General features: G+C 71.4%; 55 protein-coding genes (1 of these 55 only partly in view). 36 read left to right on the forward strand and 19 right to left on the reverse strand.

Annotated elements, in window-relative coordinates; translation table 11 throughout:
• Positions 1–91 precede the first annotated feature (91 nt).
• On the forward strand, positions 92–1,048 hold the full coding sequence (locus ABN273_RS33565; RefSeq protein WP_349453099.1) for a methyltransferase domain-containing protein: 957 nt from the start codon (positions 92–94) through the stop codon (positions 1,046–1,048).
• 201 nt (positions 1,049–1,249) lie between these two features.
• On the opposite strand, the gene cydB is transcribed toward ABN273_RS33565, so the two are convergent.
• Both cydB and ABN273_RS33575 read right to left on the reverse strand, forming a co-directional pair.
• Positions 1,250–2,179 carry a cytochrome d ubiquinol oxidase subunit II gene (gene cydB, locus ABN273_RS33570; protein WP_349453100.1) on the reverse strand — a complete coding sequence of 310 codons (930 nt, stop codon included), beginning with the start codon at positions 2,177–2,179 and terminating at the stop codon, positions 1,250–1,252.
• 11 nt (positions 2,180–2,190) lie between these two features.
• Positions 2,191–3,534, reverse strand: coding sequence for a cytochrome ubiquinol oxidase subunit I (locus ABN273_RS33575; RefSeq protein ID WP_349453101.1), 1,344 nt, complete (start codon positions 3,532–3,534; stop codon positions 2,191–2,193).
• A gap of 543 nt (positions 3,535–4,077) precedes the next feature.
• Between ABN273_RS33575 and ABN273_RS33580 the strand changes: the two genes are divergently transcribed.
• The 4 genes from ABN273_RS33580 to ABN273_RS33595 all read left to right on the forward strand — a co-directional run bounded on the left by ABN273_RS33580 (position 4,078) and on the right by ABN273_RS33595 (position 6,903).
• Positions 4,078–4,785 (forward strand): SRPBCC family protein, encoded by a 708-nt coding sequence (locus tag ABN273_RS33580; protein ID WP_349453102.1) that lies wholly within the window; start codon positions 4,078–4,080, stop codon positions 4,783–4,785.
• Positions 4,786–4,881: 96 nt separating this feature from the next.
• Positions 4,882–5,778, forward strand: coding sequence for a hypothetical protein (locus ABN273_RS33585; RefSeq protein ID WP_349453103.1), 897 nt, complete (start codon positions 4,882–4,884; stop codon positions 5,776–5,778).
• A gap of 41 nt (positions 5,779–5,819) precedes the next feature.
• The gene (locus ABN273_RS33590; RefSeq protein ID WP_349453104.1) at positions 5,820–6,485 is read left to right on the forward strand and encodes a DsbA family oxidoreductase; all 666 of its coding nucleotides are present in this window, start codon (positions 5,820–5,822) and stop codon (positions 6,483–6,485) included.
• A 10-nt stretch (positions 6,486–6,495) separates the two neighbouring features.
• The gene (locus tag ABN273_RS33595; protein ID WP_349453105.1) at positions 6,496–6,903 is read left to right on the forward strand and encodes a MarR family winged helix-turn-helix transcriptional regulator; all 408 of its coding nucleotides are present in this window, start codon (positions 6,496–6,498) and stop codon (positions 6,901–6,903) included.
• Here ABN273_RS33595 and ABN273_RS33600 read toward each other — a convergent pair.
• Positions 6,871–7,530 carry a thymidine kinase gene (locus ABN273_RS33600; protein WP_349453106.1) on the reverse strand — a complete coding sequence of 220 codons (660 nt, stop codon included), beginning with the start codon at positions 7,528–7,530 and terminating at the stop codon, positions 6,871–6,873. The genes ABN273_RS33595 and ABN273_RS33600 overlap by 33 nt on opposite strands.
• A 101-nt stretch (positions 7,531–7,631) precedes the next feature.
• Between ABN273_RS33600 and ABN273_RS33605 the strand changes: the two genes are divergently transcribed.
• The 5 genes from ABN273_RS33605 (at position 7,632) to ABN273_RS33625 (ending at position 14,545) form a co-directional block, all read left to right on the forward strand.
• Positions 7,632–9,632: a hydantoinase/oxoprolinase family protein gene (locus ABN273_RS33605; RefSeq protein ID WP_349453107.1), complete on the forward strand. Its 2,001-nt coding sequence runs from the start codon at positions 7,632–7,634 to the stop codon at positions 9,630–9,632.
• Positions 9,625–11,433, forward strand: a complete 1,809-nt coding sequence (locus ABN273_RS33610; RefSeq protein WP_349453108.1) for a hydantoinase B/oxoprolinase family protein — start codon at positions 9,625–9,627, stop codon at positions 11,431–11,433. The genes ABN273_RS33605 and ABN273_RS33610 overlap by 8 nt, the downstream gene beginning before the upstream one ends.
• A gap of 13 nt (positions 11,434–11,446) precedes the next feature.
• Entirely contained in the window at positions 11,447–12,331 is an 885-nt protein-coding gene (locus tag ABN273_RS33615; protein WP_349453109.1) for a Gfo/Idh/MocA family protein, read from the forward strand.
• A gap of 88 nt (positions 12,332–12,419) precedes the next feature.
• Positions 12,420–13,427, forward strand: a complete 1,008-nt coding sequence (locus ABN273_RS33620; RefSeq protein ID WP_349453110.1) for an NAD-dependent epimerase/dehydratase family protein — start codon at positions 12,420–12,422, stop codon at positions 13,425–13,427.
• A gap of 62 nt (positions 13,428–13,489) precedes the next feature.
• Positions 13,490–14,545, forward strand: coding sequence for a dihydrodipicolinate synthase family protein (locus ABN273_RS33625; RefSeq protein ID WP_349453111.1), 1,056 nt, complete (start codon positions 13,490–13,492; stop codon positions 14,543–14,545).
• 15 nt (positions 14,546–14,560) lie between these two features.
• Here the strand turns inward: ABN273_RS33625 and ABN273_RS33630 are convergent, their stop codons facing one another.
• The gene (locus tag ABN273_RS33630) at positions 14,561–15,796 is read right to left on the reverse strand and encodes a hypothetical protein (RefSeq protein ID WP_349453112.1); all 1,236 of its coding nucleotides are present in this window, start codon (positions 15,794–15,796) and stop codon (positions 14,561–14,563) included.
• A gap of 29 nt (positions 15,797–15,825) precedes the next feature.
• On the opposite strand from ABN273_RS33630, the gene ABN273_RS33635 reads away from it, so the two are divergent.
• The 5 genes from ABN273_RS33635 (at position 15,826) to ABN273_RS33655 (ending at position 20,969) form a co-directional block, all read left to right on the forward strand.
• Positions 15,826–16,977, forward strand: a complete 1,152-nt coding sequence (locus ABN273_RS33635) for a DegT/DnrJ/EryC1/StrS family aminotransferase (RefSeq protein ID WP_349453113.1) — start codon at positions 15,826–15,828, stop codon at positions 16,975–16,977.
• 86 nt (positions 16,978–17,063) lie between these two features.
• A complete protein-coding gene (locus ABN273_RS33640) occupies positions 17,064–18,308 on the forward strand; it encodes an ABC transporter substrate-binding protein (RefSeq protein WP_349453114.1) in 1,245 nt (414 codons plus the stop codon).
• 33 nt (positions 18,309–18,341) lie between these two features.
• Positions 18,342–19,208: a carbohydrate ABC transporter permease gene (locus tag ABN273_RS33645; RefSeq protein WP_349453115.1), complete on the forward strand. Its 867-nt coding sequence runs from the start codon at positions 18,342–18,344 to the stop codon at positions 19,206–19,208.
• A complete protein-coding gene (locus tag ABN273_RS33650; RefSeq protein ID WP_349453116.1) occupies positions 19,205–20,071 on the forward strand; it encodes a carbohydrate ABC transporter permease in 867 nt (288 codons plus the stop codon). The genes ABN273_RS33645 and ABN273_RS33650 overlap by 4 nt, the downstream gene beginning before the upstream one ends.
• A 10-nt stretch (positions 20,072–20,081) precedes the next feature.
• Positions 20,082–20,969: a dihydrodipicolinate synthase family protein gene (locus ABN273_RS33655; protein WP_349453117.1), complete on the forward strand. Its 888-nt coding sequence runs from the start codon at positions 20,082–20,084 to the stop codon at positions 20,967–20,969.
• Positions 20,970–21,013: 44 nt separating this feature from the next.
• On the opposite strand, the gene ABN273_RS33660 is transcribed toward ABN273_RS33655, so the two are convergent.
• From ABN273_RS33660 to ABN273_RS33670, 3 genes are read right to left on the reverse strand one after another with little or no spacing between them, the layout of a single operon-like run.
• Positions 21,014–22,963, reverse strand: coding sequence for a ligand-binding sensor domain-containing protein (locus tag ABN273_RS33660; RefSeq protein WP_349453118.1), 1,950 nt, complete (start codon positions 22,961–22,963; stop codon positions 21,014–21,016).
• A gap of 56 nt (positions 22,964–23,019) precedes the next feature.
• Positions 23,020–23,748 (reverse strand): amidohydrolase family protein, encoded by a 729-nt coding sequence (locus tag ABN273_RS33665; RefSeq protein ID WP_349453119.1) that lies wholly within the window; start codon positions 23,746–23,748, stop codon positions 23,020–23,022.
• Entirely contained in the window at positions 23,745–24,518 is a 774-nt protein-coding gene (locus ABN273_RS33670) for an amidohydrolase family protein (protein WP_349453120.1), read from the reverse strand. Before ABN273_RS33670 ends, ABN273_RS33665 begins: the two co-directional genes overlap by 4 nt.
• 85 nt (positions 24,519–24,603) lie before the next feature.
• Between ABN273_RS33670 and ABN273_RS33675 the strand changes: the two genes are divergently transcribed.
• From ABN273_RS33675 to ABN273_RS33695, 5 genes are read left to right on the forward strand one after another with little or no spacing between them, the layout of a single operon-like run.
• Positions 24,604–26,568 (forward strand): outer membrane protein assembly factor BamB family protein, encoded by a 1,965-nt coding sequence (locus tag ABN273_RS33675; protein ID WP_349453121.1) that lies wholly within the window; start codon positions 24,604–24,606, stop codon positions 26,566–26,568.
• Positions 26,569–26,587: 19 nt separating this feature from the next.
• Positions 26,588–27,259, forward strand: a complete 672-nt coding sequence (locus tag ABN273_RS33680; RefSeq protein WP_349453122.1) for an amidohydrolase family protein — start codon at positions 26,588–26,590, stop codon at positions 27,257–27,259.
• On the forward strand, positions 27,256–28,032 hold the full coding sequence (locus ABN273_RS33685) for an amidohydrolase family protein (protein WP_349453123.1): 777 nt from the start codon (positions 27,256–27,258) through the stop codon (positions 28,030–28,032). The genes ABN273_RS33680 and ABN273_RS33685 overlap by 4 nt, the downstream gene beginning before the upstream one ends.
• The gene (locus tag ABN273_RS33690; protein WP_349453124.1) at positions 28,029–29,219 is read left to right on the forward strand and encodes a DegT/DnrJ/EryC1/StrS family aminotransferase; all 1,191 of its coding nucleotides are present in this window, start codon (positions 28,029–28,031) and stop codon (positions 29,217–29,219) included. Before ABN273_RS33685 ends, ABN273_RS33690 begins: the two co-directional genes overlap by 4 nt.
• 37 nt (positions 29,220–29,256) lie before the next feature.
• Complete coding sequence (locus tag ABN273_RS33695) at positions 29,257–29,916, forward strand: histidine phosphatase family protein (protein WP_349453125.1); 660 nt, start codon at positions 29,257–29,259, stop codon at positions 29,914–29,916.
• On the opposite strand, the gene ABN273_RS33700 is transcribed toward ABN273_RS33695, so the two are convergent.
• Complete coding sequence (locus tag ABN273_RS33700; protein WP_349453126.1) at positions 29,913–30,446, reverse strand: uridine kinase family protein; 534 nt, start codon at positions 30,444–30,446, stop codon at positions 29,913–29,915. The genes ABN273_RS33695 and ABN273_RS33700 overlap by 4 nt on opposite strands.
• A gap of 76 nt (positions 30,447–30,522) precedes the next feature.
• Here ABN273_RS33700 and ABN273_RS33705 point away from each other — a divergent pair, with 76 nt between their 5' ends.
• Entirely contained in the window at positions 30,523–31,680 is a 1,158-nt protein-coding gene (locus ABN273_RS33705) for a CaiB/BaiF CoA transferase family protein (protein WP_349453127.1), read from the forward strand.
• 73 nt (positions 31,681–31,753) lie between these two features.
• On the forward strand, positions 31,754–33,238 hold the full coding sequence (locus ABN273_RS33710) for a carboxyl transferase domain-containing protein (protein WP_349453128.1): 1,485 nt from the start codon (positions 31,754–31,756) through the stop codon (positions 33,236–33,238).
• On the opposite strand, the gene ABN273_RS33715 is transcribed toward ABN273_RS33710, so the two are convergent.
• From ABN273_RS33715 to tnpA, 5 genes are all read right to left on the reverse strand, one after another.
• The gene (locus ABN273_RS33715) at positions 33,235–35,190 is read right to left on the reverse strand and encodes a hypothetical protein (protein ID WP_349453129.1); all 1,956 of its coding nucleotides are present in this window, start codon (positions 35,188–35,190) and stop codon (positions 33,235–33,237) included. The two genes, ABN273_RS33710 and ABN273_RS33715, sit on opposite strands and share 4 nt — an antisense overlap.
• A complete protein-coding gene (locus ABN273_RS33720; RefSeq protein WP_349453130.1) occupies positions 35,187–35,684 on the reverse strand; it encodes a sigma-70 family RNA polymerase sigma factor in 498 nt (165 codons plus the stop codon). Before ABN273_RS33720 ends, ABN273_RS33715 begins: the two co-directional genes overlap by 4 nt.
• Positions 35,685–35,718: 34 nt before the next feature.
• On the reverse strand, positions 35,719–36,114 hold the full coding sequence (locus ABN273_RS33725) for a UCP033725 family protein (protein ID WP_349453131.1): 396 nt from the start codon (positions 36,112–36,114) through the stop codon (positions 35,719–35,721).
• Entirely contained in the window at positions 36,111–36,557 is a 447-nt protein-coding gene (locus ABN273_RS33730) for a hypothetical protein (protein WP_349453132.1), read from the reverse strand. Before ABN273_RS33730 ends, ABN273_RS33725 begins: the two co-directional genes overlap by 4 nt.
• 126 nt (positions 36,558–36,683) lie before the next feature.
• Positions 36,684–37,100: an IS200/IS605 family transposase gene (tnpA, locus tag ABN273_RS33735; RefSeq protein ID WP_349453133.1), complete on the reverse strand. Its 417-nt coding sequence runs from the start codon at positions 37,098–37,100 to the stop codon at positions 36,684–36,686.
• Positions 37,101–37,166: 66 nt separating this feature from the next.
• Here tnpA and ABN273_RS33740 point away from each other — a divergent pair, with 66 nt between their 5' ends.
• Complete coding sequence (locus ABN273_RS33740) at positions 37,167–38,498, forward strand: RNA-guided endonuclease InsQ/TnpB family protein (RefSeq protein ID WP_349453134.1); 1,332 nt, start codon at positions 37,167–37,169, stop codon at positions 38,496–38,498.
• Between the two features lie 56 nt (positions 38,499–38,554).
• Here the strand turns inward: ABN273_RS33740 and ABN273_RS33745 are convergent, their stop codons facing one another.
• Genes ABN273_RS33745 through ABN273_RS33755 form a run of 3 tightly spaced genes read right to left on the reverse strand, consistent with a single transcriptional unit; the run spans position 38,555 to position 41,950 of the window.
• Positions 38,555–39,331 (reverse strand): carbon-nitrogen hydrolase family protein, encoded by a 777-nt coding sequence (locus ABN273_RS33745; protein WP_349453135.1) that lies wholly within the window; start codon positions 39,329–39,331, stop codon positions 38,555–38,557.
• The gene (locus ABN273_RS33750; protein WP_349453136.1) at positions 39,291–40,250 is read right to left on the reverse strand and encodes a DUF418 domain-containing protein; all 960 of its coding nucleotides are present in this window, start codon (positions 40,248–40,250) and stop codon (positions 39,291–39,293) included. The genes ABN273_RS33745 and ABN273_RS33750 overlap by 41 nt, the downstream gene beginning before the upstream one ends.
• Positions 40,247–41,950, reverse strand: coding sequence for an alpha/beta hydrolase (locus tag ABN273_RS33755; RefSeq protein ID WP_349453138.1), 1,704 nt, complete (start codon positions 41,948–41,950; stop codon positions 40,247–40,249). Before ABN273_RS33755 ends, ABN273_RS33750 begins: the two co-directional genes overlap by 4 nt.
• 25 nt (positions 41,951–41,975) lie before the next feature.
• Between ABN273_RS33755 and ABN273_RS33760 the strand changes: the two genes are divergently transcribed.
• The 3 genes from ABN273_RS33760 to ABN273_RS33770 all read left to right on the forward strand — a co-directional run bounded on the left by ABN273_RS33760 (position 41,976) and on the right by ABN273_RS33770 (position 43,934).
• Positions 41,976–43,142 (forward strand): pyridoxal phosphate-dependent aminotransferase, encoded by a 1,167-nt coding sequence (locus tag ABN273_RS33760; RefSeq protein ID WP_349453139.1) that lies wholly within the window; start codon positions 41,976–41,978, stop codon positions 43,140–43,142.
• A 211-nt stretch (positions 43,143–43,353) separates the two neighbouring features.
• A complete protein-coding gene (locus ABN273_RS33765; protein ID WP_349453140.1) occupies positions 43,354–43,557 on the forward strand; it encodes a CopG family transcriptional regulator in 204 nt (67 codons plus the stop codon).
• The gene (locus ABN273_RS33770) at positions 43,554–43,934 is read left to right on the forward strand and encodes a type II toxin-antitoxin system death-on-curing family toxin (RefSeq protein ID WP_349453141.1); all 381 of its coding nucleotides are present in this window, start codon (positions 43,554–43,556) and stop codon (positions 43,932–43,934) included. The genes ABN273_RS33765 and ABN273_RS33770 overlap by 4 nt, the downstream gene beginning before the upstream one ends.
• A gap of 12 nt (positions 43,935–43,946) precedes the next feature.
• Here the strand turns inward: ABN273_RS33770 and ABN273_RS33775 are convergent, their stop codons facing one another.
• Positions 43,947–45,044, reverse strand: coding sequence for an FUSC family protein (locus ABN273_RS33775; protein ID WP_349453142.1), 1,098 nt, complete (start codon positions 45,042–45,044; stop codon positions 43,947–43,949).
• Between the two features lie 86 nt (positions 45,045–45,130).
• A complete protein-coding gene (locus ABN273_RS33780; RefSeq protein ID WP_349453143.1) occupies positions 45,131–46,180 on the reverse strand; it encodes an FUSC family protein in 1,050 nt (349 codons plus the stop codon).
• A 247-nt stretch (positions 46,181–46,427) separates the two neighbouring features.
• Here ABN273_RS33780 and bar point away from each other — a divergent pair, with 247 nt between their 5' ends.
• Genes bar through ABN273_RS33820 form a run of 8 tightly spaced genes read left to right on the forward strand, consistent with a single transcriptional unit; the run spans position 46,428 to position 52,689 of the window.
• On the forward strand, positions 46,428–47,519 hold the full coding sequence (gene bar, locus ABN273_RS33785; RefSeq protein ID WP_349453144.1) for a barbiturase: 1,092 nt from the start codon (positions 46,428–46,430) through the stop codon (positions 47,517–47,519).
• A 21-nt stretch (positions 47,520–47,540) separates the two neighbouring features.
• Positions 47,541–48,074 (forward strand): SseB family protein, encoded by a 534-nt coding sequence (locus ABN273_RS33790; RefSeq protein WP_349453145.1) that lies wholly within the window; start codon positions 47,541–47,543, stop codon positions 48,072–48,074.
• 49 nt (positions 48,075–48,123) lie between these two features.
• Positions 48,124–48,717 (forward strand): prepilin peptidase, encoded by a 594-nt coding sequence (locus tag ABN273_RS33795; protein ID WP_349453146.1) that lies wholly within the window; start codon positions 48,124–48,126, stop codon positions 48,715–48,717.
• 43 nt (positions 48,718–48,760) lie between these two features.
• The gene (gene aroC, locus ABN273_RS33800; RefSeq protein WP_349453147.1) at positions 48,761–49,942 is read left to right on the forward strand and encodes a chorismate synthase; all 1,182 of its coding nucleotides are present in this window, start codon (positions 48,761–48,763) and stop codon (positions 49,940–49,942) included.
• On the forward strand, positions 49,939–50,439 hold the full coding sequence (locus tag ABN273_RS33805) for a shikimate kinase (RefSeq protein ID WP_349453148.1): 501 nt from the start codon (positions 49,939–49,941) through the stop codon (positions 50,437–50,439). Before aroC ends, ABN273_RS33805 begins: the two co-directional genes overlap by 4 nt.
• A complete protein-coding gene (gene aroB / locus ABN273_RS33810; protein ID WP_349453149.1) occupies positions 50,436–51,506 on the forward strand; it encodes a 3-dehydroquinate synthase in 1,071 nt (356 codons plus the stop codon). Before ABN273_RS33805 ends, aroB begins: the two co-directional genes overlap by 4 nt.
• Entirely contained in the window at positions 51,503–51,937 is a 435-nt protein-coding gene (gene aroQ, locus ABN273_RS33815) for a type II 3-dehydroquinate dehydratase (RefSeq protein WP_349453150.1), read from the forward strand. The genes aroB and aroQ overlap by 4 nt, the downstream gene beginning before the upstream one ends.
• Complete coding sequence (locus ABN273_RS33820; RefSeq protein ID WP_349453151.1) at positions 51,934–52,689, forward strand: SGNH/GDSL hydrolase family protein; 756 nt, start codon at positions 51,934–51,936, stop codon at positions 52,687–52,689. Before aroQ ends, ABN273_RS33820 begins: the two co-directional genes overlap by 4 nt.
• An 84-nt stretch (positions 52,690–52,773) precedes the next feature.
• On the opposite strand, the gene ABN273_RS33825 is transcribed toward ABN273_RS33820, so the two are convergent.
• On the reverse strand, positions 52,774–54,777 hold the full coding sequence (locus ABN273_RS33825) for an ATP-dependent DNA helicase (protein WP_349453152.1): 2,004 nt from the start codon (positions 54,775–54,777) through the stop codon (positions 52,774–52,776).
• 230 nt (positions 54,778–55,007) lie between these two features.
• Here ABN273_RS33825 and ABN273_RS33830 point away from each other — a divergent pair, with 230 nt between their 5' ends.
• Positions 55,008–56,270 (forward strand): hypothetical protein, encoded by a 1,263-nt coding sequence (locus ABN273_RS33830; protein ID WP_349453153.1) that lies wholly within the window; start codon positions 55,008–55,010, stop codon positions 56,268–56,270.
• 65 nt (positions 56,271–56,335) lie between these two features.
• A protein-coding gene (locus ABN273_RS33835) for a Na+/H+ antiporter (RefSeq protein ID WP_349453154.1) crosses the window boundary here: on the forward strand, positions 56,336–57,333 show its 5' portion. It continues 580 nt past the right edge of the window; the window shows 998 of its 1,578 coding nt (coding positions 1–998); the start codon lies at positions 56,336–56,338; its stop codon lies off the right edge, out of view.

Here is a 57,333-nt window from a genome sequence, read left to right on the forward strand (position 1 = left end):
AAGAACACCGATTCACCCGATTCCAAAAACAAGACAAACGATGCTAAAGTGACTATTGAGGCGATTGCTTCCTAATAGTCACCGATTACGGGTGACCTTCTCAAACACCATCTCCCTGGGCGCGGCCCCCGACTGGCGACACGCCGCCAAGCGGTACGGCGGGGCGCCAACCTCTTCTTCCACCCTGCCGTCCCTCGTCGTGCGTATGTGGGAGGACGCTGACCTTACGCAGGGACACAGGGTGCTGGAGATCGGCACCGGTACGGGATACTCCACCGCCCTGGCGTGCGAACGTCTCGGCTCGGACGCGGTGACCTCCATCGAGGTGGACTCTCAGCGGCTCAACCAGGCCGCCGCAACGCTGTACAGCCTGGGCCATGTACCCGATCTAGCCGTTGCGGACGGCCTGTACGGCTATTGGCCCTGCGCTCCCTACGATCGTGTCGTGGCCGCCTGCTCCTTCCGTAACGTCCCACCCCCACTGATCGCGCAGACCCGCCCTGGCGGCAAGATCCTGCTCACGCTGAGCGGGTGGCTCTACGGCTACGCCCGCGTCCTGCTGACCGTGTCGAGCACCGGGACCGCAGAAGGAATGCCCCTGCCAGGGACGGTCTCCTTCATGTCCGTCCGCGCGCACGCCGCCCCCGCATTCGGCAATCCCGCACACTGGGGGGACGCCCTCGCTAAACAGGGGCGGACGGCTCGACATGGCCCGGAACTGATCAATGCTGCGAGTGAGCAGGCATTTCATCTGCGCTTTCTTGCGCAGTGCGCCATTCCCAACGCTCAGATGATCACCATCGATGACCCTACGCACCTTATCGATGTCGTCTCGGGCTCTGTCGCAGCCCTCACTCCCAGCGACGATGGCTGGCAGGTGCGCCAGCACGGCCCGCTACTGCTCTGGGATGCCGTTGAGAATGCGATCGACGCCTGGCAAGACGCCGGACGCCCGGACCAAACCAGGTTCGGGCTCACCATAACCAGAGACGGCCAACGGGTCTGGCTCGGCGATCCTCGTGGGCCGAGCTGGAGCTTGCCCGCTTAGGAACTGCCACGGAACTGAGGGTACGTTTGTGTCCCCTACGTGGCTCGGCCTCTCTTCGGTTTCGGGTACCCGCCGGGCCCTGGAGATGGCGGACGTCGGCTGCGTGCTGGACCTCGGCCGCGTGCACATCACCGGCCCCGCCCCGGCCCTCGCCGCCGACCCCCGCCTCGGCCGCCTCTACCTCGGCGGCTCCCTGGCCACCTAGCCGTGTGCCGTGCGGGTGGGCTGCTGGGAGCGGGCCACCTGGACGGGCGTCGTTTCCACCCGGACCCGCTTTCTGAACACCCAGTACGTCCACCCCTGGTAGACCAGCACGAACGGCAGCGCGATCAGCCCGATCCAGCTGAGCATCGTCAGCGTGTACGGCCCCGAGGCCGCCTCGGCCAGGGTCAGGCCGGGGAGCGGCTGGACGCGGAGCTCCATGAAGACCGCCAGGGTGGTCAGGACGATGGCGCCGGCCGTGGCCGTGAAGGCCCAGCCCTCGCGGCGGCGCCAGATGAGCGCCGTGGCCGCGGCCAGGGAACCCATGGCGGCCAGCGCCGGGAGCGAGCCCAGGCCCGACAGCGCGGCCACGGCCACCGGGATGGCGACCCCGCTGGCGGCCAGGGCGACGGCGCGGGCACGGCGGCGTACCGGACCCGTGGTCTTGAGTGCCAGGAAGACGGCCCCGTGCAGGGCGCACACGGCCAGGGTGAACGCGCCCCCGAGCAGGGCGGCGGGCAGGCTGTCGTACAGCAGGTCGGCGAAGACCGCGCCCCACAGGAACGCCGGGAGCACGCTGCCCACCACGATGCCGAGGTCGCACCAGCGCGGGTCGGTCACCTTGCCCCGCCACTCCAGGCCGACGCCGCGCACGATCAACCCCACCAGGACGAGCGTCACCGGCAGGTAGAACGTGCTGAACACGCCCGCGTACCAGGCGGGGAAGGCGGCGAACATGGCGCCGACGGCGGTGATCAGCCAGACCTCGTTGCCGTCCCACACCGGGCCGATGGTCTGCAGGCTCTGCCGCCGCTGCTCGGCGCTCCTGCTCACGATCGGCGCCAGCATGCCGACGCCGAAGTCGAAGCCCTCCAGCACGAAGTAGCCCGTCCAGAGGAAGGCGATGATGACGAACCACAACTCGATCATTGTCTTACCCCTCAGTACATCAGCGACGGCTCGAGCCGCTCGGCCGTGGGTGCGGGCGCCTGCTCCTCGACGCCCTTGCGGACATGCCTGGTCAGCAGCACGCCTTCGGCCACTGCGAGTGCGCCGTACAGGAGCGTGAAGACGGTCAGCGAGGTGGCCACCTCGGCCAGGCTCACGCCGGGCGACACGCTGGAGGCGGTGAGCAGCTCGCCCGCGACGGTCCACGGCTGGCGGCCGATCTCGCTCAGCAGCCACCCGGCGATCATCGCGGCCGCCGGCAGCGGCAGGGCCAGCAGCATCGCCCGCGACAACCACCTCGGGAACTCGCGCCTGCGCCGGGTCAGCCAGAGGCCGAGCACCGACAGGCCCACCGTGGCCATCCCGAACACGATCATCACCCGGAACGACCAGAACACGACCGGCTGGTTGGGCCGGTAGTCGCCCGGGCCGAACTGCTGCTCGAAGCGCCGCTGCAGGTCCTCGGTGCCCTGGACGGTGGCGTTGGGGTCGTGGGCGGCCAGGAAGCTCAGCACGCGGGGGATCTCGATGCCGGGCGCCACGGAGAACGCCGCGCCCGCCGTGTCGCGCTCCAGGCCCTCCGCGGAGGCCAGCTTCATGGGCTGCTGCTCATACAGCAGCCTGGCGGACGTGTCGCCGGTGCCCGCGACGACGGCCCCCGCGATCGCCGTCATCACCAGCGCGGCCCTGGCGGCGCTGCGCCACATGGGGGCGCGCGTCCTGAGCAGCCAGTAGCCGCTCACGGCCAGCACGAAACCGCCCGCCACGACGAACGCCGCCCCGATCACGTGGGGCACCTGCGCGAGCGCCGTGGAGTTGGTGAGCACGGCCCACAGGTCGGTCATCCTGGCCTTGCCGTCCACGACCTCGTAGCCGACGGGGTGCTTCATCCAGGCGTTGGCCGCAAGGATGAAATATGCCGACAAGTTGGACCCGATGGCGGCCGCCCAGATGCACGCCAGATGCACCTTCTTCGGCAACCGCTCCCAGCCGAAGATCCACAGGCCCAGGAACGTGGACTCCATGAAGAAGGCGAGCAACGCCTCCATGGCCAGCGGCGCGCCGAAGACGTCGCCGACGAACGTGGAGTATTCGCTCCAGTTCATCCCGAACTGGAACTCCTGCACGATGCCGGTGACCACGCCCATGGCGAAGTTGATCAGGAACAGCTTCCCGAAGAACTTCGTGAGCTTCAGGTAGTGGTCCTTCCGCGTGCGGTGCCAGGCCGTCTGGAGGCCCGCCACGAAGATCCCCAGACCGATGGTCAGGGGCACGAACAGAAAGTGGTACACGGTGGTCACTCCGAACTGCCACCGCGCCAGGTCAAGTGCGTCCATCTTCCGTCCACTCCGTGAGCTCTACAAGCTGTAGTTCATCTACTTGAAGTAGTACTACAAGTCGTAGAGCAATGCGATGCGAGCTTGGTCACATCGCTGTCCGCCGGCTGTTGCTGCGTAACCGAGGATCCCGCGCCGGACGGGTCCGGCGCGTCAGCCGCCGGGTTGATTCATCCGTACATCGAAGGGCGGAGAAGTAGCATTGCGGTACGTGAGGCTTCTGTGACAGGAGGTGTGCGATGGCGATCTGGCAACCCACAACCAAGTGGCGCGCGCCACTCCTATGGCAGTTGTTGCCCTTATCTGCCCGTTCCTGTCTGCCTAAAGTGGTCCCGGGCATCCATCACCGGCATGTCCGCCTGGTGCAGCGGGGGGATGGCTACGCCTACACCATCACGAAGGAGGAGGAAGTATGCGCGCTTCCCGCTTGAGGCTATCCCGGGGGTGCCGGGCCACCCCTGGGGGGACCCCGATTCCTCCCAGCCCTGAAGCTCAAGGGCCGGGTGTCCTTGGGGGACTCCGATGAAAGTGGCGGGTAGTGCCGTGATCGGCGTTCAGCGGGATCGGGTGTGGGCGGCGCTCCAGGATCCCGCGGTGCTGGTGCGCACCATTCCGGGGTGCGAACGCCTGGAGGAGACCGGGCCTGACACCTACCGGATGACGGTCAACGCGGGGGTCGCGTCCATCAAGGGCGTCTACCAGGGGGAGGTGGCGCTGGCCGACCCGCTGGCGCCCGAGAGCTTCACGCTCAAGGCGCGGGGGCAGGGGGCGCCCGGGACGGTGGACGCCACCGTTCTGGTACGGCTGAGCGAGGTCGAGGGCGGGACCCGGGTGGACTACGACGCCGACGCGGTGATCGGCGGGATGATCGGCGGGGTCGGGCAGCGCATGCTCGGCTCGGTGGCCAAGCGGACGGCGGGGGAGTTCTTCTCGGCCGTCGACGACCATCTGCGTGGGGCGGCGGGAGCCGGCGTCGGCGCGCTCGGCGACGATCGCGCCGAGGGCCGTTCACCCGTGGTGGCAGAGGGTCCTGTGGCGCCGGAGCAGGGCGCGGGGACCGCACGCCGTGGCCGGCCTGCGCAGGCGCCCGGCCCAGTTTACGAGCGGCCCGCCAAGCGGCCCCGCAAGCGGCACACGGAGACGCGGCCGTGGGTGATGCTGGCGTCGTTCGGGATGGGGGCGGGCATCGCGCTCACGGGCGTCGCGGTGGGCTGGCTGCTCGGACGCGCCTCCCGGCGCCCGCGCCCTTGACTTGAGTTGCCGGCTTTCGACGTGCGGGCCGGCGATGCAAAGGTGCGGGCTCGGTGGCCTCTCGCGGAAAAGGATCTCCAGGCGTAGCGTGGTTTCATGCGGCAGGCACACGCGGAAGACGCACGGACCGAAGCCAGGCGAGTCGTACGCAACCTGCTGGGCGAAGAGCGCCCGACAGCCGACACCCTGATCGCGGACGTGCGCCCGGTGCTCGGGGAGGAGCGCACCGCCCGCACCCTCGATCTGGCGCTGGGCGCCTCGCTCACCCGGCGCTCGGCCGAGCTGGCCGCCATCGCCGCGCTGCTCGTCGGCACCCGCGAGCTGGGCGCGGAGTGGTGGAGCCGGTCCAGGGGCGGCAAGCTCCCGGCCCCGGACGAGGTGGTGCGCACGGCGGTCGCGATCGAGCCGTGGACCGATCTGACCGCGCTCGAGATGCTGGCCGCCTGGATCTCCGACGACGCCGCCGACCAGATGTGGGGCCGGCCGGTCGCCGAGGTCGATCTCAACTCGTGGCAGGCCGAGGACCGGTTCGAGCTGCCGGCGGGAGTGAAGCCGGGGCAGCGGCTGGTCGTCCACTTCGACGCCGGCGGGCGGCTGGACGCGGTCGTCACCCGGCGGCCCGACGACGAGCTCGGGTCGAACCTCGACTTCCACTCCCTGCGCTACTCCCGGCCCGCCGAGGCCCAGTGGAGCTGGGGCGTGGCGGCCGGGCTCGGGCCGCACCGGCTGCCCGGCGAGGACCCCGACCCCTACGCCCGCGAGGTCCCCGCCGCCGCCGTGGGGGTCCTGCGTGCCTGGGCGCTGCGGCACGGCGCCACCCGCGAGCAGCTCGGCGAGCGGTGGGAGACGGTCGGCGACGTGGTGGCCGCCATCGAGCGGGTGGACTGGATGTGGCGCAGCGGCGAGTGGTTCGGGTGGTGGCGCGGCGCGTCGGCGCTGGTGGACGACTCGGCGTACCTGCCTTACCGGCTGGAGGAACTGGCCGCAGGATAGGAATCAGCGGCGGCGCCCGGCGGTTGCCCATATGCGTGAAGGTGGAAATTTTCTCCGACGTCGTATGCCCCTGGTGCTATATCGGGCACACCAGGTTCGCCAAGGCCGCCGAACGGTTCCGCGCCAAGGGCGGCACGATCGACGTGACGATGCGCCCGTACCAGCTCAATCCCGACGCCCCGGCGGAGGGCGAGCCGCTGATCCCCTCGCTGGAGCGGAAGTTCGGGCCGAACGCCGGTCAGATGGTCCGGCGGGTCGTCGACACCGCCGCCGGCGACGGGCTGACGCTCGACTTCGACCACGCGGTGAGCGCCAACACGTTCGAGGCGCACCGCCTGATCGAGGTGGCCGAGCGGCAGGGGCGCGGCAAGGAGATGGCCGAGCGGCTGTTCCGGGCGCACTTCACCGACGGGCTCAACGTGGGGGACCAGGACGTCCTGGCCAAGCTGGCCGCCGAGGTCGGGGTCGAGGACGGCGGCGAGGGCGCCGACCAGCTGCGCGAGCAGCTCGACCGGGCGCGGGCGCTCGGGATCAGCGGGGTGCCGCTGTTCCTGTTCGAGGGCAAGTACGCGGTGTCGGGGGCCCAGCCGGAGGAGGCCTTCGCGGCGGCGATCGACGAGGTGGCGGAGCGGACCGGTCAGACGCCGATCACCCAGCTGGCCGCCCCGGCCGACGGGTGCGACGACGACGGATACTGCGCCGTGTGAGAATCGTGACGTGTCGCGACGCCGCCGCCTCGGCTACCTGCTCAAGCACGCCAACCTGCGCCTGGCGGAGCTGACGGGCCCGGCGCTGGAGCCGCACGGGATCGACGGGCGTGAGTTCGCGGTGCTGTCGGTGCTCGGCACGCGGGAGCCGCTCTCCCAGCTGGAGGCCGCGCAGCGGCTGGGCATCGACAGGACGACGATGGTCGCCCTGCTGGACGGGCTGGAGCGGAAGAAGCTCGTCGGGCGCCGGCCGCACCCCGGCGACCGGCGCAAGAACATGGTGGAGCTGACGGAGCACGGCAGGGAGGTGCTCGACGGGGCCACGCGCGCCGTGGAGGCGGCCGAGGAGGCGTTCCTCGCCGCCCTGCCGGGCGACGACGCGCGGCTACTCAGACAGCTGCTGGACCGCCTCGTCTGAGCCCTCGCCGAGGCGGCCGGAGCGGTGGTGGCGGCGGCAGAGGACCTGGTAGCGCACGTGTGAGGTGTCGGTGTCGCCGATCACGACCTGCTCGCCCGTACGGGCCATCGCCCCGCCCACCACCCGGGCGTTGAGCTGCCCGGGACGCCCGCACCAGCACAGCACCTCGACCTGCAGCCGGCACACCTCGTCCGCCAGCTCGAACAGCCGCTGCGCCGCCGGGAACATCACCGACCTGAAGTCCGAGGCCAGCCCGAACGCGTACACGTCCACGCCGTGCTCGTCCACCAGGTCCGCGAGCTGCTCGATCTGCTGGACGGTGTAGAAGCAGGCCTCGTCGCAGATGAGATAGTCGATGCGATCGCGGGAGGTGACCAGCCGCACGAGGTCGAGCGAGTCCTCCACCTCGATCGCGTCGAGACCGAGCCCGATCCGGCTGGTGACCTTGGGGCCGCCAGAGCGGTCGTGCTTGGTCAGCACCAGGCCGCGCCTGCCCTGACGTCCGTGGTTGTAGTTCATCTGGAGCGCCAGTGTGGACTTCCCGCAGTCCATGGGGCCGAAGAAGAACTTGAGCACGGCATCCCTTGCCCCAGAGGGCACGGCAGACAAGGCAGACAGTTCGGTCACGGGGGGCCAGCTTAGTGGCTTGGCTTGTTCCACGACCTCGTGGGACATTTCTCCTCTGAAGTAAGCAGCAGGAACTCTGGTCACCGGCCAACCGAGGAGCCATGCATAGCGTCCGTATCGGAGTGGACACCGGGGGAACCTTCACCGACGTGGTCGCGGTGGACGAGGAGACCGGTGAGATCCTCAGCACCAAGACCCCTTCGACGCCCGCCAACCCGGCGGACGGGTTCGTCGCGGGCATCGCGAAGCTCGGCGGCCTCGACGCCGGCTCGATCGTCCACGGCACCACGGTGGCCACGAACCAGCTGCTCGAAGACCGGATCTCCAATCTCGGGTTCATCACGACCGAGGGCTTCGAGTTCGTCCTGGAGATCGCCAGGCAGAGCGTGCCCGACGGCTACGGCAACTCCTATTTCTGGGTCAAGCCGCCGAGGATCGTTCCGGTGCACCTGGTCAAGACCGTCGGCGGGCGGCTCGACCACCGGGGCGAGGAGGTGCGGCCGTTCTCGGAGGAGCAGGCCGTCGAGGTGGCCCGCTGGTTCAAGGCCAGGGGCGTCACGGCGATCGGGGTCTGCTTCCTGCACTCCTACGCCAACCCCGAGCACGAGCGCCGCATGCGCGAGGTGCTCTGGCGCGAGCACCCGGAGGCGGTGATCTCGCTGTCGAGCGACGTGCTGCGCGAATACCGGGAGTACGAGCGCTCGGTCACCACCCTCGTGGACGCCGCCGTCAAGCCCGCGATGCGCGGCTACATCGCTAACCTGTCCAACCGCCTCGGCAAGCCGTTCTCGGTCATGAAGTCCAACGGCGGCATCCTGTCCGCCCGCGAGGTCGTCAACCAGCCGATCACCACCGTCCTGTCGGGCCCGGCGGCGGGGGCGCTCGGCGCGGCGCTCATCGCCTCCACGGCGGGGCACCAGTCGGTGATCACGCTGGACGGCGGCGGCACCTCGACCGACGTGGCCGTGGTGATCGACGGCGAGCCCTCCCTCACCACCGAGGGCTCCGTCGGCCGCTATCCCTGCAAGATCCCGATGATCGACATCATCACCGTCGGCGCGGGCGGCGGCTCCATCGCGTGGATCTCGCCCGAGGGCACGCTCAAGGTCGGCCCCAGGTCCGCGGGCGCCGACCCCGGGCCCATCTGCTACGGCAGGGGCGGCACGGAGGTGACGGTCACGGACGCGCACGTGTTCCTGGGCCGGATCCCGCCCCACCTGCTCGGCGGCGAGATCCCGCTGGACGCCGACGCCGCGCGCGGCGGCATCGAGGCGCTGGCGGACAAGCTCGGCCTCACCCCCGAGCGCACGGCGACCGGCATCCTGGAGATCAGCGCGTTCAACCAGAGCAACGCGATCAGGCAGCTCACCGTCAAACGCGGGCTCGACGTGCGGGACTTCCCCTTGGTGACGTTCGGCGGCTCCGGGCCGCTGCTGGCGTGCCGGCTGATCGACATCCTCGGCCTGCCGGCCGTCGTCGTCCCGCGCGACCCCGGCAACGTCTCGGCGTTCGGACTGCTCACGGTGGACGTCAAGAACGACTACGTCCGTACGTACGTCACCCGCGAGCTGTCGCTCGGCAAGGCGGTCGAGATCTTCCACGACCTGGAGCATCAGGCGGGCGAGGCCCTCGACCGGGAGGGCTTCGCCGACCCGGTCTACCTGCGCAGCGCCGACCTGCGGTACTACGGCCAGGCCTACGAGGTCAGCGTGCCGGCCCCGGCGGGCGAGATCGACGACGACTGGCAGGCCGAGGTGATCGACCGCTTCCACGAGGCCCACGAGAAGCTGTACGGGTACGCGTACCGGGATGATCCCCGCCACGGCGTCGAATGGGTGAACCTGCGCGTCTCCGGCATCGGCCCCATCACCCGCCCGGCCATCCGGCGCCTGGAGAGCCCCGGAGAGGGCGCCACCTCGGTACGCCCGGTGCACTTCGACGAGACCCGCGACACCCCCATCCACCAGCGCTCCGCCCTCGGCCCCTGCGCCGTGGTCAAGGGGCCGGCGGTGATCGAGGAGTACGGCTCGACGATCCCCATCCACCCAGGCTTCACCGCCAAGGTAGACGAGTACGGAAATGTGGAGATAAAGCGTGACTGATCCGATTTTGGTGGAGATCGTCGAGGGCACGCTGGCGTCCGTCGAGAAGGAGGTCGAGACGGCCATCGCCCGCACGGCCCGCTCGCCGATGATCCGCGACGCGCACGACTTCCGCGCGGGCATCCACGACGTACGGCTGCGCAAGCTCACCGGCCGCTCCTACAGCGCGCTCGTCCAGCCGGTCGTGCGCGACTTCCCCGTCGAGACGATGAAGCCGGGCGACGTCTACTTCCACAACGACGTCTACCTCTCCGAGGGCGGCATCGGCCACCTGCCCGACCTGTGCGTGACCGTGCCCGTCTTCCACGAGGGCTCCGTCGTCGCGTTCGTGCAGGCGTTCGGGCACCACGACGACATCGGCGGGTCCGTGCCCGGCTCCATGCCCTCGCATGCCAGGTCGGTCTTCGAAGAGGGCCTGATGGTGCCGCCGATCAAGCTGTGGGACCAGGGCGTGCCGAACGAGGCGGCGCTGCGCATCATGACCCGCAACTCCCGCATGCCCGACTCGCTCGCGGGCGACCTCGACGCCGAGTGCTCGGCCTGCCTGATGGGGGCGCGGCGGCTGGGCGAGCTGTTCGAGCGGTACGGCAGGCAGGCCGTCGAGGAGTGCTTCGACGCGATCATCTCCAAGACCACCGAGACGTTCCGCAGGGAGCTGCTGGCCAAGATCCCCGAGGGCACGTACGTGTGGGAGGACTACGCCGAGCACGACGGCGTGGACGAACCACGGCTGCACGCCCAGCGCATCACGCTCACGGTCGACCACTCGGCCGACTCGCCTCTCACGATTGACTTCACCGGCACGTCGCCGCAGGCCAAGGGGCCGATCAACCACGCGGGCGACTACGCCGGCGGCGTCTTCCTGAAGAAATGGCTGGCCCCGGTGCTGCGCAACCTGGCCGACACGCCGGAGCGGATGGCGGATCTGGACGTCAACGAGGGCGTCGTGCCCCTCATCAAGATGATCTTCCCGGAGAAGGGCACCCTGCTCACGCCGGTCTTCCCCGCCCCGACGAACGCCCGCACGTTCGTCATCCTGCGCCTGCTCGGCGTGCTCGCCGGCGTGCTGGCCAAGGCGACGGGCGGGCGCATGCCGGCCGACCAGGAGACCATCCGCTACACCGGCGTGTACGGCACCGGCGACGACGAGCAGCCGTACCTGATGCGCGAGGTCCTCGGCGGCGGCTCCGGCGGGCGCTGGTACGCCGACGGCGAGGACACCATCCACGTCGTGCCCGACTCGCGCAACATCCCCGTGGAGTTCGCCGAGGCGCGCTGGCCGTTCCTGGTGGAGCGGCTGGCGCTGGCCTGCGACTCCGGCGGGCCGGGGATGTTCAGGGGCGGGCTGGGCTACGACAAGCACATCAGGATGCTCAGGGACGCCTCGTACATGTCCATCGCCGACCGCTCGATCCTGTCCTGCTGGGGCGTCAACGGCGGGCTCGCCGGGCGGCCGTTCCGGGTGGAGATCGCCGGAAAGGAGATGGAGGGGCTGGTCGACGACCACCCGGTGCAGGCCGGCGAGCTGATCCGCATCCGTACGACCGGAGGCGGAGGCTGGGGCTCCCCGTACGACCGGGATCCCCGGGCGGTGGCGGCCGACGTGCGGGACGGGAAGGTGTCGATCGCGGGCGCGCTGGGGGACTACGGCGTGGTCCTGGACGGCGACCGCATCGACGAGCAGGCCACCGCCGAGCTCCGCGCCCGGCTGCGCCCTCCGGCCGACCGCTTCTTCGACCGGGGGCCGGGGTATGCGAAGTTGGCAGGCGGACGGGCGTTCGCCGAGGTGGACGAGCTGTAGAGGAGCCCGAATCGTGCGTATTGTCCTCGCTGGGCTCGCCACCAGCCATCCGTACACCGATGCCCGCACCCTCACTCACCACGCCGAGCTGGTGGTGTGGGAGCAGGACCCCGAGCGGCTGCGGCGCTTCACCGACGAGCACCCGGCGGCGAAGGTGGCCGGCAGCCTCGGCGAGGCGCTGGCCACCGGGCCCGACGGCGTGGTGCTGACCGTGCCCAACCCGCAGGTGCCCGAGGCCCTGGCGCGGGTGCTGGAGACCGGCGTGGCCTGCTTCGTGAACAAGCCGGCCGCCGCCAGCAGGGCCCAGCTCGACGCGCTCGACCGGCTGGCGATCCACGAGCGGGTGCTGTCGAGCTCGGTGCTGAGGTTCGCTCCCGCGTTCGCCGGGAGCCGGGTCGATCCCGGCGAGGTGCTGGCCGTGCGGGCCACCGTGCGGCACGACGTGGGGCTGTGGGCCGACGGCTACAACGCCTGGCAGGACACGCCGGGCGAGGGCGGCGGGACCATGGTGACCATGGGCATCCACGGCGTGGAGCTGCTGGTCGCGCTGCTGGGAGCGGACGTGCGGCTGGTGGGCGCCGCCGGGGCCAAGCGGCACTACCAGGGCCTGCGCTCCGAGGACACCGGCGTGCTGGCGCTGCGGTGGGGGAGCGGCGTCACGGGGACGGTCGAGATCCTCGGCGTCTCCGAAGGCGAGTCCTACGCCGTCACCCTGCACGGGCGCGGCGGCTCCGACACGATCGTGATCGAGAGCGGCGACGACCCGCTCATGGGGCTCGGGTACGAGGGCACCATCGACGCGTTCCTCTCCATGGTGGGCGGCGCGCCCAGCCCGGTGCCATGGGAGCAGACGAGGGCCATCCTCGAGGTGCTGGTCGCCGCCCGCGAGGTCGCCTGACCCAGTTGTCCTGTCTGTACCCGTTGACAGCCGAAGTCCGTCAGAGTTACGGTCTGGACCGTAAATAGCGGACGGAGGAGATACGCGCGTGCGCACGACAGCGGAACTCGAGGAGCGCCTTGCGCGGCCCAGCGCCGGGCTCGTGGACGATCTGGCCGGGCTCGACGGCGACATCCTGATCCTGGGCGCCGGCGGCAAGCTGGGGCCGAGCCTGGTGCGGCTGGCGCTCAACGCCACCCGGGGCAGCCGGCGGATCATCGCCGTCTCGCGCTTCTCCGAGCCGGGGCTCGCCGAGGCGCTGGCCAAGGACGGCGCGACGGTGGTCTCCGCCGACGTCGCCGACGAACGGGCGCTGCGGGACCTGCCCGCCGCGCCGAACGTCGTCTTCCTGGTCGGTGCCAAGTTCGGCACGCAGGGGCGTGAGCACGCCACCTGGTTCACCAACGCGTACCTGCCCGGGCGGGTCGCCGACCGGTTCAGGGACAGCAGGATCGCCGCCCTGTCCACCGGGAACGTCTACCCGCTCGTCCCCGTCACCGGCGGCGGCAGCACGGAGGACTCGCCGGTGGGGCCCGTGGGCGACTACGCCATGAGCTGCCTGGGCCGCGAGCGGGTGCTGACGCACTTCGCCGAGACGTACGGCACGCCGATGTCGCTGATCCGCCTCAACTACGCGGTCGAGCTGCGTTACGGCGTGCTCGTCGACCTGGCGCAGAAGGTGCTCGCCGGGGAGCCCGTCGACCTGTCGACGGGGCAGGTGAACGTGGTCTGGCAGGGCTACGCCAACGAGGTGACGCTCCGGTCACTGGCGCTGGCCGGCACGCCGCCGTACGTCCTGAACGTCACCGGCCCCGAGCTGCTCTCGGTGCGCCGGATCGCGCTGGCCCTCGGCGCGGCGCTGGGCAAGGAGCCGGTGTTCACCGGCGAGGAGGCGCCGACCGCGCTGCTGTCGAACGCGGGGCGCTGCCACCGCCTGTTCGGTTACCCGGACCTCACGCCCGCCGAGCTCGTCGAGCACACCGCGCGCTGGGTGGCGGACGGCGGACCGCTGCTCGGCAAGCCCACCAAGTTCGAACGGCGTGACGGCCGCTTCTGATCGGACTCCGGCACGCGGGGCGTCACCCGCGTGCCTCACCAATGACCAAAGGGGGACCTCACGTGCTCAGCACGGCTCCAGAGGCGCAGACGTCCGTGCGCGATCTGTTCAGGCGTGGCCTGGTGATCCCGGCGCACCCGCTCGCGCTCACCGAGGACAGGAAGCTGGACGAGCGCCGCCAGCGGGCGCTGACCCGCTACTACGTCGAGGCGGGCGCGGGCGGGCTGGCGGTGGGCGTCCACACGACGCAGTTCGCCATCCACGGCACCGGCCTGCTGCCGCCCGTGCTCGAGCTGGCCGCGAGCACCGCCGGGGAGTTCGACCGCGAGGTGGTGCTGGTGGCCGGGGCCACCGGGCCCACGGCCCAGGCGGTGGCGGAGGCGGAGCTCGCCCGGTCGCTCGGCTATCACATGGTGCTGCTCAGCCCGTACCGGGAGCTCGACGAGAACGGGCTCATCGAGCGGGCCAGGGCGGTGGGCGAAGTGCTGCCGGTGATCGGCTTCTACCTGCAGCCGGCGGTGGGCGGGCGCCCCTTATCCCGAAATTTCTGGACACGTCTGGCTGCGGTGGAGTCCGTGGTGGGCATCAAGGTCGCCCCCTTCGACCGGTACCGCACGCTGGACGTCCTGCACGGCGTCGTACGCGCGGGGCGGGCCGGGGAGGTGGCGCTCTACACCGGCAACGACGATCACATCCTGGCCGACCTCATCACCACGCACCGGGTGGTGGTGGACGGGCGCGAGGTGGACGTCGAGTTCGTCGGCGGGCTGCTCGGCCAGTGGGCGGTGTGGGTGCGGCGGGCCGTGGGGCTGCTGGAGGAGGCCAAGCTCGCCCGGGGCGGTGACGACTCGGCGGTACGGCGGCTGCTCACGCTGGACGGCCACCTGACGGACGCCAACGCGGCCATCTTCGACTCGGCCAACGGGTTCCACGGGTGCATTCCGGGGATCCACGAGGTGCTGCGCCGCCAGGGGCTGCTGGCGGGGCGCTGGTGCCTCGACCCCGCCGAGGAGCTGTCTCCTGGGCAGCTGGACGAGATCGACCGGATCTGGGGCGCGTACCCGTGGCTCCGGGACGACGACTTCGTCGCCGCCGGCCTCGACCGCTGGCTCTCCTGACCGGTGCGGGCCCGCTCAGATGGTGAGGCGGTAGAGGGTCAGGGGGCGGCCGCTGGAGCCGCTGGTGAGGTTGCCCGTGCGTTCGGCCAGTCCCGCCAGCTCCAGCCGGTGGAGCATGCGCCGGGCCGTGCGCTGCTGGACGCCCAGGCGGTCGGCGATCTCGCGGGTCGTCAGCGGCTCGTCCCCGGCCGCCGCCCGAGCCTCCAGGAGCTTCTCCAGCGTGGACACCGACAGGCCGACGCGACGTGCGATGACCGGGAGGTTCTGCGTGCCGGCCGGGGCCGAGGTGACCGACTCCAGGACGATGTCCGTGTCAGCGCGCAGCGACAGGACCGCGGCGACCTCGCCGATGCGGCGGGCCCTGGCGAGGGCGCGGCGGGCCAGGCTCTCGGCCTCCGCCGCGCTGCGGCCCAGGCCGAAACCGACGCGTACCAGGTCGTTCTGGGCGGCCAGCCGCGCCAGCATGGGCAGCCCCGTGAAGCCGCCCGTGGCGTCGTGCAGCGGGCCGCGGGTGGTCACCAGCAGGTGCGTGCCGCCGCGGAAGGCCGCCAGGGTGCCGCCGAGCGCCGTGGCCTCGCGCAGCAGCCCCTCCTCGTTGGCCACCTCGATCAGCCCGAGCGCGATCTGGGCGTCCTCCTGCGCCTGTCCCTCGGCGGTCAGCATGAGCTGGCGCAGCGCCACCCGTACCGAATGGACGGACGGGACCAGGCGCAGCACGTGCCGCTCGTCGCGGAGGGCCTCGTGCACGGAGCTCAGGCAGGTGATCACCGCGTGGGCGGGGCCCTTCCGGTGGAAGGCGACGGCCTTCTTGGAGGTCATCTCCGGCCGGTACGGGAGCGTGCGCAGGTCGGCGGTCGGCAGCCCGGCCTCGTCGAAGGTGGCGTTGACGTCGGCGGCCGACAGCGTGTCGATCGACAGCCGGGTGACGTCCTGGCCCTGGCGCTGGAGGCGTACCAGGGCGCTGAGCAGCGTCGCGCCCGAGTAGTCGACGAACGCCGCCGGACGGGTGAGCGCCTCGGCGTCGCGGGAGAGCATGTAGGGCACTATGCCGGTGAACAGCCACCCCTCGACGGCGGAGGCGTGCGCCTCGACGATCGCGGGCGCCTGCGACTCGTGGTCGTAGTCGAGGCGCAGCGTGCTGACGCCGGGCTGCTCCTCGCAGACGGCCGCGACGTCGTCGACCAGGTCATGCGGTCCGACGACCCCGATGACGATTCCCACCCACGCCTCCCTCTCGCTATTTTCGGTCAAGACCGCAACTATAACTTGTGAGGTGCCCGGTGAAGTTCCCGTCCATGGCAGAGGCGGCCGGCCGTACGCTCGGCGACGAGGAGGTGGCCGCCGCCGAGCGGGTGATTCGCTCCGGCATGCTCAACTCCGTCTGGGGGACCGAGGCGCGGGCGCTGGAGAGCGAGATCGCCCGCGTGTACGGCACCCGCCACGCGATCGCCTGCAGCTCCGGCACCGCGGCCCTCCATCTGTCGGTCGTGGCGGCCGCGCCTGACCCGGGGGACGAGATCATCACGACACCGATCACGGACTTCGGGACCGTGGCCCCCATCTTGGCGCAGAACGCCGTTCCTGTCTTCGCGGACGTGGATCCGTCGGACGGCAATCTCGATCCCGGCGCGGTGGCCGGGCTCATCGGACCGCGAACGAAGGCGATCATGGCGGTCCACCTGTTCGGCGCGCCGGCCAGGATGGACGAGCTGCGCGCGCTCGCCGACGAGCACGGCCTCGCGCTGATCGAGGACTGCGCGCAGGCCTGGCTCGCCGAGCTGCCGGACGGCCGGCTCGCGGGCATGGTGGGCGAGGTCGGCTGCCTCAGCCTGCAGCAGTGGAAGCACATCACCTGCGGCGACGGCGGCGTGGCGATCACCGACGACGACGAGCTGGCCAGGCGGATGCGGCTGTTCTCGGACAAGGGCTGGGACCGCGCGGCCGGCCGGTCGCACGCCGCCTTCGGGCTCAACTACCGCATGACCGAGCTCCAGGCCGCCGTGGCCCGCGCCCAGCTCGCCAAGCTCCCCGGCGTGCTCGCCGCCCGCCGGCGCACCGCCGTACAGCTGCTGGACGCCCTGAAAGGCCTCCCAGGGGTACGGCTGCCGCGCCCGGAGGGCCACGCCTGGTGGCTCTTCCCGGTCGTGTGCCCGGACGGGGACGCGCCTGAGCTGGCCGCGCACCTGGCGGCGGCCGGGATCCCAGCGCGGGCGGGCTACCTCGCCGAGCCGCTGAACAGGGCGCCCGTGTGGGACGCGGCCATCTACGGGACCTCCCGCTACCCGCTCGACGGCTACCGGCCCAACCCCTGCCCGCAGGCCGAGCGTATGGTGGACCGGACGCTGCTCGTGATCGACTGGAACGAGAACTACACGTCCGAGCACGTCGAGCTGATCGCCGCTGAGATGGCGAAATTTCGGGCTCGACCGTAGTTACGTTCATGTATCAGCCATTGACCCGGCCAGATGCGCTCACTAGGTTTCGGTCAGGACCGGTATTAGTCGAAAGGAAGCCGCAGATGAAGAAGGCAGCGGCAGTCGGCATCGTGGCCGCCCTGAGCTTCGCGGCCGCCGGGTGCGGATCCAGCAGCGGCTCGGACAAGAGCACCGTGACCCTGTGGATGTATCCCGTCATCGGTGACCAGGCCAAGAGCCAGGCGTTCTGGGGCAAGGTGGAGAAGGACTTCGAGGCCGCGAACCCCACGATCGACGTCAAGATCGACCAGCAGCCCTGGGAGGGCCGCCAGGAGAAGGTCACCACCGCGCTGGTCTCGAAGAAGGGCTTCGACCTGGTGGTGCTCGGTCCCGACCAGATCCCGCAGTACGCCCAGCAGGGCATGGTCGAGGCGGTGGACGACATCGTCGCCCCGGCCAAGGCCTCGTACCTGCCGAACTCCCTGACCGCCCTCACCGTCAACGGCAAGCTGTACGGCGTCCCGATCTACCAGACGATCACCGCGCCCATCTACAACAAGAAGCTGTTCGCCGACGCGGGCGTCGAGAAGGCGCCGGAGACGCTGGCGGAGCTGAAGGAGGCCGCGCCCAAGCTGGCCGCGAAGAAGGTCGCCGTCCTGGACTATCCCGGCAAGCCGGACGTCAGCCTCAACCAGAGCTTCTACCCGATCCTCTGGGCCAACGGCGGCTCGGTCTTCGCCCCCGACGGCAAGAGCGTCGCGTTCAACGGCCAGGAGGGCGTGGACAGCCTGCAGCTCCTGCTCGACCTGAAGGCCGCGGGCGGCCTGCCGGAGAACACCGCGAGCAAGGGCAACGACATCGAGGGCGGCCCGCTGGCCGCCGGCAAGACGGCCATGTACCACGCGGCCACCGCGGGCCAGGCCGACCAGCTCGCCGCCGCCATCGGCGCCGAGAACCTCGGCATCGGCCTGCCGCTCGAGGGCAAGAAGCGGGTGGCGTTCGGCATCCCCGGAGCCCTGGTGCTGGCCAAGCACTCCGAGAACAAGGACGCGGCCAAGAAGCTCGCCAGCTACCTGGCCTCGCCGGAGGTGTCGGCCGCGCTGGCGAAGGAGTCGGGCTTCTTCCCGGCGCGCACGGACGTCACCGTGCCCGACCAGTCGGCGTCCTCCACGGAGTTCGCCAAGTCCCTGCAGTACGCCTTCCCCGGCGACTCCCACCCCAAGGCCCGCCAGGTCATGAGCGTGCTCGCGCCGCACATCCAGGCCGCGCTGCTCGGCAAGGAGGACGCGAAGACCGCGCTCGACGCGGCCGCCAAGGAGGCCAACCAGCTGCTCGGCAGCGGCGGCTGAGCCCCCGCACACTCACCAGAAAGGAAACACCTGGTGCGTCAACGCCTGCGTGACCCGGTCACCGGCCTGCTGTTCGTGCTGCCCGTGCTCGTGCTCTTCCTGATCTTCCGGATCTTCCCGTCGCTGGGCGCGGCGGGGATGAGCCTGACGAACTGGAACATCGGCGGCGAGTGGGACTTCATCGGCGCCGACAACTACGCCCGGCTGCTCGACGACGTGAACTTCTGGCTGAGCTTACGGGTCACGCTCGTGTACGTGGTGATCTACGTGCCGCTCACGCTGCTGGTGGCGCTCGGCACGGCGTTGCTGCTCAACCAGGTGGTCTTCCTGCGCGGGCTGTTCCGCGGCATGCTCTTCCTGCCGTACGTGACCAGCTTCGTGCTGGCGGGCATCATCTGGCGCTGGATCTACGAGTTCGACGGGCTCATCAACGGCCTACTGGCCAAGGCGGACCTCGGCCCGGTGGCGTTCCTGGAGCAGTCGGCACTGGTCCTGCCCGCGCTCGCCGTGGTGTCGGTGTGGAAGGGCTTCGGCTACTCGATGCTGATCCTGCTGGCCGGGCTGAAGTCGATCCCGTCCTCGTACCTGGAGGCGGCCAGGGTGGACGGGGCGAGCGCGTGGCAGCGGTTCCGCCGGATCACGCTGCCGCTGCTCAAGCCGACGATCTTCTTCGTCGTGGTGATCGAGACGATCAGCGCGTTCCAGACCTTCGACACCGTCTACGTGATGACCGGCGGCGGCCCGGTCAGGGCCACCTACACCCTCATCTATGGCATCTACGACCACGGCTTCAGGTCGTTCGACTTCGGCTACGCCGCCACATGGGGCATGGTGCTGTTCGCCATCGTGCTGGTCGTGTCGCTGGTCCAGCGCCGCTTCCTGGATCGGGGGAACACATGACGATGACCGCGTCCCGGCCCGTCACCGAGGTGCGGGCCCGGCAGGCGGCCCGCCGCCGGTGGTGGCAGGGCAGGTGGCCGCTCGTGGCCCTGCTCGCGCTGCTGTCGGTGCTGACCGTCAGCCCGTTCGTGGCGATGTTCATCGTGGCGCTGTCACCGGCGGGCCGGCTCACCGTGCCGGCCCAGTGGCCGGACTCGCTCACGTTCGACAACATCGCGCGGGTGCTGTCGTCGTCGGGTTTCGCCACGTGGACGGTCAACTCGCTGGTGTACGCCGTGGTCTCCGTGGTGATCATCCTCCTCACCTCGTCCATGGCCGGGTACGCCTTCGCCAAGAAGCGCTTCCCCGGCCGCGAGGCCATGTTCTGGACGTTCCTCGCCACCATGATGGTGCCGTTCCAGGCCACGCTCATCCCGACGTTCGTGCTGGTCAACAGCCTGGGCGGGGTGGACACGTTCTGGGGGCTGATCGTGCCGACGCTGGCCAACTCGCAGGCCGTCTTCCTGATGCGGCAGTTCATCCTGGGGCTGCCGGACGAGCTGTTCGACGCGGCCAAGGTGGACGGGGCCTCGGAGTGGCGGGTCTACTGGACGATCGTGGTGCCGCTGACCAGGCCGATCCTGGCCACGCTCGGCGTGTTCGTGTTCCTGTGGCACTGGAACGACTTCCTGTGGCCGCTGGTCGTCGGGCAGAGCGACGCCACCCGCACCTTGACTGTGGGGCTGACCACGCTGCGGACCGAGGAGCTGCAGCTGTCGGTGCTCATGGCCTCGGCGGCCGTGTCGGTGCTGCCGTGCCTGCTGGTGTTCTTCCTGCTGCAGCGGTACCTGGTCAACAGCATCGCGATGACCGGCCTGAAATAAGGTCTTGCGGGTGGATATTGCTGTACGAAACCTTCGGGACCGGCTCCGCGGCGCGCTGATCGCCGCCGCGGCCACCCCCATGACGGCGTCCGGCGAGGTGGACCTCGACGTGGTCGCCCGCTACCTCGCCGGCCTGGTGGCCGACGGCGCCACCGGCCTGGCGGTGCTCGCCCACACGGGCCGCGGACCGTACCTCGCCCCGGACGTCCGCGCCGGAGTCATCGAGCGCGCGGTGGCCTGCGCGGCCGGCAGGGGGGTGCCGGTGCTGGTCGGCGTGGGCGGCGGGCCGTGCGATCCGGCGGAGCAGGCGAGCGTCGCGGCCGAGCTGGGGGCGGACGGCGTGCTCGTGTTCCCGTCGGACGGAGACCGGGTGGCGCTGCACGAGGAGGTGTGGCAGGCGGCCCGCCTGCCGATGATCGCCTTCGACCTCTACACCCGCCCGTGCCCCGCCGGCACGCTGCGCGAGCTCCTGCGGCACCCCGGCGTGGCGGGGCTCAAGACCGCTCTGCTGTCGGACGCCATGGGCTGCCAGCGCGCCATCGCGCTCACCAAGGAGGCGGACAGGCTGGCGATCACGGGTGAGGACCGCATGTTCGGCCCGTCCCTGCTGTGGGGCGCCGAGGCGGCCCTGGTCGGCATCGCGGCGGCGAGCGTCGGCGTGACCGCCGCCGTCCTGGAGACGTTCGGCGGCAAGGACCTGGGCGCCTTCGCCGCGGCCTCCGGGCGGCTGGACCGGCTGGCGCAGGCCACGTTCACCGAGCCCATGGAGGGCTACGTGCAGCGCATGCTCTGGCTGGCCGCCGCTGAGGGCCGCGTGCCCGAGTCGCACGCCCATGACCCGTACGGCCCGCCCCTGCCCGAGGAGGAGCGGGCCGGGGTGGTCGCCGGTTCCCGGTGAAGCCGGCGTAGCCCTGCCGCGGGCCGGGCTACGCCGAGGCGGCGTCATCGGCCCGCGATGGCCACCCTGACGAGGTTGCGGGCGCGCACCGCGTACAGGGCCCGGTGGGAGGGGTCGAGCGCCAGCTTGGGCTCGCCGCCGAACCACTGCCCGGCCAGCCCTTCCACGATGGGCTCGGCCGTGAACGCGACCAGGTCGATCTTGTAGATCGCGGCGCCGTCCGTGCAGTACGCCACCCGGCCGGTGACGAACAGCTCGCCGCCCTTCGAGCCGACCTTGATCGTCCTGGTGACCTTCTTGCTCCGCAGGTCGAACTCGAACACCTCGCCCGTGCTCGCCATGCCGTACAGGGTGTTCGTCCTGCCGAAGGAGAGCGAGGAGATCTGGCGGGCGCCGGGAACCGGCTCCGTCTGCCAGAGCAGCTTCCGCGTGACGAGGTCGAAGGCCGCCAGGCGGGCGGTCGTCGTGACCGGCGGCAGGCCGAGGCCCTCCTGGATGAGGGTGCCGAGGTAGGCGACGCCGCGCCGGGCGGCGACCGAGTAGACGGTCTGGCGCTCCACCACCGGCCGGTACGTCTCGAACTTGCCGGTGCCGGGCGAGTAGAGGGAGAGCGCGCCGTTCATGTGGCCGGGCTCCGGCTGGGTGGGCATCACGATCAGGCCCGTCGCGGTGTCGTAGGCGAGGTCGCGCGGGCGGTCCTGCTGGTTGCCCGTGCGGGCGATCAGGTCGGCCTCGGTCTTGCCGGGGCGGTGCGCGTACAGGGCCGCCTGGGTGTAGACGCCCAGGTACGTGGTGTCGCCGACGGTGAGCAGCGTCTTCGGCTCGCCCGAGATGGCCAGCCGGGTGACCTTGCCGGTCGCGAGGTCGTGGACGTCGGCGCCGCCCTTGCCGCCGACGTAGACGCGCCGGCCGTCGGAGTGCACGGACATCGGCTCCTCGGGAGCCGACTTGAAGCCGCGCTGCACGAGATTGACGTAGTCGAGGGAGCCGGTCGCCGGGTCGTAGACGAAGACCGCGCTGTCCTGGATGCCGTAGATCCGGCCCTCGTGGGCCAGGAGGCGGTGGGTGGCCGCCTCGAAGTACGGGACGCCGAGCACCTCCAGCTGCGCCGTGGCCAGGTGGTAGCGGTAGAACGTGCCGGAGGGGCGGCCCGCGAAGTAGACGTACCCGTCGTGGATCAGGACCGAGACGATGTACTTCTCGCCGGCGGCGGTGGCCTTGACGACCTTGTGGTTCTGCGGCGCGGCCTTCTCCAGCACGAGCAGCTCGCCCAGCGAGTTCATGCCGCCGGCCAGGTGGGTGTCCGACATGGCCAGGCTGGCGACCCAGTCGCGGTCGGCCACGGCGGACGGCAGGAGCTCGCGCTTCTCGCCGGTCGCGCGGTCGATCGCGATCAGGTGGGCGTTGGCGCCGATCCCGGCGTAGACGTGCGTGTCGTCGGCCTGGATGCTGCGGACGTACGCCTCGCCGGGGGCGGGCTGGCCGAGGTCGCGGCTCGTGCCCGTGGCCGGGTCGTACTCCCAGACGCGGCCCGGCTCCGACGTGCCCAGGTAGACCTTGCCGTCGGGGGAGGAGGCCATGGTCCAGATGTAGCGGTCGGGGTATTCGGCGACCTTGGTGACCTGGTTCGCGACAGTGTCGATCTTGTAGAGGTCGGATCTCGCGTGGGTGCCGACGTAGACGTCGGTGCCGACCTTGCACATCGCCCAGATGCCCACGCCCGTCGGGATGTCGAAATGGGCCGTGACCGAATCCTTGGCGAGGTCGTACGCGCCGACCACGTTGGGCGACAGGCCGCGCGAGCCCGCGTAGAGCACGCCGCCGACGAACTCGCCGTTGCCGAGCGGGCTGGCGACGCTCGCCGGACCCATGTCGGTGATGGTGCCCTCGGGCTGCGTGTTCTCGCGGGTGGCGGCGCGGGCGGGGGTGGCCGTGAAGGTGGCGGCCGCCGTGGTCGCGGCGGCCGCCTGGAGGAAACGACGGCGGGGGATCATGCGCGGGCTCCCTTGGTGAAGTGCCGCTGTGAAGTTTGGCCGCACGCTATAACGGGCTAGGCCGTAATGTCCAGCGCGAAGAGCGTCGCGGCGTTGCGCCAGGCGACCCGCTCGGCGGTCTCGCCGGTGAGCCCCGCCGCCGCGACCGCGCCGAACGCCGACGACGGGTCGATCAGCGTCGCGTCGGTGCCGAACAGCAGCTGTGCCGGGTCCACGGCGGCCAACACCTCGGCGATGCGCCCGGCGGGGGCGTGCGACCAGCAGGGCTCCAGGTAGAGGCGGTCGCAGGCGTTCGCGGCCTCGATGGCGTACCGGAATCCGTCGGCGCCCATGTGCCCGGCGATCACCCGCAGGCCCGGGATGTCCTCGCAGGCCTCCGCCAGGGCCAGCACCGACGTGCCCCAGGTGTGCACGAGCGCGGGCCGGCCGGTCGCGGCCACCAGCGTGAGCGCGTCGCGGAGCTGCGGAGATGCGACGGGTGAGCCCGTGTAGTCCGTGTGGATCTTGACACCGGCGAACCGGCCGCCCGGCAGATACGCCTCCAGGTCCGCCTCCGCCTCGCGCAGGCGGCGCGGGTTGACCGTGACGTAGCCGAGGAGGCGGTCCTGCGTCTCCAGGTAGGCGGCCAGCGCACGGTTGCCGGCCGGGGCGTCGTAGATGACGGCCTCGGTGGCGGAGACGATCGCCCGGTCGATGCCGTAGCGGTCCATGGTGGCGAGGTTGGCCTCGGCCACGTCCATGGTGAAGAACCACGGGCCCCAGTGGGCGTGCACGTCGATGATCATGACTGCGGCCTCCTCAGGAGCCTGCTCGCGTTGCCGCCGGCCACGGCGGCGATCTCTTCGGGCTTCAGCCCGCTGGTGGCCAGGCGCAGGAGGGGCACGAGGGGTTCGTAGTGAGGGGCGCGCGAGCCGTACAGGAGGCGGTCCGCGCCGAGTTCGGCGGCGGCGAGCTCCAGCGCGTCGGGGGAGTTGAGCAGGCGGGTGGAGGTGTGGAAACCGGGCTCGTCCGCGGCCGCCACCAGGAAGTCGCCCAGGTGGTAGAAGTGCGTGTCGAGGAAGACGACAGTGGCTCCGAGCCCGGCGAAGGGCTGCCAGAACCGGCGTACATCGCCTCCGGTGAGCACCGCCAGGCCCAGCCGCGCCGCCTGCCGGGCGACATGCCGCACGGACGGGAAGCCCGCCTCGACGCCCTGCTCGTCGGGGAACAGCCGGATGGCCGGGACGCCTTGCGCTGCCAGCCGGTCCAGCTCGCGCGCCGCGCCGATCGGATCGCGCAGGTCCACGGCCCCGACCGGAACGACCTCCGGGGCCGCCTGTGCGAGCAGCTCGTCGTTGCCCGAGCGCACGTCGAACAGCGCCGCCCGCAGGCTCGCCGCCGCCCCCGCCCGGATCCGGTGCCCGCCCAGCACCCCGAGCACCGACTCCGGCGTGCCGGGCGGCCCGTCGCGGTCCGGGTACGCCCCGAACAGCACGTCCACGTCGAGCGACACCTCCAGCTCGCCGACCAGCCGCCACGCGTCGAACGGCATACCGGTCCGATCCTCTATTGCCATGCCGCACATCATGCCATTGACGAACCGTGCTTATAAAGTTACGGTCTGGCCCATAATTGCTCAGCAATGAACGCGAGGTGCGCCCATGCTCCGATCACTCCTGGTCATCCTGTCGGCGCTCTTACCCGCGCTCCTCACCGGCCCGGTCGCCCGGGCGGCGGCCTGCGAGGACCCGGCGGTGGAGCGGTTCGGCCCGGCCTCGGTCACCGGCGCCATCGTGGGCGCGGCCGTGCAGGACGGGCACGCCTACGTGGTGACCCGCGGCCTGAAGCCGCCCGTGCTGGCCGACATCGACCTCGCCACCAGGAAGGTCGTCAGGAGCGTCACCCTGCCCGACGGCCCGGCCGCCGGCGAGCCGGAGGGCGCCTGGGCCACGGCCGTGTCCGGCGGCAAGATCTACGTCGGCACGTATCCGGTGCCCGACCTCTACCGCTTCGACCCGGCCACGGGCGCCGTGGAGCGTCTGGCGTCGTTCGGGAAGAACGGCGGCTTCATCTGGAGCCTCGCCGCCGCGCCGGACGGCACCATCTACGCGGGCACCTACCCGGACGGCCGCGTCAGGGAGTACGTGCCGGCCACGGGCGCGGTGCGCGACTTCGGCGTGCTGGTCCAGGGCGAGCGGTACGTGCGGGCGGTCGCCGCCGACGACACCTACGTGTACGCCGGGCTGCTCGACAAGGGCAAGCTCGTCCGGATCACCCGGGCGGACGGCGGGGTGAAGGTGCTCGCGAGCGCCCCGGCCGGCGTCGGCGCCGTCGCCGTGCACGGCGAGCGGGTGCTGGCCGCCGCCGGCGACGTGCTGATCGACGTGCGCGCGGACGGCACGGACGAGCGCCGCACGACCCTGAACGGCGGCACGATCGACATGCTGACCGTGTCCGCCGGCGACACCGTCTACGCCACTTCCCGGCCCGACGGCGCCGTCCACCGTTACCGCACGGGCGACACCGCCTTCACGAAGGTCGCCGAAGCGCCGTCGCCGGGCGACGAGACCAGGCGGCTGCAGCTGCTCGACGAGAACACCCTGCTCGGCTTCGCGGGCAGTGGCGGCATGTGGTGGCTGGACCTGCGCACGGGGCAGTCCTCCTTCGTCGATCTGATCGACGCCGGCCTGCCCAGCGGCCCGGAGCGCCCGCAGAGCATGCTCCTCGTGCCGAACCGCGCCGTCTACATCGGCGGGCACTTCTCCATGGAGGTGCGCGACCTGCGTACGGGTGAGAAGCGCAGGTTCCGGATGCCCGGCGAGCCGAAGGACCTCGTGCGGCGGGGCGACCAGATCTACGCCGCCATCTACCCGAGCGGGCAGATCGTCTCCGTCGACCTGCACACGGACGAGGTGCGCAGCGTCGGCTACCTGGGACACGGCCAGCAGCGCCCCTGGGACATCGAGTACGACCCCGCCACCGACCAGCTCGTGGTCGCCAGCGCCCCGCTCGGCGCCAAGCTGAACGGCGCCCTGTCCGTGATCGACCCCCGCACCCGCCGCATCGACGTCTACGAGGGCGTCATCCCCGACGAGAGCCTCATGAGCCTCTCGCTGGACTCCCGCGGCGGCGTCGTCTACCTGGGCGGCGACGTGCTCGGCGGAGGCGGGACCCCGCCGGTCAAGACGTCTGCGTCCGTCGCCGCCTTCGACCTGCGCACCCGCAAGGTGCTCTGGCAGGTGGACCCGGTCCCGGGACACCGTACGTTCCAGGACGTCAAGGTGCACGACGGGCTGCTGTACGGCGTCTACAAGCGCGACTCGGGCACCTGGATCGCCATGGACCTGGCCACCAGGCAGGTGGTGCGGCAGGGCAAGCTCTCCGGGTACGGCGAGCTGACCGTGCACCGGGGCAGGGTGTTCGCGTCCACGTTCTTCGGCGGCGGGAACGCGTACGAGCTGGGCGCCGAGGCCAAGCTCCTGGCCACCGGGCTCGGCGACGAGTGGTACACCAACCCGCAGCTGCACTTCGAGCCCGGCTCCTGGCGGGCGTGGGCGCTCGCGGGCAGGGAACTGGCCAGGATCAGGCTCGATCCCGGCTGCCCGGCCTTGACCGTCAATCAGTGACTCTACTAGGTTTCGGTCTGTGCCGAAATATGTGATCGATGCCCACCGGCTCATCGGTCCCGTGCCGTTCGACGACCTGCCGAGCGACCCCCGGGACGAGATGGGCCGGCTGGGCATCGACCGCGCCTGTGTCACCCACACGCTCAGCCTCTACTCCGACCCGCGGGCGGGCAACGAGGCCCTGCTCGCGCTCGACGACCCCCGGCTCATCCCCGTGCCCGTGGTGGTGCCGGGGGAGACCGGGGAAGAGCCGCACGGCGTACGGATGATCAGGCTCTGCCCCGAGCGCCACCGCTTCGACCTCACCGGGCCCCATGCGCTGCGCTGCCTGGCCGCGCTCGGCCTTCCCGTGGCGATCGACCTCGACGAGACCTCACCCGCCCAGCTCCGCCACCTCGCCGAGCTCCTCCCGGACCTTCCCATCCTCGTGCTCAACCCCGGCTACCGCCGGCTCCGCGCGCTGGCCGAGCTGATGACCGAGGCGCCGAACGTGCGGGCCGAGATCGGCACCGTCAACACGCAGGGCGGCGTCGAGTGGCTGGCGGCGCGGTTCGGGGCGGAGCGGCTGGTGTTCGGCACCGGCGCGCCGGTGTCGGACGACTGCGGCCCGCGCTTCCTGCTCGACCATCTCGACCTGCCCCCGGAGGACGTCGAACGGATCGCCGCCGGGACGCTGGAGGCGCTGCTGTGATCCTCGACGCCCACGGCCACGTCGGGACCTGGCCCGACTTCCTCATCCCGCGTCCCACCGCAGAGCACCTCGTCGCCACCATGGACCGGATCGGCGTCACCGCGATGGGCATCAGCCACCTGCTCGCCGTCGGCCCCGACGCCGTGCGCGGCAACGAGCTGGCCATGGAGATCGCCGAGCGCTTCCCCGGCAGGTTCGGGGTGTGGCAGGTCTACAACCCCCACCACCGCACCCCGCTCGCCCGCGACGGCGTGTGGGGGGTCAAGCTCCACCCCGACGTGCACCAGTGCCGCCTGGACGACCCCCGGTACGAGCCGGTCTGGCGGCTCGGCCTGCCGGTCCTCGCGCACGGCCAGACGGACTCGCCGTGGAGCGACCCCGCCCAGTTCGCCGCCGTCGCCGCGCGGCATCCGCACGTGCGGCTGATCATGGGGCACACGGGGCTCTGGGCGTACGGGTTCGGCCGCGCGGCCCGGCTCGTGGCCGAGCACCCGAACGTGTTCCTGGAGACGTGCGGCTCGAAGATGACCGGCCGCTGGATCGCCCGGCTGGCCGCACTCGCCGGCCCCGAGCGGGTGCTGTTCGGCTCGGACGCGTGCTTCCTCGACCTGCGTACGGGCTACGGCCGCGTCGCCCTGGCTCCGCTCACCGAGGCCGACCGCGCCCTCATCCAGGGCGCCAACCTGGCCCGCCTCCTCGGCCTCCCCCCGTCCGGCCCGCCCGCGCACGTGGCGGGCGCGCCCGGCCCGCTCACGAAGGGACGACTGCCGTGACGCTCGCCATCCACGGCGGCACCCCCGTCCGCTCCGCCCCCTGGCCCGCCTGGCCGCCGCCCCTCGACCCCGCGCAGCGCGAGCTCGTCACCAAGGTGCTCGAGAGCGGCCTCTGGGGGGCCACGCAGGGCGGCTCCGTGGTCGCGGACCTGACCGCCGCGTTCGCCCGGCTCTCCGGCGTCCCGTACGGCGTCGCGGTCGGCAACGCCACGCTGGGCCTGTTCGCCGCGCTGCGCGGTCTCGGCGTGGGCAGAGGCGACGAGGTGATCGTCCCGGCGTACACGTTCGTGGCGTCGGCCACCGCCGTGCTGCTGGCCGGCGCCACCCCCGTCGTCGCCGACGTGGACCCGGCCGACCTGCACCTGTCTCCGCAGGCCGTACGGGACGCCCTGACCGGCAGGACGGCCGCGATCATGCCCGTGCACCTGGCGGGCAGCCCCGCGGACATGGACGAGCTGACCGCCCTGGCCGCGAGCCACGGCCTGGCGGTCGTCGAGGACGCCGCCCAGGCGCACGGCGCCACGTACCGTGACCGGCCCGTCGGCGGCCTGGGCGACGCCGGGGTCTACAGCTTCCAGGCCAGCAAGGCGATGACCGCGGGCGAGGGCGGCCTGATCGTCTGCCGTGACGAGGCCGTGCACGGCCGCATCTGGTCGGCCTGCAACGTCGGCCGCGAGCTCGGCGGCCGCTGGTACGGCCACCCGTCCGTCGGCTGGAACCTGCGCCTCACCGAGATCCAGGCGGCACTCCTGCTGCCCTGGCTGGACCGCCTCGACGAGGAGATCGACCGCAGGAACGCCTTCTGCGCCGCCCTGGAACGCGAGCTGGCCGCCGTCCCAGGGGTGAGCGTGGTGCCCCGGCCGGACGGCACGACCCGCGACTCGCGCCACCTCCTCATGCTCCGCCTCGATCCCGGCGTGGACCGCGAGTTCGTGCTCGCCGCCATGGCCGCGGAGGGCGTGCCGCTCGACGCCGGGTATCCGCCGCTCGGCACCATGGCGGCCCTCACCGCCGAGGGCGCCCGCGCCGAGCCCTGCCCGGCCGCCGAGGAGGCCGCCAGGACCGTCGTGTGGGTCCGCCAGGCGATTCTCATGGACGACCCGGAGGCGGCCGCCGACGTCGCCGAGGCTCTCGCCAAGGTGCTCTCCGGCAGGCAAGGGCACGTACGACCGCCGAAGGCTACATAACGGGATCTGGCAGTCGGGTCCGTGACAAGATGTCGGAATGGCTCCGGAGCGGATCACCGCGGTACGACACGGACAGAGCTCGGCGAACCTGGCCCACCAGCAGGCGGGCGACCGGCCGCTGCACTACGAGCCGGGCGACCACGAGGTGACGCTGACCGAGCTGGGCAGGGAGCAGGCGGCGGCGCTCGGGCGGTTACTCGCGGGCATGCCCGCCGCCGAGACCCCCGAGGTGGTGTGGTGCTCGCCCTACCTGCGGGCGCTCGACACGTGGCGGGTGGCCCTGGAGGCGTGGGGCGCCGGTCCGCTTCCTGTCACCGTGGACGAGCGGCTCAGGGACCAGGAGTCGGGGGCGTTCGCGCACTACAACCTGGCGGCGATCAGGGAGAAGTTCCCCGAGGAGCTGGCGCGGCGGGAGGCCGAGGGCCCCTACGCCTTCCGGCCGCCCGGCGGCGAGTCCCTGGCCGACGTGGTGGTCAGGCTCCGCGACCTCCTCGCCGACCTGCGCGAGCACGCGGCCGGGCGGCGGGTGCTGATCGTCGCCCACGACTCCGTGGTGCTGGCGCTGCGCCACGTCATCGCGGGCGGTCCTGACGCGGGCCTGGCGGCCGTCCTGGAGTTCGCGCCGGTGCTGAACGGCTCCGTGTCCGTCTGGGACCGTTCCGGGCTCGTCCGGTTCAACGACGTCGCCCATCTCTAGCCGGTGGAGACGACGAGGTCGGCCCGGTCCCGGGTCCGGTCCTCGTCGAACCACTCCTGCTCGGCCGCGAACCACTCCCGCCACCGCGGCTCCAGCTCGGCCCCGTCCCGCTCCATGACCCGCGCGAACCGCAGCTCCCAAGGAGCCTCCACCCAGACGGTGAACGCCAGCAGACCGGAGATCGAGGCGCGGGCCGTGCCGACGCCCTCGATGACCAGGGCCGGCGCGACCGGGACCGTCACGTGCTCGGCGTACTCCCCGCGCACCCAGTCGTACCTGCGGAAACCCCCGGACTGACCGTCCCGCAGCGGGAGGAGCACCTGCGACTCCAGCGCGTGGAACCAGCCGCCGGGACCGCCCTCCCACGGCACGGGAAAGTCGTCGCTGTGGATCACCTGGCAGCCCAGCGCGGTCGCCAGCCGGACCGCGAACGTCGTCTTGCCCGCCCCCGCCGGCCCGTCCACCGCCACCAGCCGGACGGGGCCGCACGACGGCCGCAGGCTCATGACGCGCTCGGCCAGGTGATTCACGGACCCAGGGTAGAGGAGCGGGTACGTGCAACTGAGAGAATGTTCTTTCGCCCCGAACGCATGCAGGAGGTTGATCTTGCTCGGACCCCTCGGCGACATTGTCGTGCTCGACCTGTCCAGGGCCCTGGCCGGGCCGCACGCAGCGCAGATGCTCGGTGACCTGGGCGCTCGGGTGATCAAGGTGGAACATCCGGACGGGGGCGACGAGTCGCGCGGCTGGGGACCGCCGTTCGTCGGGCCGGATCACGATATTTCGACCTATTTCCTGGCAGCCAACCGCAACAAGCAGTCCGTCGCCGTCGACCTCAAGTCCGCCGACGGCAAGCGGCTCATCGAGCGCCTCGTGCGCCAGAGCGACGTCCTGATCGAGAACTTCCGCACCGGCGTGCTCGACCGCCTGGGCTTCTCCGCCGAGCGCCTCCACGAGCTCAACCCCCGCCTGGTCATCCTGTCGATCACCGGTTTCGGCCACGACGGCCCGGAAGGCGGACGGCCCGGCTACGACCAGATCGCCCAGGGCGAGGCGGGTCTGATGTCGCTGACCGGCCCGTCGTCCGACGAGCCGTACCGCGTCGGCGCGTCCATCGCCGACCTGCTGGCCGGCATCCACGGCGCGTACGGCGTCGTCAGCGCCCTCTACGAGCGCGAGCGCACCGGCAAGGGCCGCGTCGTGCGCACCTCGCTGCTGGCCGCGATCACCGGCGTGCACTCCTACCACGGCACCGCCTGGACGGTCGGCGGCAAGGTGCCGGCCGCCGGGGGCAACCACCACGCCTCCATCGCCCCCTACGGCGCCTTCCGCTGTGCCGACGGCATGCTGCAGATCGCCGCGGCCAACGACGGCCAGTGGCGGAAGGTCGCCACGCTGCTCGACCTCGATCCCGACGCGCCGAAATACGCCACGAACCGGGACAGGTTCGCGCACCGGGACGAGCTGATCGCCGACATGGAGAAGGCCCTGGCCGCCCACGGCCGCGACCACTGGCTGGCCAGGCTGGGGGAGGAGGGCGTGCCGGCGGGTGCGATCAGGTCGCTCGACGAGGTCTACGCCTGGGCGCAGACCCGCTCCCAGGGGCTGGTCGTCGAGGTGGAGCACCCCGTGCTGGGGAAGATCGAGCTGCCCGGACCGCCGCTGCGCTTCGACGGGCTGACCGGTTCGGCGCACACCGCGCCGCCCGCGCTCGGCCAGGACGGCGACGCGGTGCTCGCCTGGCTGGAAGAGCGCGAACGATGATCCGCATTTCGTGGCACCGGACGGCCTCTTCATGCGTCAACATTGCAACGTGGCTGACATCTAGGGAGCGATAGTGAGCCGTCCGGACGCGCGCACACTGATCGAAACGATCCTCGACCGGGGGTCGTGGAAGTCGTGGGACGCGCCGCCCGCCGACCCCGCGCAGCCCGGCTCCTCCTACGCCGACGAGCTGGCCGCGGCCCGCGTCAAGTCCGGCTACGACGAGGCGGTCATCACCGGCGAGGGGCTGCTCGGCGGCCGCAGGGTGGCCATCGCGGCCTGCGAGTTCGCGTTCATGGCGGGCTCGATCGGGGTGGCGGCGGCCGAGCGGCTCACGGCCGCGGTCGAGCGGGCCACCCGCGAGCGGCTGCCGCTGCTGGCCGCGCCCGCCTCGGGCGGCACGCGCATGCAGGAGGGCGCGCTCGCGTTCGTCCAGATGGTGAAGATCACCGCCGCGATCCAGGCGCACCGGGCCGAGGGCCTGCCCTACCTGGTCTACCTGCGGCATCCGACGACGGGCGGGGTGTTCGCGTCCTGGGGCTCGCTCGGGCACGTCACGCTGGCCGAGCCGGGGGCGCTGATCGGGTTCCTGGGGCCAAGGGTGTTCGAGTCGCTGCACGGCTACCCGTTCCCCGAGGGGGTGCAGGTCTCGGAGAACCTGCACCGCAAGGGGCTGCTCGACGCGGTGGTGCCGGCCGAGGAGGCGCGGGAGATCGCGATCAAGGCGCTCGGCGTGCTCGCCGACGACAGGTCGGGCGTCGTGGCCGGCGCCCCTCCGGAGGAGGACCTGCGGCCCGTCGAGGCGTGGGAGGCGATCACTCGCTCCCGCCGCGACGACCGGCCCGGCGTGCGCGCGCTGCTCAAGCTGGCCGCCACCGACGTGACGCCGCTCAGCGGCAGCGGCGAGGGAGAGAACGAGCCGGGGCTGCTGCTCGCGCTGGCCAGGTTCGGCACGGCGCCGGCGGTGGTGCTCGGCCAGGACCGGCGGGTCCAGCGGGCCAACTCACCGCTCGGCCCGGCCGGGCTCAGGGTGGCCAGGCGCGGCATGCGGCTGGCGGCCGAGCTGGGCCTGCCACTGATCACGGTGGTCGACACGGCCGGGGCCGACCTGTCGAAGGCGGCCGAGGAAGGCGGGCTGGCCGCCGAGATCGCCCGCTGCCTGGCCGAGCTGGTCATGGTCGACGCGCCGACCGTGTGCCTGCTGCTCGGCGAGGGCGCCGGCGGCGCGGCGCTGGCGCTGCTGCCCGCCGACCGGGTGCTGTGCGCGCAGCACGCCTGGCTGTCGCCGCTGCCGCCGGAGGGCGCCTCGGCCATCCTCTACCGTTCGGTGGACTTCGCGCCGGAGATCGCCCAGGCCCAGCGCATCCGCGCCACCGACCTGCGGCAGGACGGCATCGTGGACCGCGTCATTCCGGAACTGCCCGACGCCGCGTACGAGCCGAGGCAGTTCTGCGAGCGGGTGGGGCGGGCGCTGGAGTACGAGATCGCGCGGCTCCTGGAGCTGAGCCCGGCGGACCGTTTCGCGGCCCGCCAGGCCCGCTTCCGCAACCTCGGCTAGGAACGCGGGGCCGGCGTGGTCGTCGCTGTCACGCGCGGCGTGGTGGGGTCGTAGCGCCACAGTTCCTTGCCGCCGGCGTCATAGCCCGTGAGCGCGCTGGTACCGAAATCGCTGCCCTTGGGGACCGCGGCCGCGAACAGTGCCACGCCCTGTCCCCACGGGTCGGGTGCGGCCTCGGCCGTGCCGGTGACGCCGCCCTTCATCCGGATCTCCACCTTGGCCGTGCCCGCGAGGGCGTAGCCGTACCAGGCCTTGTCGCCGTGGGCCCACCGCACCGGCCGCTCGGCGTCGATCAGGCCGCTCAGCTTCCCGCCGGGGACGAACCCCGGCAGAGCCGGCACCATCTCGCCGCTCTCCCAGAAGGCCGCACAGCCCGGCTGGACAAGAGCCGTGACGCCCGCGGGCAGGGTCGTGGGGGCGGTCTCGGACCTCGCGGCCTGCCTTCCGCAGCTCTTGTCGTACTCCGGGAGCTGCCTGTCAGGCTGGCCCTTCGCCTTCACGACGAAGCCCCCGACCTGGGTGCCGAGCGGGACGCTGACGTGCCAGACCGGGTGCGGGGTGCCGGTGCCGCGCAGGAAGGAGGCGCGGACCCGCCGTCCGTCGAAGAGCACCGCGTCGACCGACTCCCAGTCCTCGCCGGCCGGGCCGAAGTAGATGTCGGCGCCGGGGTCCGGCAGGTAGGTGGTCGTCCTCTGGAAGGGGTGGGAGTCGTCCGGGCCGTTGACGAAGCAGCCGGAGGCGGCCCAGGAGTCGACGCCGCCGGAATAGCAGAACCCGTTCGCGCCGCCGGGCATCTCCCTGAACCAGACGCGCATCGGGCGGCCGGAACCCTCGGTGCCCGGGAGGGTCATCACCTCGCCGACCGCCTGATCGGTCTCGTCCAGCGATCTCTTGGCCGGCTCGTCGTGACGCCAGACCTCCTTGCCCGACGCGTCATAAGCGACCGTGCGGTAGCCCTCGGCCGGATCGCCGGACGGGTCCTCGACGGCGAACAGCGTGACGCCCAGGTTCCAGGGATCGGGCCTGGTCTCGATGCTCGCCGTGCTCCCGCCGTCGAACGAGATCTCGATCCTGACGACGTCCTTGCGGGCGGAACCTCTGATCAGGCCGTCCTGCACGGTCGTGCTCACGACCGGGCTCGCCGCGGTGAGCACGTGCGAGCCGAGCTGAGCACCGTGCCGTGACCAGATCAGCTCCGGTCCCTCCTTCGACCGGTACGGCCGCACGGAGACGCCCAGCGGCAGCTCCATCGGCGCGCTCATGGGCTGTCCGGCCGGCGGCGCCATGGCGTCCCGGGACCACCACCCGAGGTTCTTGCCCTTGACGTCCGCGATCCGGATCCTGGACATGGGCTCCTGCGACGGATACGACACGGTCCACAGCCGGTACGGCGCCCCGTCCAGGCTCCGCACCGTGCCGGGGAACTCCTGCCCGTCCTTCGTGACACCGGTGACCGTGCCCACGTCCTGGCGCGCCAGTCCCCAGTCCATCGCGGTCGCCGCCCCGTCCTTCAGCGTGCTGCCCACGAACCAGGCATCGGCCCCCTGCCAGCCGACAGCGTTGACGCAGGCCCCGAACGGCTCGGCCGCGGCCCGGTCGACCGCGTAGCAGACCTCGGGATAGCCCGGCTTCGCCTTGGCGAACCAGATCCGCAGCGGCTTGCCCTCGGAGGGATTGTCGACGGTCACCTCCTTGCCGAGGGGCGTCCGTTCCTTCATGAGCTGCTGGTAGATCCCGGTCGGGTCGGTCGCGGTGTTCCTGCCCAGGCCCCCGTTGAGCAGGACAGGAACGAACGCGGCCACCAGCGCCGCCGGCAGCGCGGCCAGCAGCCACCGGGCGGGGGAGCGGCGCGGTCTGCGCTCCATGACACGCGTCCAGGCGTGCGGGCCGGCCTCGAAGGTCCGGGCGCGGGCGTCGAGCGCGGCCCGCAGGCGCTCTTCCAGGTCGTTCACGCGTCCTCCTCCTTCAGTGCCTTGCCCAGGGCGGCCAGCGCCCTGCTGGCGTGGGTCTTCACCGATCCGGGCGAGACCCCCATGGCCTCGGCGATCTCGCGTTCCGACAGGTCCAGCCAGTAACGCAGGACGAGGGCCTCGCGCTGGCGGCGCGGCAGGCGGTCCATGGCGGCCAGCAGCTCGCGGTGCTCCTCGGAGACGATGACCGCGTGTTCGCTGCTGCGGGCCGGTTCCGGGGGGTCGGGGCGGCGCAGCCGTACGAGCCTTAAATGTCGCAGGCGGTTACGGGTGAGGTTGCAGACGGTAGCGCGCAGGTAGGCCAGGGCGGCCCCGTCCTCGCGCAGGCGCCTGGTGTGCAGCCGGGCGAACGCCTCCTGGGCGATGTCCTCGGGGTCGTCCGCGCCGAGCAGCCCGGCCAGGCGTACCAGGGACTGGTACTGGGCCGCGAACAGGTCGGCGAACGACGGCTGCGCCATGGTCGCTGTTTCGATCACGCCATAGAAGACACCCGGAACGGCAACCGGTTGACTACGGGACCGGAATCCGTTCGACGCGGATCGAGAAGACCTCCTCGCGGGGCACCACGACCTCGTAGGCGCCGTGGTCGACCATCCAGTAGCCCAGCGCCTCCGCCTTCATCCCGCTGTGGCCGGTATAGGCGATGTGCAGCCCGTCGTCGTCCTCGTCCAGCACGATGCAGGGCTCCCCGCCGAACGCCCCCACCGTGCGGATCAGCACCAGCCACTCGACCTGCGACCTGGCCACCACCCGCCGCCAGTAGCCCGACGCGGGCTCGAACCCCTCCAGCTCGGTCTCGCTGAACAGCACCACCTGGTCGCTGTCGGGACCGAGGGCGGCGGGCAGCGTGCGATCGCCGAAGCGGGCCACGAAGCCGGACGCCACCGGCGTGATCTCTTCACTCATGCCGCGCGCCGCCAAGTCAGTCCGTCGTACTCGGCGAAGGGCCGCTCGCCGTCGGCGGTGATGTGCACGATCTCCGCCCCGGCCGGGATCGGCATCGGGACGGTGTGGAACTGCGGCACCACGTGATCCGACGACGTCGTGAACCCGTTGCCCGCGAACGGGGCCGCGTCGCTCCAGTCGCCACCCATGTGCGGCCCGTACGGCACCGCGTAGGTGTCGACGTCGCGGGCGTACCAGCGCATGACGTAGAGCTCCGGCACCTCGGCGAACAGCTCCGACCCGTCGAACGACAGGTCGAGCCCGTAATAGAGCGACTCAGGCGTGGTCAGCCTGACGCAGTCCTGCACGCGGTAGACGTAACCCGAGATGACCGTGCGCTTGCCCGACAGATATGGCACGAGCAGACGCGGCGGGACAACCTTCTGCATCTGCGTTCCGCTCACGGTACGACTTTACCGAAGGTCCGCAGAAAGCCTCGGCCTTCAGTCTTCAGGCCGGGGATGAATGCTGTCCCCCTTCGGGGGATGGCCCGCCGTAGGCGGGGCATCCCGGAGCGTGGACCTGGGACTTCAGGTGGGGCGACGCTGCCGTTCGATGTACTGCCTGATGATCGATAGTGGGGCTCCGCCGCAGGAGGCGGCGAAGTAGCTGGGTGACCAGAAGGGGCCGTGCATGGTGGCGTGGTTGACTCGGTCGGTGAACTCCTTGCGCAGGTAGTGCGAGGAGACGCCCTTCAACGAGTTGACGAGTTTGCTGATCGCGACCTTGGGCGGATAGTGGACGAGCAGGTGGACGTGGTCGTGTTCGCCGTTGAACTCGCGCAGTTCGGCCTCGAAACTGTCGCACACCTCGATCATGACGTCTTCGCAGCGGCGCAGCATCTCCTCATCGAACACGTTTCTGCGATATTTGGTGACAAAGACCAGATGGACGTGCATCGCGGAAACCACGTGTCTGCCTCGCCGATATTCCACTTCCTCGCTCATGGACCAGATGATAATGTGTTCGAGTCGGTGAGACGCAAGTGTCCCGTGGGAGAGGGGGTGTTTCGCGTGTTGGCGGGTCGGAAGTACCGCCTGGAGTTCGACTTCGGGCAGCGGGCGTTCGCCGAAAGGCTGGGTGGGATCTGCCGGGCCGTGTGGAACACCGGTCTCGAACAACGGCGGGAGTACCGGCGGCGCGGGCAGTGGATCACCTATGCCGAGCAGTGCAGGCAGCTCGCCGAGGCGAAGAAGGACCCGTACTGCGACTGGCTCGCCGACGCCCCCGCCCAGGTGATCCAGCAGACCCTCAAGGACCTGGACGAGGCGTGCCGCAAGCATGGCACGTGGAAGGTGCACTGGAAGGCGAAGGCGAAGTGGCGGCCCTCGTTTCGGTTCCCCACCGCCAAACACCTGCCGGAGCGGATCGGCCGCAAGTGGGGGCGGGTGTTCCTGCCCAAGTTCGGGTGGACGCGGTTTCGGATGTCGCGCCCGCTCGGGGGGAGCGTCAAGTCCGCGACCGTGTCCCGGGACGGCAGGCACTGGTTCATCAGCTTCCTGGTCGATGATGGGATCGCCGAGCGTGAGGAACACGCCTGCCCTCAATGGGCGGGTGTGGACCGGGGGGTGGTCACGGCCGCCGTGACCTCGGATGGGGAGTTCTTCGACCGCCGCCACGCCGGAAGCGACGGTGTTTCCTCCCGCCAGTTGCCGCGGGAGAGGAAGCAGGCCCGGGAGGACGATCTCGGGTATCTCACGCCCGGCGAAGCGGAACGGTATCTGCGGCTGCAACGCCAACTCGCCCGCACACAGAAGGGATCGAAGCGGCGCAAGACGGTTGTGGCCGCCATCGGTGAGATCATGCGGCGGGTCCGGTGGCGGCGCGCTGACTTCAACGCCCAAGCCGCGCACCGGCTCACCCGCGTGTACGGGCATGTGGTCATCGAAGACTTGAACACCAAGGGCATGAGCGCGGCCGTCAAGCCGAAGCCCGACCCCGACCAGCCGGGCCGGTTCCTGCGCAACGGCGCGGCGGCGAAATCCGGGCTCAACAAGGCGATTCTGGACAAGGGCTGGTATGGCCTGGAAGTCGCCCTCCGCTCCAAGGCCCGCTACACCGGCAGTGTCATCCATAAGATCAACCCCGCGTATACGTCCCAGACGTGCCCGGAACCTGCGTGCGGGAAGGTGGATGAGAAGAGCCGCAAGAGCCAAGCGATCTTCTCCTGCACTTCTTGCGGGCACACCGAGCACGCCGACATTGTCGGGGCGAAGAACATCAAGACCAAAGGACAGGCGGCCGGGCTGGTCGTCTCAGGGCGTGGAGACCCACCCGGGTCCGCGAAACGTCAAGCACCCCATTCCACAGCACGAGCCGCGCAAGCGGCACGAGCTGCCGCATAGCGGCACGGGAATCCCCGTCCCTAAAAGGCGGAGAGCAGGTCAAGATCCGCTGAACCTCAGAGGACCCGGTGTTCGAGGCACGGCAGGGTGGATCTGGCGGCGGCCGTCCATTCGTGATCCACCCGCACGACCTGCGTGCCGGGCGCCGTGCCGAGATCGGCCCGGATCACGCCCAGCGGGTCGACCAGCATGCTGCGGCCCACGCCGAAGCCGTCGGACGACTCGGCCGGGTTGGGCGCCTGGCCGACGGCGGCGGTCCACATCGTGTTCTCCAGCGCCCGGGCCCTGACCAGGGTGACCCAGTGGTCCTCCTTGAGCGGTCCCGAGCCCCAGGCGGCGATCACCGCGAACAGCTCGGCGCCCTTGTCCACCAGCGCCCTGGCCAGCTCGGGGAAGCGCACGTCGTAGCAGGTGATGAGGCCGATCCTGAGCCCCGCGAGCTCGACCACGGCCGGCTCCGCGCCGGGCGCGACCAGGTCGGACTCCTTCGCGCCGAACGAGTCGAACAGGTGGATCTTCCGGTACGCCGCCCGCACCGCGCCCTGGGCGTCGATGGCCACGGCCGTGTTGTGCACCCGGCCCTCGCCCGGCTCGAAGACCCCGGCGATCACCGACAGCCCGTGCTGCCTGGCGGCCTCGGCCAGACCGGACACGAACGGGCCGTCCAGCGGCTCCGCCAGGTCCGTGATGCGCCTGCCGTAACGGGTGAGCGTGGCCTCGGGGAAGATCGCCAGGTCGGCCCCCTCGGCTCTGGCGAGCGCCTCTCTGGCCCGCTTGAGGTTCGTGGACGGGTCAGGAGAGACGGGGATCTGGCAGAGGGCGATTGCGGTCACGGCTCGACTCTAGCCGGTTGGGCATCGGCCGGAACCAGGTCAGGCACCGCCAGATCCACTCGAGGGGGCCGTACCTGAACCTGCTCAGCCACCACCTGCTGAGCAGCACCTGCCCGGCCACGGTCACCGCCGCCAGCGCCACCACCGACCAGCGGGTCGGGTCAGCGTTCAGCAGCGGGGCGGCCAGGGCGATCACCGCGGTGCCCGACACGTAGTTGGTCAGCGCCATCCTGCCCAGCGGCTCCAGCACCGCCGACAGCCACGGCCGCAGGACGAGCAGCAGCCCCAGCGAGTACGCCGCCGCGCCCGCCAGCGCCGCCACGCTGTAGGCGATCCAGGCGTACGGGCTCGCCTGGGCGTGCCCGCTCGCCTCCGCGGCGCGCATGCTCGCCCAGGCGGCCGTCAGCAGCACGGTGGCCAGCCCCGTGACCGCGAACGAGGGCAGCAGCAGCCGCCTGGGCGGACGCAGCTGGTACAGCCCCATGCCGAGCAGGAACAGACCGGGGATCAGATAAGGCCCGCCGCCCACCTTGAGCCCCCAGGCCGTCGCCGCCAGCCCCAGCAGCAGCACCGGCAGACCGCCGGCCAGGAAGGAGGCGGGCAGCAGCACCGCGGCGCCGTAGACGGCGTAGTCGGTCAGCACCTCGCCCTCGTAGAACAGGTGCTGGACCTGCCCGAGGCAGAACAGCCAGAACAGCCTGCTCACCAGCGCCCGGCGGCTGTTGCCGCGCAGGAACAGCATGAAGCTGATGCCGAACAGCAGCGAGAAGATCGGGTAGAACCGGCTCTGGAACAGGGCCTCGATGGTCCAGTCGACCCCGTTGCGCACGCCCTTGTCGGTGTGCTGCCAGGTGTTGACCAGCATGATCCCGCCCACCGCGAAGCCGCGTAGGGCGTCGAGCTCACGGATGCGCGTCACAGGAACCAGATGAACCACCATACGAGGAATCCGGCGCCGATGGCGGCCGCCGCGCCCTGTGGCCACCGCCGGTCGCGAAGGAGCGCCGCGGCGGTCAGCACGGCCGAGGCGGCGGCGATCCAGGTGTAGCCGACGGCCGCGCCGGGCACGCCGACGGCCAGTGCGGTCTCGTTCCTGCCGGCCAGGGCGTGGACGGACTGGCCGACCAGCCCGGCGAACGCCACGCCGGCCAGCCCGCCGAAGGCCGTCAGGGCCCTGCCCTTGAGCGCGCCCGCGATCAGTTGGATGAGGGAGACGAGCGCGAACAGGACGAAGGGCGCGGCCAGCCAGGGCGACTTCGAGATCTGGTACGGGGCGGCGGTCACGTGCAGGTCGCCCACTTGCCTGCTCGTGTCGTCGAGGCACGGCGAGGCCGTGTTGCCCGCAGGGGCGGCGAGGAACTCGACGATCTTGCGGCGGGCGCAGGCGCTGGACAGGAAGACGGCATGGGAGGCGCGGGGGAACTCCTCGAAGCGGGCGCCGGGGAGCGCCTCGGCCGCGGGCCTGCTGGTCCTGGTGGGGGTGGTCGGGTCGTACTGCCCGCCCAGCATGTACACGGGGGCCTTGGTGGTGGCGTTGACGGGCTTGGCCTTGGGCAGCTGCCAGGCATCACACACCGCCTTGTCCCCATTTATGGTGAAAAGTCGGGATTTTGGGGTGAATGTGTTGAACGGGACCTCGTCCTGGCACTGCACCGCGTGATACAGCCCGAACTCGTGCGACACCAGCCCCCCGCCCACGGCGTCGGCCAGCGGCTGCAGCAGCTCGTCGTGGCCCTTGGCCAGCGCGCCGACCATCGCGGGCGCGACCGCCGCCACGTCCGCCTCGTGCAGCGCCTCAGCCATGATCGCGGCCAGGTCGTCGCCGCTGACGCGCGCCGAGAACGTCTTGCCGAGGATCGGATCGGTCGCGGTCACCTGGGCGGGTCTGGCGTTGAGCCGGGCGGTCGCGGCGTCGAACGCGTCCTTCATGCCGAGCGCGGCCACCGTGTCCGCCAGGTTCCTGGCGGCGTCGTCGTACCAGTTGACGCTCTCCGGCAGGTACGAGTCCAGCACCACCGACCGCACCCCCTTGGGGTCGGCGGCGGCCACGTCCATCATGACCCTGGTGGAATAGCTGACGCCGAACAGGTTCCAGGACTCGTACCCGAGCTGCTCGCGTAACGCGACGACGTCGGCCGCGATCTCCTTCGTGTTGTATCCCCGCAGGTCGACGCCCTCCTCCCGGAGCCTCGCCCGGCACCGGCCGGCGGCCGCCGCGAGGTCGGCGGGCGGCTGCCTGAGCTGCCCGAGCAGCGCCTCGGCCGTCTCGGGGCAGCCGAGGGCCGGCTCGGAGTACCTGCTGCCGCGCTGCTCGACCGTCACCACGTCGCGATCGGGGAACATCTGGCTCAGAAACCCGATGAGCTGCAGGGAAGCCGAAGCCGGGCCTCCGCTCATATAGACGACGGGATCCGGTTTCCGGTCCTTGGCGGTCGAGGTGCGGACCGCGTACCCCACGTTGATCTTCCTCTCAGGGGCGTCCCTGCGCTCGGGAACCTCGAGGAAACCGCAGGTCGTATTGGGCGGCAGGTCGACCGCGCAGGGGGGCAGGCCGACCCCTCGCGAGGTCCCGACGGGGGGAACGGCCAGGGCGAGGGCGAGCACAACCCGGATGATCACGGGACGAGACTAATAGTGTGGGGTCGTGACCGAACCACTTGTTGCCAGGATGCGTGCCTTCGGCACGACGATCTTCGCGGAGATGAGCGCGCTCGCCGTCGAGACCGGATCGATCAACCTCGGCCAGGGCTTCCCCGACACCGACGGACCCGCGGCGATGCTCGACCGCGCGGTGCAGGCGATCACGTCGGGCGCGAACCAGTACCCGCCGGGGCCGGGGCTCCCGGAGCTGCGCCGGGCGGTCTCGGAGCACCGCGCCGCCCATTACGGCCTCTCGTACGACCCGGCGGGCGAGATCCTGATCACGGTGGGGGCCACCGAGGCCATCGCGGCCGCCGTGCTCGCCCTGTGCGAGCCGGGGGACGAGGTGATCGCCTTCGAGCCGTACTACGACTCCTACGCGGCGTCGATCGCGCTCGCCCAGGCCCGGCTGGTGGCCGTGACGATGCGCCCGGTCGAGGGCCGCTTCACGTTCGACCCGGACGAACTGCGCGCCGCCGTCACGCCCCGCACCCGCGCCATCCTCGTCAACTCGCCGCACAACCCCACGGGGACCGTGTTCACCCGCGCCGAGCTGGCGGTCATCGCCACGCTCTGCCAGGAGCACGACCTGGTCGCGGTGACGGACGAGGTGTACGAGCACCTGACGTTCGACGGGGTCGAGCACATCCCGCTGGCCACGCTGCCCGGCATGCGCGAGCGCACGGTGATGATCTCCTCCGCGGGCAAGACGTTCTCGGTCACCGGCTGGAAGACCGGCTGGGTGTGCGCCCCTCCCGCCCTGGTCTCGGCGGTGCAGACGGTCAAGCAGTTCCTCACGTTCACGGCGAGCGCGCCGTGGCAGCTGGCGGTGGCCTACGGGCTGCGGCACGAGCTGGAGTGGGTCTCCGCCCTGCGCGCGGGGCTGCAGGACAAGCGCGACCGCCTCATGGAGGGCCTCTCGGCCGCCGGATTCTCTGTCTTGCGGCCTTCTGGCACGTACTTCGTCCAGACGGACATCCGCCCCCTGGGCTTCTCGGACGGCCTCGAGCTCACGCGCCGCCTCCCGGATCTCGCCGGCGTGGTGGCCATCCCGACCCAGGTCTTCTACGACCACGCCGAACGCGGCCGCCACTTCGTCCGGTTCGCCTTCTGCAAGAAGGACGAGGTCATCGACGAGGCGGTAACCCGCCTCAAGCACCTGTCCACCTGACCCCTCCGTCGAACACGCGGCACAGTACGGCGACATCGAGGCCATGGCCCATTCCCCGGCACCCGCACGGTCCTCGCGGTCGGCAGGCTGAGCGCGCGCGGCTGGTCGCGGGCGGCCCCGTCGCGGAATTCAGTGTCAACGGAGAGTAGTGGAGGGTAAACTGATGGTGGTGGTATCGCGGTGATACCGCCTCCGACCTACGATGGGGGGCATGGCTATGACCCTTCGCTTGACCGACGAGCAGACCGAGGCCCTCCGTAAGCGCGCCGAGTTCGAGGGGCGCAGCATGCAGCAGATCGTGGTGGCCGCCGTCGAGGAATACCTGGCGCGGCACGCCGCCGACGAAGAAGTTCGCCGGCTCGGCGCCAAGTCGAGGGAGCGCTGGCGAACAGTCCTCGATCGGCTCGGCGAGTGACCCGCTACCTCACTCTGGAGCAGGTCCTCGAGCTCGCGGAGGCGGAGCTCGGCGACATTCTCGCGGTCCGTGATCTCGGCCTGCTCGACTCGGCCGTTCACCGGCCGAGCTCCGCCATGTTCGGCCAGGAGGCCTATCCCGACCTGATGACGAAAGCCGCCGCTCTCCTGCAGTCGCTAGCGGTCAATCATCCGCTCATCGACGGCAACAAGCGGCTTTCCTGGCTGGTGACGGACGTTTTCCTGCGGTTCAACGGGATCGAGCTCGACACCGACGACGACTCCGCCTACGACCTCGTCATCGCCGTCGCGGCCGGCAAGCTGACCGAGGTGGACGAGATCGCGGACGTCCTGCGTACCTTCACGACACCATCCTGAGTGGCGCGCGCCTCAGCTCCGGCTGCTCTCGTTGCTGGCCTCGTCCAGCGGCGTCAGTGTGTCCGTGGCGGCCTCGTGCTCCATCCCGGTCGCCTGCAGCAGGTCGACGACCACCGAACGCAGTTGCGCGATGATCACGTGCGCCGAGAATCCGAGTCCCTCGGGCCGTTCCCGGGCCGCGACGGCCAGCAGCGCCTGGCGTGCCAGCGTCGGTTCCCGGCCCGCCCCGAGCTCCAGTTGCAGCAGCAGCGCCGCCTCCGAGACCTCGCGTAGCGCCTCCGCCAGGGCCGCGGGCGGCGGGCTGGCCTCGCCGAGCGCGGCCAGGGTGCGCCTGGCCAGGACCCGCGCGTTCCGCAGCGCCAGGTCCACCGGCACGGCCGCGGTCTCGTAACGCGCCAGGCTGGCCTTGCGATGCCAGTGCAGTGGCGAGATCAGCGTGATCTCCTTGGCGGTCTCCAGGGCATGCGCGTACTCCTCGACCGCGTCCTGCGTGCTGCGCGCCTCCTCCAACGCCTCGGCCGCCAGGTCCACGTTCCGCTTCTCGATCGCCTCCGCGGACCGCTCCAGCACCGTGGACAGCGCGTCGAGCACCCCGGACAGGTGCTTGGCCGCGATCGTGAACGGGCTGGCGGGCAGCAGGGCGACCGCCATGACCCCGATGATGCCCCCGGTGAGCGCGTCAGCCATCCGGTCCAGCCCTCCGGCGCCGTCGCTGGGCACCAGGGTGGCCACCAGCACGGCCGACGACCCGGCCTGCGCGACGAACAGCGCCCCGCTGTTCAGCAGGACCGCCACGGTCATCGCGAGCGCCACCACGAGCGCCAGCTGCCACGGGCCCGAGCCGATCCAGGACACCAGCAGGTCGCCGATGCCCACCCCGAGGCTGACGCCGATCACCAGCTCGGCGACCCTGCGCAGCCGCTGCCCGAGCCCGACGCCCACGCAGATCAGCACGGAGATCGGGGCGAAGAACGGATGTGGGTGGCCGAGCAGCTCGATGGCGATGAGCCAGGCCAGTGCGGCACCGACCGCGCACTGCGCGATGGACGGCGCCATGAGGCCGAACGTGCCCAGTCGTTCCTTCACATGATCGCTGAGCCTGGTTCGCACCCTTCCACCTTGGCGGATCTTTGTGACGTTGAGGTCACATTTGCCCCATCTAAGTCCTTTTCATCGGAGGTTGTGCCTTTTCTCGCTTAGTCAGGAGAGGCGCTCTCGGCCTGGTCCTCTTGGTCAAGCGGCGGCAGGGCCGCCAGCGCCTCCTTCCGGTCGGTGCCGGTCGCCTGGAGCAGGTCCACGATGATCGACCGGAGCTGGGCGATCATCACGTCCGCGGAGAAGCCCCACCGCTCGGACCCTTGCCGGGAGGCCACCGCCAGGATCGCCTCGGTGACCTTTTCCGGCGAGCGTTCGGCGGCCAGCTCGTCTCGCAGCATGAGCGTCGCGTCCGCCAGCTCGCCCAGCGCGTCGGGCAGCCAGGGCGGGAGCGGGCTGGAGCCGTCGAGCGCCACGATGGCCCGTCTGGCCAGCACCCGCGCGTTCCTGAGCGCGTGATCGAGCGGCACGGCCGCCTTCTCGTACCCCTCCAGGCCGGGTCGGCGGTAGCGGTGCAGCGGCGAGATGGTGGCGATCTCCCTGCTCGTCTCCAGCGCCTGCAGGAACTCCTCCACCTTCGTCTGGCTGCCCCGCGCCGCGTCCAGCGCCTCCGCGGCCAGTCTCGCGTCACGCTTCTCGATGGCCTCGGCGATCTGCCGCAGCGCGTCGGCCAGCGCGCCGAACATCCCCTTCGCGTGCCGCCTCGCGAGCGCGGACGGGCTGGCGGGCAGCAGGGCCACCGCCGCGAGCCCCACGAGGCCGCCGACCAGGGCGTCGACCATTCTGGCGAACCCGCCGGCACCGCTCGGCGGCAGGAGGGTCGCGACGAGCACGGCCGAGGAGCCCGCCTGGAGGACGATCAGCGAGCCGCTGTCCAGCAGCACCGCCGCGACCATCGCCATCGCCACCACGAGCGCGATCTGCCACGCGCCCGAGCCGATCCACGACACCAGCAGGTCACCGACGCCGACGCCGACGCTGACCCCCGCGACCAGCTCCACCACCCGCCGCAGCCGCTGGCCCAGCCCCACGCCGATGCAGACCACGACCGCGATGGGCGCGAAGAACGGGCGGCTGTGGCCGAGCAGATCCTTGGCCACGAGCCAGGCGATCGCGGCGCCGACCGCGCACTGGCCGATGGAGGGGGTCATCAGCCTCAGCCTGCTCAGGCGCTGGTGTACGTGCATGTCAAACACGCATCTACCTTGGCCCGCAAACGTGACACTCGGGTTACAACCCGATGAGATCGGGCGGCTCAGCCGCTCAGCAGCGGTGGCCCTGAGCGTACCTTGACATCGTCGGCGGCGTTCGTGGGCAGACATTGACCATGTGTCCCGCCGACCGGCTCGGCTAGCGTCGCCAAGGCGGGGAGAACCGGTAACGGAGAAGGGGCGTCACATGCCGGACCCGATTGAAGTGCGCAAAGTGCCGATCGAGAGCGTCACCGACGCCTCGGGCCTGTCACGGCTCATCGCCGACGGGGTGATCGAGGCCGAACGGGTGCTCGCCGTCATCGGCAAGACCGAGGGCAACGGCGGCGTGAACGACTACACGCGCATCCTCGCCGACCGGGCCTTCCGCGAGGTGCTGGCGGAGCACGGGCATCCGTCGCCGGACAGCGTGCCCTTGGTGTGGTCGGGCGGCACCGACGGTGTGCTCAGCCCGCACGCCACCATCTTCGCCACCACTGCCGACGCGCCGCCCTCCGACGAGCCGCGGCTGTCGGTGGGCGTGGCGATGAGCGAGGTGATCCTGCCCGAGGACATCGGCAGGCCCGCCATGGTGGAGAAGGTCGCGGCAGGCGTACGCGCGGCCATGAAGATCGCGGGCATCGACGACCCGCGCGACGTCCACTACGTGCAGACCAAGACGCCGCTGCTCACCCTGGCCACCATCACCGACGCCAAGAGCCGCGGCCAGGACACCGCCATCGAGGAGACCGGCCCCTCCATGGACCTGTCCAACTCCACCACCGCCCTCGGCATCGCCGTCGCGCTCGGCGAGATCGACATGCCGAGCGCCGACCAGATCCACAAGGACCTGTCGCTGTACTCGTCCGTGGCCTCGTGCTCGTCGGGGGTGGAGCTGGACCGGGCGCAGATCGTGCTGGTGGGCAACGTACGCGGCATCGGCGGCCGCTACCGCATCGGCCACAGCGTCATGAAGGACGCCCTCGACGCGGACGGCATCTGGGCGGCCGTCAGGGACTCCGGCCTGCCGCTGCCGGAGCGCCCGCACCCCTCGGATCTCGGGGGACGGCTGGTGAACGTGTTCATGAAGTGCGAGGCCGACCCGTCAGGGCGGGTGCGGGGACGGCGCAACATCATGCTCGACGACTCCGATGTGCACTGGCACCGGCAGATCAAGGCCGCGGTCGGCGGGGTGGCGGCCTCGGTCACGGGCGACCCGGCGGTCTTCGTCTCCGTCGCCGCCGTGCACCAGGGCCCATCGGGTGGCGGCCCGGTGGCGGCCATCTCGGACTTGGGGTAGCGCCCGGTAGGCTCGAGGGCTGTGCCGAGCATCCCGCGACCTCTCGATCCCCGCGACGACGGCAGCGCCGCGCCCGCCGTGTCGGCCGCGCTCGCCTCCTACCAGGCGGGCACGGCGGACGCCGCCGACGTGCTGAACGCCCTCAGCGGGGCCAGGCTGCTGGTGCCCGTGGTGGCGCTGCTGACCGAGAGCGAGGTCGGCGCGCACGGGCTGCGGCAGGAGAAGGAGAGCGAGATGGCGCTGCCCAAGCTCGTCGGGGCGGACGGCAGGCAGGCGGTGCTCGCCTTCACCGGTGCCGACGCGCTGACCAGGTGGCGTCCCGACGCCCGGCCGATCCAGGCCACGGCGCTGCAGGTGTGCCAGGCCGCCGTGCAGGAGAAGGCGGCGGCGGTCGTGGTGGACGTGGCGGGGCCGGTGCAGTTCGTGATCGAGGGAGCGGTGCTGGAGGCGCTCGCGGCGGTCGAGTCGGGGACCGTCGACCGGCTCGGCGGCGTGACCGTGGCCAGGGTGGAGCCCGCCCGGCGTCGCCGGTGGTTCTCCAGGAAGGGCCGCTGACATCCGCAATACGGCGCCGGTCGCGGGAGGGGCGCATTAGGGTCGGCTCGTGGTCGCACTCATGGCGCTCGCCGGGCTGATCTGCGGACGCCACATCAGGGCGCTGGCCGACGCCTACGACGAGGGCCCGGTCCACTACGACCGCCTGCCTGCGTGGTTTCCGGCCGTGGAGGTGGTGAGCGCCGCCGTGGCCGCGCTCGTCGCCTGGCGGATCGGGCTGCCGTTCGTGCCGTTCGCCTTGGTGGGCTCCGCCCTGGCGGTCGTCGACTGGCGTACCAGCCTGCTGCCCGACGCGATCACGCTCCCGGCGTACCCGATCATGGCCCTGGCACTGACGCCCACGGGCGAGCTCCCCAGGGCGCTGGCCGGCGCGGTGGCGCTCACGGCGGTGTACGGGGTGCTCTGGTTCGTCAGACCGGAGGCGATGGGGCTGGGGGACGTCAAGCTGGCCGGGCTCATCGGGATGGCCGCCGGGGCGCTGGGCTGGCAGGCGTGGGTCGTCGCGGCCTTCTGCGGGCACCTGCTCGGCGCCCTCTACGGCCTGGCCCTCCTCCTGACCGGGCGCGGAAACAGGCACACCCAGTTCCCTTTCGGGCCGTTCATGCTGCTCGGCGCGTTCACCACACTCTGTCTCGGCTGGTGAACGCGGGACATCTCACTAGGCAGCACGTGGAAGACTTGTACGCATGTTGCGCTGGTTGACCGCCGGAGAGTCCCACGGCCCCGAACTCGTCGCCATCCTCGAAGGCCTCCCGGCCGGGGTGGAGGTGAGCACGGCCGCCATCGACGAGGCCCTGCGCCGCCGCAGGCTCGGTTACGGCCGCGGCGCCCGGATGAAGTTCGAGCAGGACCAGGTCACGATCGTGGGCGGGGTCCGCCACGGCCGCACGATGGGCAGCCCTGTCGCGATCCGCGTCGGCAACACCGAATGGCCCAAGTGGGAGAAGGTCATGGCGGCCGACCCGGTCGACCCGGCCGAGCTCGAGGGCCTCGCGCGCAACGCGCCCAGGTCCCGCCCGCGCCCCGGCCACGCCGACCTGGCAGGCATGCAGAAGTACGGGTTCGACGACGCCAGGCAGGTGCTCGACCGGGCCAGCGCTCGCGAGACGGCCGCCCGCGTCGCGCTCGGCGAGGTCGCCAGGCGCTTCCTCAAGCAGGCGCTGGGCGTCGACATCGTCAGCCACGTCACCGAGATCGGCGGCGCGAAAAACCCGTCCGACACCCTGCCCGGCCCGGGCGACCTGGCCAGGATCGACGAGGACCCGGTGCGGTGCTCCGACCCCGAGGGCAGCGCCGCGATGGTCGCCGTGATCGACAAGGCCCACAAGGACGGCGACACGCTCGGCGGCGTCGTCGAGGTCCTCGCCTACGGCCTGCCGCCCGGCCTCGGCAGCTACACGCACTGGGACCGCAGGCTCGACTCCCGGCTCGCCGGTGCGCTCATGGGCATCCAGGCGATCAAGGGCGTCGCGGTCGGCGACGGCTTCGAGACCGCGCGCAGGCCCGGTTCCCGAGCCCACGACGAGATCGAATACACCGCGGAAGACGGCGTGCGACGCATCACCAACCGCGCGGGCGGCGTCGAGGGCGGCATGACGAACGGCGAGATCCTGCGCGTCAGCGCCGCCATGAAGCCGATCTCCACCGTGCCCAGGGCGCTGGCCACCATCGACGTCAAGACCGGTGAGGCGGCCAAGGCCCACCACGAGCGCTCCGACGTGTGCGCCGTGCCGGCCGCCGGCGTCGTGGCCGAGGCGATGGTCGCGCTGGTGCTGGTCGACGCGGCGCTCGAGAAGTTCGGCGGCGACTCCGTCGAGGAAGTCGCCCGCAACCTGTCCGGCTACCTGTCTTCGATGGTGATCAAATGAGTCTCGCTGTGCTGATCGGCCCTCCTGGGTCCGGTAAGACCACGGTCGGGCAGCTGCTCGCCGAGCGGCTCGGCGTCGGGTTCCGCGACACCGACGCCGACGTGGAGGCCGTGGCGGGCAAGCCCGTCTCCGACATCTTCGTCGAGGACGGCGAGGCCCGCTTCCGCGAGCTGGAGCACGAGGCCGTGCGCCGGGCGCTGGCCGAGCACGACGGCATACTCTCGCTCGGCGGCGGCGCCGTGCTCAACGAGGAGACGCAGGCCCTGCTCGACGGCCACCACGTGGTCTACCTGCAGGTGGGGCTGTCGGACGCGGTCCAGCGGGTCGGCCTCGCCGCCGCCAGGCCGCTGCTCGTGCTCAACCCGCGCAGCCAGCTGAAGAAGCTGATGGAGGAGCGGCGGCCGGTCTACGAGCGGCTGGCGGTGGTCATCGTGGTGACCGACAAGCGGGAGCCCGAGGAGCTCGCCGACGAGATCATCAAGGGGCTGCCCTCATGAGCGCGACCAGGATCGCCGTGCGCGGTGACAGCCCGTATGACGTGGTGGTCGGCACCGGTGTGCTGGCCGAGCTGACGACGCTGCTCAAGCCCGGCGTGCGCACCGTCGCCGTCATCCATCCGCAGACCCTGCCCGAGATCTCCGCCCCGGTCGGCGCGGCGCTGCGCGAGGCCGGCTACGAGGTGATCGAGCTGCCCGTGCCCGACGGGGAGCAGGCCAAGACCGTCGAGGTGGCCGCAGGGCTCTGGTCGGCGCTCGGCCGGCACGGCGTGACCCGCTCCGACGCCGTGGTGGGCGTGGGCGGCGGCGCGACGACCGACCTGGCCGGGTTCGTGGCGGGCACGTGGCTGCGCGGCGTGCAGGTAGTGCTCGTGCCGACGACGTTGCTGGCCATGGTCGACGCGGCGGTCGGTGGCAAGAACGGCATCGACACACCCGAGGGCAAAAACCTGGTGGGCACCTTCCTGCCGCCCGCCGGAGTGCTGTGCGAGCTGGCCACGCTGCCCAGCATGCCGAAAAGGGACTACGTGGCCGGCCTGGCCGAGATCATCAAGGGCGGCTTCATCGCCGACCCGGAGATCCTCAGGCTCGTCGAGGCCGACCCGGAGGCCGCCACCAGGCCCGACGGCCCGCACACCCGCGAGCTGATCGAGCGCAAGATCCGGGTCAAGGCCGACGTCGTGGGCGCCGACCTGCGCGAGGCGGGCCTGCGCGAGATCCTCAACTACGGCCACACCCTCGCCCACGCCATCGAACGCGAGGAGCACTACGCCATCCGCCACGGCGAGGCCGTCGCCATCGGCATGGTCTACGCCGCCGAGCTGTCCAGGCTCTCCGGCCGCGCCGACCTCGTGGAGCGCACCCGGTCCATCCTCACGAGCGTCGGGCTGCCCGTCACCTACCGCGCCGACGCCTGGCGGTCCCTGCGCGACCACATGCGGCTGGACAAGAAGAACCGCGGCGCCAAGCAGCGGTTCGTCGTGCTCGACGGCCTGGCCAAGCCGGGCCGGCTCGAAGACCCCGCGGAAGAGCTGCTCGAAGCCGCCTACAAGGAGATCTCGGCATGATCCTGGTGCTCAACGGGCCCAACCTGCGCCGGCTCGGCACCCGCGAGCCCGACGTGTACGGGGCGGAGACGTTCGACGACCTGGCCGCTCTCTGCCGCGACACGGGCAGGAAGCTCGGCGAGCACGTCGAGGTGCGCCAGACCGACGACGAGGCCGAGCTGATCAGCTGGATCCACGAGGCCGCCGACGGCCGCATCCCGGTGGTGCTCAACCCGGCCGCGTTCACCCACTACTCCTACGCCCTGCGCGACGCCATCAAGCAGCGCACGGCCCCGCTCGTCGAGGTGCACATCAGCAACCCCGCCGCGAGGGAAGAGTTTCGCCATAACTCCGTCGTCGCCGGGGTGGCGTCGGGCACGATCGCGGGCTTCGGACTACAGTCGTACGTCCTTGCGCTGCACGCGATCGTGGAGATGAACACCACCTCATGAGGCACTACAAGTCCTTCGTCGCTGTCGGCGACAGCTTCACGGAAGGACTGAACGACCCCGGCCAGAACGGTCACTACCGTGGCTGGGCGGACCGGGTCGCCGAACGGCTCGCCGCCGACGAACCCGGCTTCCGCTACGCCAACCTGGCGGTACGCGGCAAGCTCCTCGACCAGATCGTCGCCGAGCAGGTGCCCCTGGCCGTCGAGATGGCACCTGACCTGGTCAGCTTCTGCGCCGGGGGCAACGACCTGCTCCGGCCGGGCAGCGACCCCGACGAGATGGCCAAGAAGCTCGCCCGCGCCGTCCGCGACCTGCGGGCCGGGGGCGCCGACGTGCTGCTGTTCACGGGGGTGGACCCGCGCGACACGCCGCTGATGCGCCGGCTGCGCGGCCGCTTCGCCGTCTTCTACCTGCACGTGCGCTCCATCGCCGACCTGTACGGGTGCCGCCTGGTGGACCAGTGGTCGATGCAGGGGCTGCGCGACTGGCGGGCGTGGAGCGCGGACCGGCTGCACATGAACGAGGACGGGCACCGGCTGGTGGCGGCGCGGGTGCTTGACGTGCTGGAGGTGCCGTTCGAGGACTGGCGCAAGGACTGGCCGTCGCAGAGCGCCGATCCGCGGGCCCGGCGGCGCGAGGACACCCAATGGATCCGCGAGCACCTGGTGCCGTGGATGTCCCGCCGGCTGCGCGGCGTCTCCTCCGGCGACGGGCTCTCTCCCAAGCGCCCCGAACTCACTCCCTGGTCCTGACCTCGCCTTTCCGGCCGCACTTCGGCTGACGCGCCTCCTGCTCGACGTACGCGTCGCGCCGCCGGGCGCGTGCGGAGGGTGGCGTCAGCCGGACGACTCCGCCGCCAGGCGCTTCAAGGCCGCCCTGGGGATCGCCGGGTCCGTGGTGCGCCAGAACGGGGGCAGGGAGCCCAGGAGGAAGCCGCTGTAGCGGGCCGTGGCGAGGCGCGGGTCCAGGACCGCGATCACGCCCTTGTCGTCCTGTGCCCGCAGCAGCCGGCCCGCCCCCTGGGCCAGGAGCAGCGCGGCGTGGTTGGCCGCGACCGCCATGAAGCCGTTGCCGCCCTTGGCCGCCACGTGGCGCTGTCTGGCCGAGGTCAGCGGGTCGTCGGGGCGCGGGAACGGCACCCGGTCGATGATGACCAGTCGCAGCGAGGGCCCGGGCACGTCCACGCCCTGCCAGAGTGACAGCGTGCCGAACAGGCACGTCGGCTCGTCCTCGGCGAACTGCTTGACCAGCAGCATCGTCGAGTCGTCACCCTGGCACAGCAGCGGCACGTCCAGCCGGTCGCGCAGCGCCTCGGTGGCCGCCTTGGCCGCCCGCATCGACGAGAACAGCCCCAGCGTGCGCCCCCCGGCCGCCTCGATCAGCTCGACGATCTCGTCCAGGTACTGCTGCGGCAGCCCGTCACGCCCGGGCTGGGGCAGGTGCTTGGCGACGTACAGGATGCCCGCGCGCGGATGGTCGAACGGTGAGCCGACGTCGATGCCCTGCCAGTCCTTGCCCTCGCCGCCCAGCCCCCACTGCGCGGCGAGGCCGTCGAACGTGCCGCCCAGCGCCAGCGTGGCGGAGGTGAGGACCACCGTGCGCTCCCCGAACAGCTTGTCGCGCAGCATCCCGCTCACCGTCAGGGGTGCGACCCGCAGCATGGGCGGGCGCCGGTCGGTGCCGGCGTCGAGCCAGACCACCTCGGCCCGGTCGGTCTCCGAGTCGTGGCCGTACGCCTCCAGCATGCGCACGGCCGTGTCGTGCACCTCGTCCAGCGCCGAGAACGCGGCCTTGCGCTGCCCCGCCTTGTCGGGATCGTCCTTGTCGGCGCCGCGCGGCCCCAGGGCCGTGATGCAGCGCCAGGCGGTGTCGCGCACCAGCGCCAACGTCAGCCCGAGCACCTGCGGCAGCTCGTCGATGCGCCCGGGCGGCGCGGCGGTCAGCAGTGCCTTGAGGTCCTCGCCCGCCTCCTGGAGCTGGTCGGCGATCGCCTGCTCGATCAGCCTGCCCACCCGGCGCACCGTGAGCGACACGGTCAGCTCCGACAGCTCGCCGGTCACCACCGACGTCACCCGGTCGACCAGTTCGTGGGCCTCGTCCACGACCACGACCTCGTGCTCAGGCAGCACCGGCAGGTCGCCCATGGCGTCGATGGCCAGCAGCGCGTGGTTGGTCACCACGACGTCCACCTCGCCCGCCCGGGCGCGGGCCAGCTCGGCGAAGCACTCGGCCCCGCTCGGGCAACGACTGGCCCCGAGGCACTCCTGCGCGCTCACCGAGAACTGCCGCCAGGCCTGCTCGCTCACCCCCGGCACCAGCTCGTCGCGGTCGCCGGTCTCGGTCTCCTCGGCCCACTCCTGGATGCGCTGCACCATGCGGCCGGTCGCGCTCACCTCGCGCGGGTCGAAGAGCTGGTCCTGCTCGTCCTCCTCGGGCCAGCCCGCCGTCGCCTTGTAGCGGCACAGGTAGTTGCGCCGGCCCTTCAGGATCGCGAACGTCGGCTCGTGCGGCAGCTCCTTGCCCAGCGCCTCGGCCAGCCGGGGCAGGTCGCGGTCGACGAGCTGGCGCTGGAGCGCGATCGTGGCCGTGGAGACCACGACGGGCGAGTCGCTGTCCATCGCGTGGCGGATCGACGGGACGAGATAAGCCAGCGACTTTCCCGTGCCCGTGCCGGCCTGGACCGCCAGGTGCTCCTCGTCGTCGATGGCCTGCTGCACGGCGTGGACCATGGTGAGCTGGCCCTGCCGTTCGCTCCCTCCGAGAGCGTTTACCGCGACCTTGAGCAGTTCGTCCACTGACGGGAGATGGGAGTCCGGCACGGCAGTAAACGCTACCCGCATTCCGGGGCCGCCGTGCCGAACGCGGTGTGATCGGCCAGACGCATCCCGGCGTTCCCCGGACGCTCGCGGCGGCTCCCATGGCACACTGGGCGACCGGGAATCCAACCGGGCGAGAGATCTTCACGCGGTGTGACCAGAGAGGTTCCCGGTGTAGATGGGAAGGCCGGTTTCCAGAGGGTTTTCCGGGGTTGAGTGGACGGATAAAGGCTGGTTAAAGCAGTATGTCTGCCATGTCGGAAGTTGTCCCGTTGCCGTCGTTCGGCGAAGTGTTCTTCGATGCGCGAGGTCAGGAACGGTGTCTCCGTGTCACGTGGCATGAGGGCACGCTGGTCCTCAGCCTCTGGCGCGGGGAGATGTGCACAGCGAGCTTCCGCATGCCGATGGAGGACGTCGGCCGCCTGCTCGACACGCTCGACGAGGGCTTCGCCGAGGCCACGGGCGAGCAGCCCGCCGTGCCCGCGCACGACCCGGGCACCGAGGTCATCCCGGGCACCGGCCAGTACCACCGGCCGCCCCAGCACGCACAGCAACCGCCGCAGCCTCCGCAGCAGCAGCACCAGCCCGACGACCGGCCCACGGCCGCCCTGTCGCCCAATGACGTCCTGGTGGCCAGGGGCGCCCCCGCTGCCCACCAGGACAAGCTGGTGGCCTCGTACGGTGAGACCACGGTGCCCCGGGACAGCATGTCCCCGGCCTATGGCGAGCCTTCCAGGGAGGCGAATCCGTCCTACGGTGAGCCCCCCAGGGAGGTGGCCCCGGCCTACGGCGAGCCCCCGAGAGAGGCGAATCCGTCCTACGGCGAGCCCCCGAGAGAAGTGGCTCCGGCCTACGGCGAGACCACCAGAGAGGCCCCGGCCTACGGTGAGCGTGTGCCCTTCACCGGGCCCCAATACGTGGACACGACCGCTCCCCAGCAGCGATACACGGGCGACCCCTTCAGCGGTCCCCAATACACCGCCGAGTCGCCCCAGTACTCCAGCCACGCCCAGCCCGAGCCCTTCACCGGCCCCCAGTACTCCGACACCGCGCCCGTCTACCAGATGCCCGGAGACCAGCGCGGCCCGTCGCCGCTGAGCACCGACCCGCTCGGCTTCCCCTCCCAGGCGGCCCCATCTCACCAGCCGGCCCAGCACCGCGCCGACCCGTTCCCGAGCGACCCGTACCCCTCCGACCCCTACGCCAGGCGGCCGGACACCTACCAGCAGCCCCAGCAGAGCCAGGGCGCGGCGGGCCTGGGCACGCCCATGCACGGCATCCCGGGCGCGGGCCGGCGCCGCTCCGCGCCCCAGCCGGTCCGCGACGACTACGCCTCCTACCAGCAGAGCCAGCCGAACCCCGTGGATCCGCTGCTGGCCATGGGCCGGCCGGAGCACCCGCAGCCGGAGCCGTTGTCCCGCCCCTACGTCGGTGACCCCATGTTCTCCACGGGCGAGCGCCTGCGTCCGGAGCAGCAGCCGGACTACCACGAGCGGAGCGACCGCAGGGAGTGGTGACACGCTCCTGAAGCCCGGCAGGTACGCTCTGGCGAGGTATCGGGCCGAGGCAGGAAGGAGCGCCGGTGAATCCGACCGTGGGCCTGCAACTGCTGCTGGTGGCCGGTGGCGCCATCGGCGTCGCGGCCGTGGCGCGCCGCAGGGGTTGGCCGGCCCCGTTGCTGCTGGTGGCCGCCGGACTGCTGGTGTCGCCGCTGGTGCCGTCGGTGCCGCTGCAGCCGGAGCTGGTGCTGTACGTGTTCCTGCCCCCGCTGCTCTACTCCGCCGCGCTCGACAGCTCCTACCTGAGCCTGCGTGAGGTCAAACGGGCCGTGGCGCTGCTGTCGGTCGGGCTCGTGCTGTTCACCACGGCCGTCGTCGGGCTGGTCGTCCACCTGCTGCTGCCCGCACTGCCGCTGGCGCTGGCGTTCGCGCTGGGCGCCATCATCGCGCCGCCCGACGCCGTGGCCGCCGTCGCGGTCGGCCGCCGGCTGGGCCTGCCCCGCAGGACGCTGACGATCCTGGTGGGGGAGAGCCTGTTCAACGATGCCACGGCGCTGACGGCGTACCGGGTGGCCATCGGGGCCGCCGTCGGCGGGACCGTGGACCTGTGGCACAGCCTCGGCCAGTTCCTCTACGCCGCGACGGGCGGCGTGGTGATCGGGCTGGCGCTGGCGTTCGCGCTGGCCTGGCTGTTCCGGCACACGCGCGACTCGCTGGTCGAGAACACGCTGATGCTGCTGATCCCGTTCGCCGCCTACCTCGCGGCGGAGTCGGTGCACGCCTCCGGCGTGATCGCCGTGGTGATCGTGGGCCTCTACCTGGGCAACCGCATGCACCTGCAGGGGTTCGGGACGCGGCTGGTGTCGGACGCGGTGTGGAAGGTCACCGACTTCTTCCTCGAGACGATCGTGTTCGCCCTGATCGGGCTGCAGCTCTCGACCGTGGTCCAGGGCATCTCCGGCTACAGCCCGTGGGCCGTCGCGGGGTACGCGGCCACCGTGCTGGCGGTGACGATCGCCAGCAGGTTCGTGTGGGTGTTCGCGGTGTCCTACCTGACCAAGTTGGTGCGCAGGGGCCGTGA

It is taken from the genome of Nonomuraea sp. B19D2, assembly GCF_040137845.1.
Classification (GTDB): domain Bacteria; phylum Actinomycetota; class Actinomycetes; order Streptosporangiales; family Streptosporangiaceae; genus Nonomuraea.

Excerpts from the sequence above, each read along its gene's own strand:
- cydB (WP_349453100.1), bottom strand. The coding sequence starts at position 2,179 with ATGATCGAGTTGTGGTTCGTCATCATCGCCTTCCTCTGGACGGGCTAC.
- ABN273_RS33575 (WP_349453101.1), bottom strand. The coding sequence starts at position 3,534 with ATGGACGCACTTGACCTGGCGCGGTGGCAGTTCGGAGTGACCACCGTG.
- ABN273_RS33585 (WP_349453103.1), top strand. The coding sequence starts at position 4,882 with ATGCGGCAGGCACACGCGGAAGACGCACGGACCGAAGCCAGGCGAGTC.
- ABN273_RS33605 (WP_349453107.1), top strand. The coding sequence starts at position 7,632 with ATGCATAGCGTCCGTATCGGAGTGGACACCGGGGGAACCTTCACCGAC.
- ABN273_RS33640 (WP_349453114.1), top strand. The coding sequence starts at position 17,064 with ATGAAGAAGGCAGCGGCAGTCGGCATCGTGGCCGCCCTGAGCTTCGCG.
- ABN273_RS33650 (WP_349453116.1), top strand. The coding sequence starts at position 19,205 with ATGACGATGACCGCGTCCCGGCCCGTCACCGAGGTGCGGGCCCGGCAG.
- ABN273_RS33660 (WP_349453118.1), bottom strand. The coding sequence starts at position 22,963 with ATGATCCCCCGCCGTCGTTTCCTCCAGGCGGCCGCCGCGACCACGGCG.
- ABN273_RS33665 (WP_349453119.1), bottom strand. The coding sequence starts at position 23,748 with ATGATCATCGACGTGCACGCCCACTGGGGCCCGTGGTTCTTCACCATG.
- ABN273_RS33670 (WP_349453120.1), bottom strand. The coding sequence starts at position 24,518 with ATGGCAATAGAGGATCGGACCGGTATGCCGTTCGACGCGTGGCGGCTG.
- ABN273_RS33675 (WP_349453121.1), top strand. The coding sequence starts at position 24,604 with ATGCTCCGATCACTCCTGGTCATCCTGTCGGCGCTCTTACCCGCGCTC.
- ABN273_RS33695 (WP_349453125.1), top strand. The coding sequence starts at position 29,257 with ATGGCTCCGGAGCGGATCACCGCGGTACGACACGGACAGAGCTCGGCG.
- ABN273_RS33725 (WP_349453131.1), bottom strand. The coding sequence starts at position 36,114 with ATGAGTGAAGAGATCACGCCGGTGGCGTCCGGCTTCGTGGCCCGCTTC.
- tnpA (WP_349453133.1), bottom strand. The coding sequence starts at position 37,100 with ATGAGCGAGGAAGTGGAATATCGGCGAGGCAGACACGTGGTTTCCGCG.
- ABN273_RS33765 (WP_349453140.1), top strand. The coding sequence starts at position 43,354 with ATGGCTATGACCCTTCGCTTGACCGACGAGCAGACCGAGGCCCTCCGT.
- ABN273_RS33780 (WP_349453143.1), bottom strand. The coding sequence starts at position 46,180 with ATGACCCCCTCCATCGGCCAGTGCGCGGTCGGCGCCGCGATCGCCTGG.
- bar (WP_349453144.1), top strand. The coding sequence starts at position 46,428 with ATGCCGGACCCGATTGAAGTGCGCAAAGTGCCGATCGAGAGCGTCACC.
- aroC (WP_349453147.1), top strand. The coding sequence starts at position 48,761 with ATGTTGCGCTGGTTGACCGCCGGAGAGTCCCACGGCCCCGAACTCGTC.
- ABN273_RS33805 (WP_349453148.1), top strand. The coding sequence starts at position 49,939 with ATGAGTCTCGCTGTGCTGATCGGCCCTCCTGGGTCCGGTAAGACCACG.
- aroB (WP_349453149.1), top strand. The coding sequence starts at position 50,436 with ATGAGCGCGACCAGGATCGCCGTGCGCGGTGACAGCCCGTATGACGTG.
- aroQ (WP_349453150.1), top strand. The coding sequence starts at position 51,503 with ATGATCCTGGTGCTCAACGGGCCCAACCTGCGCCGGCTCGGCACCCGC.
- ABN273_RS33820 (WP_349453151.1), top strand. The coding sequence starts at position 51,934 with ATGAGGCACTACAAGTCCTTCGTCGCTGTCGGCGACAGCTTCACGGAA.
- ABN273_RS33825 (WP_349453152.1), bottom strand. The coding sequence starts at position 54,777 with ATGCGGGTAGCGTTTACTGCCGTGCCGGACTCCCATCTCCCGTCAGTG.
- ABN273_RS33830 (WP_349453153.1), top strand. The coding sequence starts at position 55,008 with ATGTCGGAAGTTGTCCCGTTGCCGTCGTTCGGCGAAGTGTTCTTCGAT.